The sequence below is a fragment of the Ohtaekwangia kribbensis genome (assembly GCF_042676245.1).
Taxonomy (GTDB): domain Bacteria; phylum Bacteroidota; class Bacteroidia; order Cytophagales; family Cyclobacteriaceae; genus Ohtaekwangia; species Ohtaekwangia kribbensis.
This window is the reverse complement of sequence record NZ_JBHTKA010000001.1, coordinates 1,441,785-1,499,455: the sequence shown is the minus strand read 5'-3', so window position 1 is coordinate 1,499,455 and position 57,671 is coordinate 1,441,785. Positions and strand designations below refer to the sequence as shown.

At 44.8% G+C, this 57,671-nt stretch carries 48 protein-coding genes (1 of these 48 only partly in view); 16 read left to right on the top strand and 32 right to left on the bottom strand.

Annotated elements, in window-relative coordinates; all coding sequences use genetic code 11:
- Positions 1 to 45: 45 nt before the first annotated feature.
- On the bottom strand, positions 46 to 1,821 hold the full coding sequence (locus ACFQ21_RS05920) for a tetratricopeptide repeat protein (protein ID WP_377576176.1): 1,776 nt from the start codon (positions 1,819 to 1,821) through the stop codon (positions 46 to 48).
- 192 nt (positions 1,822 to 2,013) lie between these two features.
- Between ACFQ21_RS05920 and ACFQ21_RS05915 the strand changes: the two genes are divergently transcribed.
- A complete protein-coding gene (locus ACFQ21_RS05915) occupies positions 2,014 to 2,241 on the top strand; it encodes a PspC domain-containing protein (RefSeq protein WP_377576173.1) in 228 nt (75 codons plus the stop codon).
- On the opposite strand, the gene ACFQ21_RS05910 is transcribed toward ACFQ21_RS05915, so the two are convergent.
- The 5 genes from ACFQ21_RS05910 to hisS all read right to left on the bottom strand — a co-directional run bounded on the left by ACFQ21_RS05910 (position 2,235) and on the right by hisS (position 8,548).
- The gene (locus tag ACFQ21_RS05910; RefSeq protein ID WP_377576170.1) at positions 2,235 to 3,242 is read right to left on the bottom strand and encodes a glycosyltransferase family 2 protein; all 1,008 of its coding nucleotides are present in this window, start codon (positions 3,240 to 3,242) and stop codon (positions 2,235 to 2,237) included. The genes ACFQ21_RS05915 and ACFQ21_RS05910 overlap by 7 nt on opposite strands.
- Positions 3,239 to 3,574 carry a YbaB/EbfC family nucleoid-associated protein gene (locus ACFQ21_RS05905; protein WP_377576167.1) on the bottom strand — a complete coding sequence of 112 codons (336 nt, stop codon included), beginning with the start codon at positions 3,572 to 3,574 and terminating at the stop codon, positions 3,239 to 3,241. Before ACFQ21_RS05905 ends, ACFQ21_RS05910 begins: the two co-directional genes overlap by 4 nt.
- Before the next feature lie 106 nt (positions 3,575 to 3,680).
- Entirely contained in the window at positions 3,681 to 5,630 is a 1,950-nt protein-coding gene (locus ACFQ21_RS05900; RefSeq protein ID WP_377576164.1) for a T9SS type B sorting domain-containing protein, read from the bottom strand.
- The gene (gene hutH / locus ACFQ21_RS05895) at positions 5,627 to 7,126 is read right to left on the bottom strand and encodes a histidine ammonia-lyase (protein ID WP_377576162.1); all 1,500 of its coding nucleotides are present in this window, start codon (positions 7,124 to 7,126) and stop codon (positions 5,627 to 5,629) included. The genes ACFQ21_RS05900 and hutH overlap by 4 nt, the downstream gene beginning before the upstream one ends.
- Before the next feature lie 54 nt (positions 7,127 to 7,180).
- Positions 7,181 to 8,548: a histidine--tRNA ligase gene (gene hisS, locus ACFQ21_RS05890; RefSeq protein WP_377576159.1), complete on the bottom strand. Its 1,368-nt coding sequence runs from the start codon at positions 8,546 to 8,548 to the stop codon at positions 7,181 to 7,183.
- Between the two features lie 240 nt (positions 8,549 to 8,788).
- On the opposite strand from hisS, the gene ACFQ21_RS05885 reads away from it, so the two are divergent.
- The 3 genes from ACFQ21_RS05885 to ACFQ21_RS05875 all read left to right on the top strand — a co-directional run bounded on the left by ACFQ21_RS05885 (position 8,789) and on the right by ACFQ21_RS05875 (position 10,668).
- Positions 8,789 to 8,950 carry a hypothetical protein gene (locus tag ACFQ21_RS05885; protein WP_377576156.1) on the top strand — a complete coding sequence of 54 codons (162 nt, stop codon included), beginning with the start codon at positions 8,789 to 8,791 and terminating at the stop codon, positions 8,948 to 8,950.
- A 148-nt stretch (positions 8,951 to 9,098) separates the two neighbouring features.
- Positions 9,099 to 9,866, top strand: a complete 768-nt coding sequence (locus tag ACFQ21_RS05880) for an exodeoxyribonuclease III (protein ID WP_377576154.1) — start codon at positions 9,099 to 9,101, stop codon at positions 9,864 to 9,866.
- Positions 9,867 to 9,969: 103 nt separating this feature from the next.
- A complete protein-coding gene (locus ACFQ21_RS05875; protein WP_377576151.1) occupies positions 9,970 to 10,668 on the top strand; it encodes a hypothetical protein in 699 nt (232 codons plus the stop codon).
- Here the strand turns inward: ACFQ21_RS05875 and murA are convergent.
- From murA to ACFQ21_RS05860, 3 genes are all read right to left on the bottom strand, one after another.
- Positions 10,655 to 11,968, bottom strand: coding sequence for a UDP-N-acetylglucosamine 1-carboxyvinyltransferase (murA, locus tag ACFQ21_RS05870; protein ID WP_377576148.1), 1,314 nt, complete (start codon positions 11,966 to 11,968; stop codon positions 10,655 to 10,657). The two genes, ACFQ21_RS05875 and murA, sit on opposite strands and share 14 nt — an antisense overlap.
- A gap of 74 nt (positions 11,969 to 12,042) precedes the next feature.
- Positions 12,043 to 12,729 (bottom strand): DUF4290 domain-containing protein, encoded by a 687-nt coding sequence (locus ACFQ21_RS05865; RefSeq protein WP_377576145.1) that lies wholly within the window; start codon positions 12,727 to 12,729, stop codon positions 12,043 to 12,045.
- A gap of 264 nt (positions 12,730 to 12,993) precedes the next feature.
- On the bottom strand, positions 12,994 to 15,252 hold the full coding sequence (locus ACFQ21_RS05860) for an ATP-dependent helicase (protein WP_377576142.1): 2,259 nt from the start codon (positions 15,250 to 15,252) through the stop codon (positions 12,994 to 12,996).
- Between the two features lie 83 nt (positions 15,253 to 15,335).
- Here ACFQ21_RS05860 and tcmP point away from each other — a divergent pair, with 83 nt between their 5' ends.
- The 5 genes from tcmP (at position 15,336) to ACFQ21_RS05835 (ending at position 23,645) form a co-directional block, all read left to right on the top strand.
- Positions 15,336 to 16,178, top strand: coding sequence for a three-Cys-motif partner protein TcmP (gene tcmP, locus ACFQ21_RS05855; protein ID WP_377576140.1), 843 nt, complete (start codon positions 15,336 to 15,338; stop codon positions 16,176 to 16,178).
- A 325-nt stretch (positions 16,179 to 16,503) separates the two neighbouring features.
- Positions 16,504 to 19,737 (top strand): SusC/RagA family TonB-linked outer membrane protein, encoded by a 3,234-nt coding sequence (locus ACFQ21_RS05850; protein WP_377576137.1) that lies wholly within the window; start codon positions 16,504 to 16,506, stop codon positions 19,735 to 19,737.
- A gap of 29 nt (positions 19,738 to 19,766) precedes the next feature.
- Positions 19,767 to 21,407, top strand: a complete 1,641-nt coding sequence (locus ACFQ21_RS05845; protein WP_377576131.1) for a RagB/SusD family nutrient uptake outer membrane protein — start codon at positions 19,767 to 19,769, stop codon at positions 21,405 to 21,407.
- A gap of 64 nt (positions 21,408 to 21,471) precedes the next feature.
- Positions 21,472 to 22,929: an amidohydrolase gene (locus ACFQ21_RS05840; RefSeq protein ID WP_377576129.1), complete on the top strand. Its 1,458-nt coding sequence runs from the start codon at positions 21,472 to 21,474 to the stop codon at positions 22,927 to 22,929.
- A gap of 116 nt (positions 22,930 to 23,045) precedes the next feature.
- A complete protein-coding gene (locus tag ACFQ21_RS05835) occupies positions 23,046 to 23,645 on the top strand; it encodes a DUF3109 family protein (RefSeq protein ID WP_377576126.1) in 600 nt (199 codons plus the stop codon).
- A 78-nt stretch (positions 23,646 to 23,723) separates the two neighbouring features.
- Here ACFQ21_RS05835 and ACFQ21_RS05830 read toward each other — a convergent pair whose 3' ends face one another.
- The 3 genes from ACFQ21_RS05830 to ACFQ21_RS05820 all read right to left on the bottom strand — a co-directional run bounded on the left by ACFQ21_RS05830 (position 23,724) and on the right by ACFQ21_RS05820 (position 26,633).
- The gene (locus ACFQ21_RS05830; protein WP_377578272.1) at positions 23,724 to 24,083 is read right to left on the bottom strand and encodes a VOC family protein; all 360 of its coding nucleotides are present in this window, start codon (positions 24,081 to 24,083) and stop codon (positions 23,724 to 23,726) included.
- Between the two features lie 147 nt (positions 24,084 to 24,230).
- Positions 24,231 to 25,577, bottom strand: coding sequence for an FAD-binding oxidoreductase (locus ACFQ21_RS05825; protein WP_377576123.1), 1,347 nt, complete (start codon positions 25,575 to 25,577; stop codon positions 24,231 to 24,233).
- Positions 25,578 to 25,616: 39 nt separating this feature from the next.
- Complete coding sequence (locus ACFQ21_RS05820; RefSeq protein WP_377576120.1) at positions 25,617 to 26,633, bottom strand: helix-turn-helix transcriptional regulator; 1,017 nt, start codon at positions 26,631 to 26,633, stop codon at positions 25,617 to 25,619.
- 142 nt (positions 26,634 to 26,775) lie between these two features.
- Between ACFQ21_RS05820 and ACFQ21_RS05815 the strand changes: the two genes are divergently transcribed.
- On the top strand, positions 26,776 to 28,446 hold the full coding sequence (locus ACFQ21_RS05815; protein ID WP_377576117.1) for a TolB family protein: 1,671 nt from the start codon (positions 26,776 to 26,778) through the stop codon (positions 28,444 to 28,446).
- Positions 28,447 to 28,451: 5 nt separating this feature from the next.
- Here the strand turns inward: ACFQ21_RS05815 and ACFQ21_RS05810 are convergent, their stop codons facing one another.
- The 19 genes from ACFQ21_RS05810 to pdxA form a co-directional block, all read right to left on the bottom strand.
- Complete coding sequence (locus tag ACFQ21_RS05810) at positions 28,452 to 30,218, bottom strand: hypothetical protein (protein ID WP_377576114.1); 1,767 nt, start codon at positions 30,216 to 30,218, stop codon at positions 28,452 to 28,454.
- On the bottom strand, positions 30,211 to 32,487 hold the full coding sequence (locus ACFQ21_RS05805; protein ID WP_377576112.1) for a hypothetical protein: 2,277 nt from the start codon (positions 32,485 to 32,487) through the stop codon (positions 30,211 to 30,213). The genes ACFQ21_RS05810 and ACFQ21_RS05805 overlap by 8 nt, the downstream gene beginning before the upstream one ends.
- Positions 32,484 to 33,749, bottom strand: a complete 1,266-nt coding sequence (locus ACFQ21_RS05800; RefSeq protein WP_377576110.1) for a BatA domain-containing protein — start codon at positions 33,747 to 33,749, stop codon at positions 32,484 to 32,486. Before ACFQ21_RS05800 ends, ACFQ21_RS05805 begins: the two co-directional genes overlap by 4 nt.
- Positions 33,749 to 34,645 carry a DUF58 domain-containing protein gene (locus ACFQ21_RS05795; protein WP_377576107.1) on the bottom strand — a complete coding sequence of 299 codons (897 nt, stop codon included), beginning with the start codon at positions 34,643 to 34,645 and terminating at the stop codon, positions 33,749 to 33,751. Before ACFQ21_RS05795 ends, ACFQ21_RS05800 begins: the two co-directional genes overlap by 1 nt.
- A gap of 31 nt (positions 34,646 to 34,676) precedes the next feature.
- Positions 34,677 to 35,663 carry an AAA family ATPase gene (locus ACFQ21_RS05790; protein ID WP_377576104.1) on the bottom strand — a complete coding sequence of 329 codons (987 nt, stop codon included), beginning with the start codon at positions 35,661 to 35,663 and terminating at the stop codon, positions 34,677 to 34,679.
- Positions 35,664 to 35,779: 116 nt separating this feature from the next.
- Positions 35,780 to 36,403, bottom strand: coding sequence for a DUF4159 domain-containing protein (locus ACFQ21_RS05785; protein ID WP_377576101.1), 624 nt, complete (start codon positions 36,401 to 36,403; stop codon positions 35,780 to 35,782).
- A gap of 140 nt (positions 36,404 to 36,543) precedes the next feature.
- The gene (locus tag ACFQ21_RS05780; RefSeq protein WP_377576098.1) at positions 36,544 to 37,878 is read right to left on the bottom strand and encodes a TldD/PmbA family protein; all 1,335 of its coding nucleotides are present in this window, start codon (positions 37,876 to 37,878) and stop codon (positions 36,544 to 36,546) included.
- Positions 37,879 to 37,882: 4 nt separating this feature from the next.
- Positions 37,883 to 39,520, bottom strand: a complete 1,638-nt coding sequence (locus tag ACFQ21_RS05775) for a TldD/PmbA family protein (protein WP_377576096.1) — start codon at positions 39,518 to 39,520, stop codon at positions 37,883 to 37,885.
- Between the two features lie 305 nt (positions 39,521 to 39,825).
- Entirely contained in the window at positions 39,826 to 41,160 is a 1,335-nt protein-coding gene (locus ACFQ21_RS05770) for a TldD/PmbA family protein (protein ID WP_377576093.1), read from the bottom strand.
- A gap of 61 nt (positions 41,161 to 41,221) precedes the next feature.
- Positions 41,222 to 42,862: a TldD/PmbA family protein gene (locus ACFQ21_RS05765; protein ID WP_377576090.1), complete on the bottom strand. Its 1,641-nt coding sequence runs from the start codon at positions 42,860 to 42,862 to the stop codon at positions 41,222 to 41,224.
- A 12-nt stretch (positions 42,863 to 42,874) separates the two neighbouring features.
- A complete protein-coding gene (locus tag ACFQ21_RS05760) occupies positions 42,875 to 44,518 on the bottom strand; it encodes a TldD/PmbA family protein (protein ID WP_377576088.1) in 1,644 nt (547 codons plus the stop codon).
- Positions 44,519 to 44,640: 122 nt separating this feature from the next.
- Complete coding sequence (gene accC, locus ACFQ21_RS05755) at positions 44,641 to 45,990, bottom strand: acetyl-CoA carboxylase biotin carboxylase subunit (protein ID WP_377576085.1); 1,350 nt, start codon at positions 45,988 to 45,990, stop codon at positions 44,641 to 44,643.
- A gap of 103 nt (positions 45,991 to 46,093) precedes the next feature.
- Positions 46,094 to 46,591, bottom strand: coding sequence for an acetyl-CoA carboxylase biotin carboxyl carrier protein (accB, locus tag ACFQ21_RS05750; RefSeq protein ID WP_377578269.1), 498 nt, complete (start codon positions 46,589 to 46,591; stop codon positions 46,094 to 46,096).
- 97 nt (positions 46,592 to 46,688) lie between these two features.
- Positions 46,689 to 47,255, bottom strand: a complete 567-nt coding sequence (efp, locus tag ACFQ21_RS05745) for an elongation factor P (RefSeq protein WP_377576083.1) — start codon at positions 47,253 to 47,255, stop codon at positions 46,689 to 46,691.
- A gap of 123 nt (positions 47,256 to 47,378) precedes the next feature.
- The gene (locus tag ACFQ21_RS05740; RefSeq protein WP_377576080.1) at positions 47,379 to 48,374 is read right to left on the bottom strand and encodes a beta-ketoacyl-ACP synthase III; all 996 of its coding nucleotides are present in this window, start codon (positions 48,372 to 48,374) and stop codon (positions 47,379 to 47,381) included.
- Positions 48,375 to 48,568: 194 nt separating this feature from the next.
- Entirely contained in the window at positions 48,569 to 48,760 is a 192-nt protein-coding gene (rpmF, locus tag ACFQ21_RS05735; RefSeq protein WP_377576077.1) for a 50S ribosomal protein L32, read from the bottom strand.
- A gap of 16 nt (positions 48,761 to 48,776) precedes the next feature.
- On the bottom strand, positions 48,777 to 49,316 hold the full coding sequence (locus tag ACFQ21_RS05730) for a YceD family protein (protein ID WP_377576074.1): 540 nt from the start codon (positions 49,314 to 49,316) through the stop codon (positions 48,777 to 48,779).
- Positions 49,317 to 49,479: 163 nt separating this feature from the next.
- The gene (locus ACFQ21_RS05725) at positions 49,480 to 49,866 is read right to left on the bottom strand and encodes a TerB family tellurite resistance protein (RefSeq protein ID WP_377576071.1); all 387 of its coding nucleotides are present in this window, start codon (positions 49,864 to 49,866) and stop codon (positions 49,480 to 49,482) included.
- A gap of 92 nt (positions 49,867 to 49,958) precedes the next feature.
- Complete coding sequence (gene pdxA / locus ACFQ21_RS05720) at positions 49,959 to 50,978, bottom strand: 4-hydroxythreonine-4-phosphate dehydrogenase PdxA (protein WP_377576068.1); 1,020 nt, start codon at positions 50,976 to 50,978, stop codon at positions 49,959 to 49,961.
- A gap of 424 nt (positions 50,979 to 51,402) precedes the next feature.
- Here pdxA and rsmA point away from each other — a divergent pair, with 424 nt between their 5' ends.
- The 6 genes from rsmA (at position 51,403) to ACFQ21_RS05690 (ending at position 56,414) form a co-directional block, all read left to right on the top strand.
- On the top strand, positions 51,403 to 52,215 hold the full coding sequence (gene rsmA, locus ACFQ21_RS05715) for a 16S rRNA (adenine(1518)-N(6)/adenine(1519)-N(6))-dimethyltransferase RsmA (RefSeq protein WP_377576065.1): 813 nt from the start codon (positions 51,403 to 51,405) through the stop codon (positions 52,213 to 52,215).
- Positions 52,190 to 53,548: a magnesium transporter gene (gene mgtE / locus ACFQ21_RS05710; protein ID WP_377576062.1), complete on the top strand. Its 1,359-nt coding sequence runs from the start codon at positions 52,190 to 52,192 to the stop codon at positions 53,546 to 53,548. Before rsmA ends, mgtE begins: the two co-directional genes overlap by 26 nt.
- Positions 53,548 to 54,492 carry an NAD(P)-dependent oxidoreductase gene (locus tag ACFQ21_RS05705; protein WP_377576059.1) on the top strand — a complete coding sequence of 315 codons (945 nt, stop codon included), beginning with the start codon at positions 53,548 to 53,550 and terminating at the stop codon, positions 54,490 to 54,492. The genes mgtE and ACFQ21_RS05705 overlap by 1 nt, the downstream gene beginning before the upstream one ends.
- A 43-nt stretch (positions 54,493 to 54,535) precedes the next feature.
- Complete coding sequence (locus ACFQ21_RS05700) at positions 54,536 to 55,381, top strand: pentapeptide repeat-containing protein (protein WP_377576057.1); 846 nt, start codon at positions 54,536 to 54,538, stop codon at positions 55,379 to 55,381.
- Between the two features lie 121 nt (positions 55,382 to 55,502).
- Positions 55,503 to 55,979 (top strand): transcription elongation factor GreA, encoded by a 477-nt coding sequence (gene greA / locus ACFQ21_RS05695; protein ID WP_377576054.1) that lies wholly within the window; start codon positions 55,503 to 55,505, stop codon positions 55,977 to 55,979.
- A gap of 42 nt (positions 55,980 to 56,021) precedes the next feature.
- The gene (locus ACFQ21_RS05690) at positions 56,022 to 56,414 is read left to right on the top strand and encodes an HIT family protein (RefSeq protein WP_377576051.1); all 393 of its coding nucleotides are present in this window, start codon (positions 56,022 to 56,024) and stop codon (positions 56,412 to 56,414) included.
- Positions 56,415 to 56,520: 106 nt separating this feature from the next.
- Here ACFQ21_RS05690 and ACFQ21_RS05685 read toward each other — a convergent pair whose 3' ends face one another.
- A protein-coding gene (locus tag ACFQ21_RS05685; protein WP_377576049.1) for an ELWxxDGT repeat protein crosses the window boundary here: on the bottom strand, positions 56,521 to 57,671 show its 3' end. 2,449 nt of this gene lie beyond the right edge of the window; the window shows 1,151 of its 3,600 coding nt (coding positions 2,450-3,600); the start codon falls outside the window, past its right edge — the gene reads right to left on this strand; it ends in the stop codon at positions 56,521 to 56,523.

Here is a 57,671-nt window from a genome sequence, read left to right as displayed (position 1 = left end):
CATTCGGAAGGGTTTTCTACCTATTGTTATTCCAATGAGTTTACCTTATTTCAATGCGTTTCTGAAAGTTTCAGTAGCTGAGAACTTCGCGAACTCAAGGTCGCTAAGTGCTGCTTCTTTCAAAGACGGATCAATTTTAACTGCATCTGTCAGGTGACTAACCACACCGTCTGCCTGACCTAATCTTGCAGAAGCTACAGCTGCACCGTAGTGAGCGATAGCAAGGTTGCTGTTTTTGCTGATAGCTTCATTGAATGAAGTTAATGCATTCTGGTAATCTTTGTTAAGTACTTGTGCCAGACCTTTGTTGAACAGGTTGTCAGCATTGTCTGTAGCGTTAGACTCAGAGCTAACCGCTGCAGCGTACTCAGCTTTAATGATTTCAGTAGCACCTTTCACACCGTTAACACCAGCTGCGTTGTCGCCAGTAAGACCGCTGCTGATCGCTTTACTAGCGTGGTTGTAAGCAGCATACGCGTTACCTTTCAATAAGGATACAGAAGCCAGGTTAGCGTGAACTTCAGGAGCTTCCTGCAGTTTAACAGCGATGTCTAATTGAGCCTGAGCTTTGTCTGCTAAAGCAGCAGCGTTGCTAGGGTTCTCAATAGCCTGAGCGATATATACTGCACCTAAGTTGTTGTGTGCATTCCAGTTAGAACCTTTTTTAGTAGCAGCTTCGTAGATCGCAGCTTTCTCATCCAATGAAGGAGTAAGCGTAGCAGCGTACATCAGTTCTTCGAAAGAAAGTGTATCTGCGCTAACTGAATTTTGTGTGATTTGTTTAGCAAGTACAGAGATCTCTGCATCTGTCTTCTTCTCTTTTACAACAAGAATTTCAGTTTTAGCAGTTCTCAGTTTAGGATATACATCTTTGAAAACTTTCTTGTAAGTCTTCAGACCTTTCATTTGTTTTTCCTGATCTTCGAAAGTACCGCCACCGTTGATGATGTTCAGGTATTCAGCCTTCTCTTCAGAAGATATACCAGTATAAGCTTCGAGTTCAGTTTTGAATTGAGCCCAGTCTTGGATTACAGGCTTCAGGATGAACTGGATAGAATCAGCCTTGCCTTTGTAATCGTACTTCTTCATTTCCTTACGGTAGAAAGCTTCGATAGCAGCAGCACGATCCGGAGACAGTTTGCTGTTGATACGTTCAGCACCTTCAGGAGAGTGAGTACCCGTGATAGTTACCGTACGGGTAGCGTTTTTAGAAGCGATGAATGCATCTAACTGCTTTCCTTTAGGGCTCTTTATCTCAGATGTTCTCAGAACAGATTTACCTTGTTCGAAGATGAAATCAGGAATTACAATTGGTGTAAGTTCTTCCTGGTTGTTGTAACCGTGACCTGCATAGGCAGCGAAATATACTGGCTTAACAAGTTTAGAAGTAGTGATTACTCCTGTTGCAACAGGCATACGAGGAGATGCTTTAGACTTTTCGCCTTTAGAAGCTACACCTTCAACTTCAAGCGTACCGGTTTTCATGGCAGGCTGATAAGCGAAAGAGAAGTTCTTGGTTACTTTAGGCTGTTCAGTCTTGCTATTTGGATAGTCTTCAGCTTTGAATGGAATAGGATCCAGTGCAAGTTCTTTGTCTCCATATTTATAGAAGCTGTTCACAGTATAAACTGTACCTTTCTTCAACATTTTAACAGGGAGGTTTGCTGCCATTTCAAAGGCAACAGTGTCTTTGTGAACTTCCAGCGGGTTTGGTGTAACAGTGAGCTGCTGCTCTTTCGACATCTTCACCATCTTGGGCAGCGTACAGCCCGCAAGGGTCAATGCACCGAAGACCAGACATGAGTAAACTACTTTTCTCATTGGATTGTGGTTTATTGTTTGATTTTTAACAGGTTGCAAAACTATACTTATGTGTATTTTTTTGCAATTATACTCAAAAAAATAAGATGAGATAGGTAATAATAAGGGCCTGAGGCTGTTATATTTGTAAGCCGGATTTTTGCTCGATAAATCAACTTTTTGACAAGTTGAAAATCTAAATGTGTAGATAATATGAACCAACTAACGGATAAAATCCAGGACTTCTTTGAGAGTCAGGCTTTCGGGGTGTGCACGCATCTGGGTGAAAAGCTGGGTGTCGCTACATCCAGTATACGTCTGTTTTTTATTTATACCTCCTTTATAACGTTCGGCTCTCCGCTGATCGTATACCTTTCCCTGGCCTTTATTATGAACATGCGCAAACATCTGCGTAAGCGTAAACCCATCTGGGACTATTGACCGATCTTTCGTTTACCACGAAGGAAGAAGTCAACTATAACTATACCAGTATATAGACTTACTCTACTATAATGCGGGTATTGGTTACGCAGTTGCCTGCGCTTTCGCTGGTTATTACCGATAGCTCCTATAAAACTGATATGTGCCTGAAATACAGCGGTAAAGTTTCCTGTTTTACCCTTTAGCAGATACATAAAGGCCGCAAGCCAGTCTAGGGCTATACGCACGGGAAATTTATAGAGTAGCTCTGCCGTATCAAAGTGTTTGAAGATAAGGGCGAGGCCGTTTCGGAAGTTAAGATAGGTCTTGCGCGGGTTTTCATAGCCCAACGTACCGGCTCCTACATGGTATACTATACTCGCTCCACAATAGTATACCTGTTGATTATCACGATGAAGTTTCCAGCAAAGGTCTATTTCTTCCATGTGCGCGAAAAAATCTTCATCGAGTCCATTGAACTGGTGATAAGCCTTTGATCGGATCATGAGACAGGCTCCGGTTGCCCAGAATACCGGGCGTATATCATTATACTGTCCTTTGTCTTCTTCTACATAATCAAATATTCTTCCCCGGCAGAACGGATAGCCCAATGTATCCATCAAGCCACCGGCAGCACCGGCATATTCAAACACGCTACGATTATGATAAGAGAGTATCTTCGGTTGAAGAGCCGCTATAGATGGATTGCTGTCCAACAGCGCGATCATCGGTTGAAGCCACTGCGGAGTTACCTCTATATCTGAGTTTAGCAACACATAGTAATCGGCTTGTACCTGGCGCAGTGCGCGGTTATAGCCACCGCAGTATCCGTAATTATTATCGAGGCGAATGATCCTGACGGATGGAAAATCTTTTTCAAGCAGTGCGATCGACTGATCGGTAGAGCCGTTGTCAGCTACAATGATCTCTGCTTCGCGGGAGTGTGAGATAACAGCAGGGAGAAACTGTTTCAAAAATTTCTCCCCGTTATAATTCAGAATAACTACTGCGGTGTGGCTCATCCCATGAGGCCGCTTAAGTCTAAGCCCGGAATGTTGGGTAATAAACCTTCGGTGCTTTTGCGTAACTCTTCCTTGGCCAATACTTCGGCTTCTTCGGAAGCTTTATTTACTGCGGCTACTACCAGGTCCTGTACAATTACTTTATCATCACCTTTTAAAAGCGAAGGGTCTATGTCCAATGATACCAGTTGCTTCTTGCCATTTACAGTTGCCTTTACCATACCTGCACCAGCTTCACCATGTGCACGTACATTTACCAGATTATCCTGTGCTTCCTTCATACGGGCCTGAACTTCTTTCATCTTGCCCATCATTTTCATCATGTCAAACATACTGTATTGTTTTTACGGGGTCCGGAAATTAAAAGGCCAAAGGTACAAATAGTAAATGCGATTTACGAAGTAAACCTGTGTTCGATTGTCAGTACATGAATCGTATTTATTTTTTACGAATGAGGAAGAAAGAACCGGAGCGTTCAAATGTTCTTCCGAGCAAATCAGTGATGTTCGCTTTAAATACATACGTAGCTTCGGGCATGAGGGAGCCTTTATAGGTACCATCCCATCCGGCACCGGTAAGATCATCGGTGGTATACATCATCTCACCCCAGCGGTTAAAGATTCTCATCTCGAATTTCGCTACAAATTGTCCGTAAACGGTAAAGTTATCATTGAGACCATCGTGGTTCGGTGTAAAACCGGTAGGGTAAAAAAGATTTGGTTGCTTGATGGTCTCCAGAGTGTTGGATACAGACTCTGCCAAAGTTCCATCTACAGGGTAAGCATATATAGTATAATAGTATACCTGGTTATCTACATCCTGCGCATTGTCAGTATAGGTGGTAGCGGAGCCGGCATCAATAGTTTGAAGCAAGGTTCCACCGGCATCATATTTTTCGATAACATAATTCTTGGTGCCACCAGCCCAGCCGTTGTACGTTGTCCAATTAATGGTGATGACGTTGTTGCCCTGTACATTTCCCGTCAATGCTACCGGACAAGCTTCGCGGCTCTGTGCGCTGCGGTTGTTACATGCATCGATGTACTCAATCTTATAGCATGCTGCTGAAGCAGTGGTATATTCACTATCTGTAAAAGTAATCTGATCGGATGTACCGCGTGGCGTAAAGACCCCGTTGTCGGATTTTAATATAGTATACTCCGATGCATTGTAAGCCGGGTCTTGTATCCACGAGAGTTGTACTTCAGTGCCTGCCGGATTCACCACGGCACTGATGTTTTCAATAGCAGCCGGTATATCGCTTGAGAATGCGGTTACGGTTTTGGGCAGCGAAAGACTTTTAACATTACCAGGGTAATTTGATTCAAGTCTATAGGTGTACGATGTGCCACACACTACATCAGTATCGCTATACGCGCGTAGGTTGGCGGCAAGCGCAGGCGTTAATGCTGTGCTGTTTTTTACAACCGTAAAATTGGCAAGCGGATGTGCCCCGGACGCGTTCGCAGTATTCCACGTTAAGTTGTTCTGATTGTTTTGTGCCGCTATATCAAAGTTTGTACTGCATACGATAGGAGAAACTGCAGCTACATTATTCCCGCACGGGTTATACGTATCTACCCGGAAGCAATAATAATTGTCATCGGGGCGAATGCCTGGTATAGTCTCTGTGAGTGTAGCGGCCGCAGGACTATAGATCTGTTTATACTGTTGAAAGCTGGTGGCATTATTCGTAGCGATCATGAACCGGTACTGAATAGAAGGCGATGACGCAAAATCGACTTTAACAGAAGATGCATCGAGTACTTCGGTCTGAGATATAGTGGCGGCTGGTAAAGTTGCAGCAACCGTTACCGGCAATGTATTGCTTACACAGTTATCAGCAGTACCCGGTCCGTTGTAACCACGCACTGAAACGTTGCGGGTAGAGGGAGGCGGTGCCGCATAGGTATGAATATCGGTAGCAGCATTGGCAGGCTTTGTTACCTCTGCCGTAGCATCGTTATAGTTGAAGATATAGTATGCATATTTACTCTCCGTTACTTTAACCGATACCTGGTTGCCGTTACAGGAGTATGGTTCAAATGCAGGAGGATCGTTGGCAGTAATGGAAACGCCCACACTGTCGTTATCAACAACGGTGGTAGAGTATATAATTTTCAGTTTGAAATTGCCGGCTGTAGGATAATTCGCGATATCGCCACTTACGAAAGGTTGAGCAGGTCTGCCATCACCATAATCGATTACACAAAATATACCCCCGGAGCCACAGGCAGGCGTAACGTTGTGCGTAACCTGGATGTTCAATCCTGCACAGCCTTTTACCTGATCTACGGTAAATTTATTATTCAAGCTGTTATACTGACTCCAGCTTTTCCAGGAGATGAGCATCCCAACGAGAACTAGAATACAGGCTTTACCTCTCATGCTGGATAGTTAACTGGAAATTTCTTTAAAAATAATTCCGCCTTTGCAATGTCGTGATGCAATACGCGGTCATCTTCAATAAACGGAACATGTTCACGGAAAGTATGAACAAACTCTTCCAGGAGGGGAGAAGTTTTTAAGGGTCTTCGAAACATGAGCGCCTGCGCAGCCGTGATGAGTTCTATCGCCAGAATGGAGTATAGATTGTTGACAATTCTATACGCTTTGGTGGCAGCATTCGATCCCATACTCACATGGTCTTCCTGTCCGTTCGAAGATACGATCGAATCTACGGAAGCCGGAGTTGCCAGCTGTTTATTCTGACTCACCAGTGATGCAGCAGTATATTGTGGAATCATCAATCCTGAATTTATACCCGGATTCGCTACGAGGTAATTCGGCAGGTCGCGAACTCCGGAGATAAGCTGATACGTTCTGCGCTCCGATATATTGCCCAGCTCCGACAAAGCAATCGATAAGAAGTCTAATGCCAGGGCAAGTGGTTGTCCGTGAAAATTACCGGCCGATATAATGCGGTCATCTTCCGGAAAAACATTCGGGTTGTCGGTAACGCTGTTTACTTCGGTGAGAATAACATTGGTTACATACCCGATAGCATCCCAACTGGCACCGTGTACCTGCGGTATACATCGGAACGAGTATGGATCCTGTACATGCTTTTTAGGCTGACCGATCAGTTCGCTACCCTGTAACAATTCACGAAACGATGCTGCTGTTTTTACTTGTCCATGTTGCGGACGAATAGCATGCACCGGCTCCAGGTAAGGCTCTATGCGACCATCAAAGGCATCCAGCGAAAGCGCACCAATCATATTGGACAATTGCATCAGTCGGTGTGCATGGAGTGTACACCAGCTTCCGTATGCACTCATAAACTGGGTGCCGTTTAGCAAAGCAAGTCCTTCCTTCGCCTGGAAATGTATAGTTGACCAGCTGAGTTTCTGATTGATTTGTTCTCCCGTTAGTCGCTGCTGATTATAGTATACTTCGCCTAAACCAATTAATGGTAAAGTAAGATGTGCTAAGGGAGCGAGGTCGCCCGAGGCACCGAGTGAACCCATTTCGTAGATCACCGGGTACACCTGTTCGTTGAACATGGCCAGCAGCCTCTCCGTTGTATCAAGTTGTACTCCGGAGTAACCATAGGCCAGCGATTGTACTTTTAAGAAAAGCATCAGCTTCACAATCTCAACCGGTACCTCCGGTCCGGTACCGCAAGCGTGAGACTTTACAAGATTTTCTTGCAGTCTTTCGAGTTGATCGTGCGATATATTCCGGTTGTATAGTGAGCCGAAACCGGTGTTGATACCATAGATCGGTTGTTGCGTAGTAGCAAGTTTCTGATCGAGGTATTGACGACAGTGTATTATTTTTTGTTTGGCTTCTTCTGAAAGTTGCAAGGTAACATCTCCGGCCAGTATAGCGGATAAATCGTGAAGCGTTAATTGCCGGTCGGAGATGAAATGCACTGCCATGATTTGCTAAATATATTCAGTTCAGCGGAATATAGTATACGGAATGTTTATTGTTTATCGCTGGAGTTTTGAAATGATTTGGTCGATCGTAATCTTTTCCTGTTCACCTTTCTCCATGTCTTTAAACGGAAGTGAACCACTTTTTACTTCTTCTGATCCGATCACAATCGTATATGAAATTCCCTTTTTGTTCGCAAAGTCAAGTTGCTTCTTAAGCTTGGCCTGGTCAGGGTATATTTCCGAAGCTATACCGGCACTGCGCAGTTGTGTAAGTACACCTAATCCATAATGGAAACTCTCATCATCAAAATGACAAACCAATACAGTTGAAGATACCTGCGCATTTTTCGGGAAGAGTTTTAGTTCTTCCATAGCATCGTATATACGATCTACGCCAAAGGAGAAGCCTACGCCAGAAAGATTTTCTTTATCACCAAACGATTGGGTCAGGTTATCATAACGTCCGCCACCGCTCACACTGCCGATAGCAACGTTATTGATCTTTACTTCAAAGATACACCCCGTATAATAACTTAAGCCGCGGGCGAGTGCTATATCAAAATCAACGTGGTCGATAGTGGCTCCGTAACTTTTCAGAATGTTGAGGACTTCCTGCAGATCACGCAGACCATTCATGCCGTGCTGGGTTGTATCCAGGTGTGCTGCGAGAAAAGCGATCTTGTTTGTTGCCGATCCTTTAACACTCAGAATTTTGAAGAGTGTAGTGATGCTCGCATCGTCAAAACCTTTCGTGAGTAATTCCTGTCTTACACCATCTTCACCAATCTTATCAAGCTTGTCGATAGCAACGAACAGGGCTGTCTCATTTACAGCTTTGATGTATTCCGCTATACCTGAAAGTATACCACGGTGGTTAATCTTGATGCTATAGTCTTGTATACCGAGACCTTTGAATACTTCTTTGATCATGAGGATGATCTCGGCTTCGCAGATGAGTGAGTTTGTTCCCACTACATCGGCATCGCATTGATAGAATTCTCTATATCTTCCTTTCTGCGGTCGATCCGCTCTCCATACAGGTTGTATCTGATAACGCTTGAATGGAAAGCTAATTTCATTACGATTCATTACCACATAGCGCGCGAAAGGGACAGTGAGATCGTAGCGAAGACCTTTTTCAGATATATTAGAAGTTATGAGCTTTGAGTTACGTGCTTCAAGCTTTTGATTGTCGACATCTTTCAGGAAGTCGCCTGTGTTAAGAATTTTGAAGAGTAATTGATCGCCTTCTTCGCCATACTTTCCGGTAAGGGTGGAGAGGTTTTCCATCGCAGGGGTTTCCAGCGGTTGAAAGCCATACTTCTGAAATACCTTTCGGATGTTCTCGAAAATGAATTGCCGCTTGGCCATAACAACCGGCCCGAAATCGCGTGTTCCCTTTGGTAATGTCGGTTTTTCCATAATATGGCCGCAAAGCTAAACAGGAAATTGAGGATTTGAAGAGCATGGGCGCTGATAGAACCAAAATCCACCGCACAAAGAACTCAGCGAAGGCACAAAGTTTCTCAAAGGTATTTTTCTTTGTACTTCTTTGCGTGTTCTTCGTGAACTTGGTGCAATGGATTTAATAAAAAAGTAGATCAATACTTTGCAATTCAGAAAAACGCGGTTATTTTTGCGCTCCTTTTAAAGAAAAGTGCCATGGCTGTAACAAGACTTAAGAGAAAAAACCGTAAAGATAAAGCAGTATCAGCAGTAAGACGCCAGTCGCTGAAAATCCAGAATGCTAAACCGGTTATCAAAAACGTAGATATCGAAAAGATTAAAGAAGAATTCAAAGCTAACGCTTCGAAGAAAGCTTAATCATACGAAAGTATAACAAGAAGCCCTGTGCACAATCCGTGCAGGGCTTTTTTGTTTTATTCCTGAATCGTAAATAGCATCTGATTTTACGGGCTGCCCGCAGAACACGTGCAGCAATTTTTAAACTACACGCTAATCGTTTGTATTCATGCATCTGGTAAACTGGAACGTAAACGGAATTCGCTCGATCATTAAAAAAGATTTCTTGAAAGATGTAAAGGAGATGGATCCTGATATTCTTTGTTTTCAGGAAACCAAAGCAGCGGTTGAAGAAGTGCGCTCGGCACTTGAGCTTTTACCAGGTTATCATGTATACATCAATTCGTCCAAAGCCAGAAAAGGATATTCCGGCACTGCTATTCTTTCGAAAGAAGAACCGATCCAGGTAACGTACGATATGGGCCTGGAGGAACATGACCAGGAAGGTCGTGTGATCACAGCCGAGTATCCTACATTTTTCCTGGTAACAGTATATACACCCAACTCAGGTGAAGGACTCGCGCGCCTCGATTACCGCGAGCGCTGGGATAAAGAGTTTACGGAATACCTCAACTGGCTCACCCGCAGAAAACCAGTGATTGCCTGTGGCGATTTCAACGTGGCGCATCAGGCTATAGATATAGCGCGCCCCAAAGAGAACTATAACAAATCAGCCGGCTATACCCAGCGCGAGATCGATGGCTTTACACGCCTGCTTGAATCCGGCTTCATTGATACCTTCAGACGTTTTTACCCGGAAGAAGTGAAATATACCTATTGGAATTACCTGTTCAATGCCCGTGCTAAAAATACAGGCTGGCGAATTGATTACTTCCTGGTGTCTGAATCGATTATCGATAAGGTAAAAGATGCCGCCATTTATAATCAATACCTCGGGTCTGATCACTGCCCGGTAGCCCTTCGTATAGAATTGTAACGTTGTCGTATTTTCCGGTTGGCAAAACTGTTGCCTGATTTGTATCTTGAGTGATACAAGTATGTATATCTTGTATTCTACGCTAACCCCGGGAAATATACAAATGAAACTGATCGCTATAATTCTTCTCGTTATTGGAGCAGTGCCGCTCTACGCACAGGTGAACGGCCTGGAAGCACAGAACAATGTAAACATGCTGGGTGCAGGCAGCTATACCGCCCGCACATTTGATAATCGCTATAAAGGAGTAAAAGGCTCCGTTACCTTGCTGCAGGATTTTTCTCCCGCCAAAATTTACATGACTGATAAAAAGGTTGTTACCTATCCGAAAGTAAATTTCGATGCGCATGCAAACGAACTGATCATGGCCCGTAACGGCAGCGAATATGTTATTCATAAAAAACTGGTAAACCGGTTTAGTATATATACCGGTACGGATTCATTACATTTTACGAAAGTGGAAGCAGAAGATAACAAGTTGCTATATTTTCAGGTATTGGTGCCGGGGAATATTCAACTTCTCAAAAAGAATATAAAGATATTCAAAGAGGCTAGTTATCAGGGTGCATATAGCGCGGGCCGCGAGTTTGATGAATTTATAGACGATGAAAAATACTACGTTACCGCAGAAGGAAAACCACTAACGGAATTCAAGAATAAAAAATCACTGCAACAAATTGTACCGTCTGAGTACACCGATGAGATTGATCAGTATATAAGGAAGAATAACCTGAATCTAAAAGAAGAACAGCACCTGGTGATGCTGTTCCGTTACTTAAATGATATTGTTACGAAGCGCTGACGCGCTCGATCTCGGCACCGATCGCCTTTAAGCGACCTTCTATATTCTGATAACCGCGGTCGATCTGTTCTATATTCGAAATCTCGCTTGTGCCACTCGCAGAAAGTGCTGCGATGAGCAGTGCTACACCGGCACGTATATCCGGTGACGACATTTTGATACCTTTTAGTTTCTGTTTGCGGTCCAGACCAATTACGTTGGCTCGGTGCGGATCGCAAAGTATGATTTGTGCCCCCATGTCGATCAGCTTGTCTACAAAGAACAAGCGGCTTTCGAACATTTTCTGGTGAATGAGCACCGTTCCTTTTGCCTGCGTGGCCACTACCAGTATAATACTGATCAGGTCAGGCGTGAAGCCCGGCCACGGTGCATCGGAAACGGTTAAAATAGAACCATCGATAAATGTTTCAATCTCGTAGTGCTCCTGCGAAGGTATATATATATCATCTCCGCGGAATTCCATTTTTATACCGAGGCGCTTGAATATATCCGGGATGATACCCAGCATATCGATGCGGCAATTCTTGATCGTGATCTCGGATTGTGTCATGGCAGCAAGACCAATGAAACTACCAATCTCGATCATATCCGGAAGCATGGTATGTTCCGTTCCTCCCAGTTTGCTCACACCTTCAATGGTGAGGAGATTGGAACCTACACCCGAGATCTTGGCACCCATGCGATTCAGCATCATACACAGTTGTTGCAGGTATGGTTCGCAGGCTGCGTTGTATATAGTTGTTGTGCCCTTTGCGAGTACAGCGGCCATTACAATGTTGGCTGTGCCGGTAACGGAAGCTTCATCCAGCAGCATATAGCAGCCAGTAAGTTCAGAAGCATCGATGTGGAAAAGGTGTTCGCTGGAATCGAAGTTGAATTTTGCTCCCAGTTTCTGAAAGCCGAGGAAGTGTGTATCCAGTCTGCGTCTGCCGATTTTATCACCACCAGGTTTCGGCAAGCTTGCTTTACCAAAGCGCGCCAGTATCGGACCGAGCAACATAACGGAACCCCTAAGCGCAGCCGCCTTCTTGCGATACGTATCCGTCTCCAGGAATTTCATGTTGATGTCTGACGAGGTGAAGCGATAGGAACCTGTGCCCAGCTTTTCAACTTTACAGCCGAGGTCACCGATCAGTTCGATCAGTTTATTAACATCCACTATATCGGGGATGTTGTGAATCGTAATGGGCTCTGCCGAAAGAAGAACCGCGCTTACAATTTGTAATGCTTCGTTTTTGGCGCCTTGCGGAACGATTTCTCCTTTTAGTTTCTTCCCGCCTTTAATTTTGAATACACTCATTTAAAAACAATAGCTTATTATCAATGCCTGAAATTGACAAAATCGTACCTGATAAGATTTGTTATACCGCTGAATTACTGATCTCTTCTTCTGCGGAAATTCTGATTGCCACCTTTGTTCTTGTTGAAAGGGCGGTGTCCTCCCTGGCGCTGGTGCTGATGACCCCCGTTGCCCTGAGGTCTTACCTTCTTGCGTTCTTTATACAGCTTCTCGAACAGGTTGTCTTCGCGTACGCGATCGATCGTCATGTTCAAGGCACCACCCGACATCTGCTGAATGTCACGAAGGATAACCGAGTCATCCAGTGGTTCCTTGTTCCAGTTAGCGTAGAAAGTTTTCATCAGTTTGCCGAGGTATATAATGGCATCCTGGCGTTCCTGTGGATCTTCTTTCTTCAACGCCTCTTTTACAAGCTTCTCAATATTTTTACCATAGTGCTTGAAGCGGATGTTGCTCTGCGGATACTCAACCTTCATCGGTTTTTTGAAAAGTATCTCACGCTCCGGCACTGGGAAAGGATTGTTTACATCCAGGTTGAAATCGGCAATAATATACAGGTCGTCCCACATGCGCTGCGGATCATCGCCCTGCTCTTTAATAGAAGGCGTAAGTTGCTTGATGAGTTCGATCAATGTATAGGAAAGCTCCGTGCGCTTTTCTTTATCAGAGATAGTTCTGATATACTCTACCAGCTTCTGAACGTTGCGTCCGTATTCTTTCAAAATGATACCCGGACGTTGGGTGTTGTATTCTCCGATCATAAATTCTTATATGAGGTACGATTGTGATATTTCTCTAAATTATATCCTGGGCTTTATAGTAAACGAGCTGCTATATCTTCTTCAGGAAACGACACTCGTTATGAAAGCTGTATATTTCTGATGGATTTAGCCAAAAGTAAATCTACTTGTTATAAAGTATCAGGCGTTTTTCAGTCAGCCCTTATACTACGAAACGATTTCCGGCAGGGAACATTATGTTCCCAGTTCCTAACAAAGCTACAGGAATATATAAAAACGCCAAAATCAGTTTTCTACGATCCTCAGCTTGGCAAAGCTCAACAGCAGGGTTTTCTCGCCAATTTCTGTAAAATTGATCTTGGCCTTGCGGTCTGCGCCCGACATATCCATTTGTAATACGGTGCCAAAGCCGAATTTGGGGTGCTCTACTTTCATACCCTCTTTCAGAGATGAAGTATCGCTTGGTACAAAATCAGCCGGAGCTTTGTATGCCGTTGGTTTCTGTGCCGGAGGTGCAGAGGTAATAGTCTTTTTAATTCCCGTTACCAGCTTCTTCGCATAGTCACTCGGTGGCGCGGATTCGAGACCTGAGAATTTCGTACTTACCTTGATGAAGCTCTGATCGATATCATCCAGGAAACGACTCGGTTCACAGTTCTTCAATCTTCCGAAACGATAACGCGTTAAGGCGTAAGAGAGGAACAGGCGCTTCTCGGCACGTGTGATCGCCACATAGAACAATCGTCTTTCTTCTTCCAGTTCTGCGCGACTGCTGATCATCATCTGTGAAGGGAAGAGGTCTTCTTCCATCCCCACCATATATACATACTTGAACTCAAGTCCTTTGGCCATGTGTATGGTCATCAGTGTTACCTTATCAGGATCTTTGTCTTTATCTTCATCCTGACCAGTAACCAGCGATACCTCTTGCAGAAATGCACCCAACGTTTTGTCCTGGCGCTCCGGATCATCTACATATTCCTTGATCGCGTTCAATAATTCCTGAACGTTTTCGTAACGGCTTAACCCTTCAACAGTTTTATCTTCATATAGCTCACGAAGCAGGCCTGAACCTTTAGCAATTTCAAAGGCAGCATCGTAAGCATCTTTACGCTGTATCTCAATCGTAAAGCGTTTGATCATCGCTACGAAGTCATCGATCGGTCCGGCAACCCTTCCGCCAACAAATGGCGTTGCATTCTGCAGAATCTCCCAGATAGAAGTACCATGATCATTCGCTGCTACAACAATCTTGTCAACCGTTGAATCTCCTATACCACGCTTCGGTAAATTGATGATCCTGCGGAACGAAGCTTCATCCTGCTGGTTCATGGTAAAGCGCAGGTAGGCGAGGAGGTCTTTGATCTCCTTGCGCTGATAGAACGACAGACCACCAACAACTTTATACTTGATGTTCATTCTGCGCAGTGCTTCTTCTATAGCACGCGACTGGCTGTTGGTTCGATATAGTATAGCAAAGTCGCTGAACTTGAGCTGATGCTGCATTTTCTCCTGGAAGATAGATGTAGCCACCAGTCTTCCTTCTTCATTGTCGGATACAGCTTTGATCAGTTCAATAAGGTTGCCCTCTTCATTGGCAGTCCATACATTTTTAGGAAGCTGTGCACGATTTCGTTTGATCACCGAGTTGGCTGCCTGCACTATATTTTGCGTTGAACGATAATTCTGTTCAAGCTTGATCACTTTCAGATCCGGGTAGTCGCGCTCAAAGTTCAGAATATTCGTGATGTCGGCACCGCGAAACGCATATATACTTTGCGCATCATCACCTACTACGCATACATTCTCCTTTACAGAGGAAAGTTTACGGATGATATAATACTGACACAGGTTGGTATCCTGAAACTCATCCACCAATACATAGTGAATACGGTGCTGATATTTATTCAGTACTTCGAGGTGTTCTTTAAAAAGTTTATCAGTGTTGAATAACAGGTCATCAAAATCCATCGCGCCTGATTTGAAACAGCGCATGGCGTATGTCTTGTATATCTTGCCGATCTCCGGGCGCAGGTTGGCTGCATCATCGCCCATCAGCTCAGCATTGCGCAGGTAGTCTTCCCAACTGATCAAGCGGTTTTTTGCAGCAGAGATTCTGCTATATACGGTATTGACTTTATAAACAGTATCGTCAAGGCCCATTTCCTTTACAATTGTGCGGATGAGTGATTTCGAATCATCCGAATCATAAATCGTAAAGTCGTGCGGATAGCCCAGGTGATGTGCTTCTGCGCGCAGAATTCTGGAGAACACAGAGTGAAAAGTTCCCATCCATAAATTACGGGCATCGTGGCCAACAACTTTTTCAATACGCTCGCGCATTTCTTTTGCGGCCTTGTTGGTAAAGGTCAGCGCCATGATGCTGAACGGATCAACACCTTTCTGTTGAATAAGGTGTGCTATGCGATAGGTTAGTACGCGTGTTTTTCCGGAGCCTGCACCGGCAATAAGCATGCACGGACCATCTGTTGTAAGTACACCTTCGCGCTGAGGTTCATTAAGGGTTGCTAAATAATCGGTCATAATCAGGGCGCAAATTAAACATTAAAGGTTGACATCCTTTTAATCAATTTCAACCTTCAGTACTTTTGAAAAAATCTTTTTTCTTGAACTCAAAACTTTCCGCGCAAGTTCCATTTTTTCAGTCTGACGGACTCAGTGTAACTGCTGTAGAACCGTGGTTTAAAGTAAAGGTTCAGCTCATAGAACGTTACGTGCAATCATTCATCGTGAATGCTGCCGGAAGAGTGGATGATATTGTGCTGGTTGACCTGTGTGCAGGCAGTGGTCTCTTCTCATTCGGACATCAGAAAGAAATTTTTGCCGGTTCTTCTTTGTCTTTGCTCGCTGCTAATCTGCCTCTATCACAATGGATTCTGTGCGAGCGCGATCATGAGCAGATGTATGCGTTGCAAAGTCGTGCAGATCGTTTCTTCCGCAATAAAAATATACTGTTGCTGGACGAACCGCTAGATGCACTGGCCGACAGACTTCGCTCCGCTATTCCACAAACAAAAGGAAACAAGAAAGCTGTTCTTTGCCTGGTCGATCCGTTCTCATTCGAAATACCTTACGCGTTACTGGATAAACTCGCAGCGTGCGGATTTAGTTTCCTCATACCGTTTACCTGGATGATGAATCAACGTATGAGCTACGCTTTTTACCTCGAAGAACACCGCGAGCAATTGAAGCGATACCTCGGCATTGCCGATCTGCAGCGACTCGCCAATGTGCAGAGCAACCAGCAATTTTATAAACACATGGTACGCATTTACCAGAACAACATGCTGGTGCTGGGACTTAACACCGCGTTGTCGGTGCATAAACTTGAGTCCAGGCTAATGGAGCTCCCCGCGTACTACATCGGCTTCTTCTCCAAGAAATTTTCAACCAAAGCTGTGCTCAGCGATGTGCAGGAGAGTGAGCACGTGCAATTTGAGCTGTGGTAAGTATATATATACTACGGCGCGCTCAGCCCGGCAGAGTAAAGTATATAGTCAGTACCTATATTTTTACTTCCTGGCAGAGTACACGGACAGCCCGGTATATTTTATATCCCTATATATATACCTTACGAGACGGTATTTTTAAATTTTCTTCTCCGTTTTTTTGAGAGATGCTATAGCAGCATGCAAACGATTTTAAATTTTGAACAATCGGTTGTTGTTGGTTTTATATTTTGTTATAGTATATATTATCTGTATTTTATTTGGTTAAACATTGTTTTTGTAGAATAAAAGTTTGGATAAATTGAAATGTCTAAACCTAAATTCTATGAAGCGAATTTTACTGTATTGTTTCGCGATGGGCTTCGCATGCTACACGTGGGCTCAGGAGAGAACGATCTCCGGAACGGTTGTATCCACGGAAGATGGAACAGCACTTCCCGGAGTAAATGTACTGTTGAAAGGTACAAGCATTGGAACTGTTACGGATGCAGAAGGAAAATACTCTCTTGCTATATCCGGTCAGGAAGGAACACTGATATTTTCATTTATCGGTCTTCAAACAAAAGAGATTCCCATTGGCGATGCTACAGTTATACCGGTACAGATGGCAACCGATGCCCGGCAACTCGCAGAAGTGGTTGTTACTGGTGTAGGCGTTGCTACCGACAAACGAAAGATTGCTATATCTGTAGAGTCGGTTACATCGGATCAATTACCACAAACACCTTCGGCATCAATCGATCAGGCACTCGTTGGTAAAATTGCCGGAGCGCAGATCTCCAGCACAGGCGGTACACCGGGTGCAGATATAAATATACTCTTGCGGGGTATCAATACACTGAACCGGGGCACATCGCCTATGATTCTTATTGATGGTATACAAGTAGGTGCTACCAGCCTGCAAACTATAGATCTCAATTCCATCGAGCGTGTAGAGGTAGTGCAGGGTGCTGCTGCTGCTACTATCTATGGTGCACAGGGAGCGAACGGTGTTATACAACTGTTTACGAAGAAAGGTAAAAGCGGCAAGCTGGCTATAGATATATCTTCCAGCATAACCGAAAATACATATCTGAACGTTGGCGGAGTAAGCAAAGCCAAGTATCACGCGTTTGTAACCGATGCCAATAACAACGTGATCGGTTCATCCGGAAATCCGATAACATTCGATGCAGTCAATGGTATATATACCGAAAATGTTCAGTATTTCTCTACTGACCCAACCGTAAAGAATGATAAAGCATACGATGCCAACCTGAAGTATATCGATCACTTTGATTTTTTCTTTAAACCGGCTAACACGATAAACAACAGTATTTCTGTTTCCAGAGGAGGCGATAAAGTTGATTTCAGTATATCAGCATCAAACAGTCACCAAGAGAGTAACATTGTGAACAACGGCTACTGGGACCGCAGCAACCTGAATACAAATATAGGTATCGATCTGTTTAAAGGACTCAAGTTCCGCACCATTACACAACTGGCCTATACCAAGAGTACACTCAAAACCAGCGACCGCACAATTCTATACGGCCTGCTCAATGCGTATCCCTTTGCCGACTTCTCCCTTACTACGAACGATGGTTCCATTCCCCTATACCTGAACCAGACGGCTGGTATAAATTCATCCAACCCGCTATACCGGCAACACTATACGCACAACAACGACAATAAGGTTGATATCATCCAGAACTTCAATCTTCATTATGCATTTCCGAAATTTGTAGAGCTCGATGTAAAGTATGGTTTGAATTACCAGGTGCAGGATCGCGATCTCGAGTATTCCAACCAATCGGCTAATGCGAACGTGAAGTACTGGCTCAGTTCATCGCGGTTTATCACCAACTCGTATGTTTCTAAAATATATAATGACAACCCGAACAACCCGGCAGTAAACTTCAACTCTACCAATACCGGTGATCTTACCAAGTATAGCAACAGTATATTCTTTCAGAACTTTTTAGGTACGGCTACCATTGCACTGGACTTCAAAGAAGACTTTGGTATTGAGCTTCCGCTGAAATCCATTACACAGGCTTCGTTCGACTGGCGTAAAAATGTTATCAAGGAGTATACTTCGGCTGCCATCGGACTGCCCTCTGCTTACGAGCCCTATACAGGCGAGAATACTTCCTCCTGGAAGGTATTTCGTGATTATGAAGAACCATTCATTACGTACGGATATCTGGTGAATCAGCGTTTTGAATACGGTGATATAGCCGGTATATCCGGAGGCTTCCGCAGCGACTATTCTTCTGCCTATGGAAAAGGATCAAAGCCGTTTACATTTCCGCGAGGCGATGCATACTTCCGCGTATCTGCGTTGAAATTCTGGGAGAACAGCAATATGAATGGTGTTTTACCCGAAGTGAAAATACGGGCTGCGTACGGTGAAGCCGGTATTCAGCCAAAACCATTCGACCGGTATATTACGGTGTCTCCTACAACTGTAGGAAGCAGTACGGCATTTTACTATAAACGATCACAAAGTAACCCGGAGTTATCCGTGGAGGTTTCCAAAGAATTTGAAGTGGGCGCAGATATAGTGGTAAGCTTGTTCAAGAATACAAACTGGCTAAATGATATAGCCTTCTCGGGTACCTATTGGGACCGAAAGACTGAAGATGCAATTTATCCGGTAGATGTAGCGCCTTCCATTGGACTCGGAACGTTGATCGATAATGCTTTCTCGCTGGGATCCCATGGTATTCAGTTCTCGCTGGATGCAACAGCCTATAACAGCAGCGACCTGCGATGGAACACCACGGTAAATTATGGCAAGCAAACATCCGAGATACTTTCCATACGAGGTGATCAGGAAGTAATTATTCTGTCGAGTGCAGGAAGTACCAACTATGTGTTGAAAGCAGGTGACAAGATCGGACAGCTATATGGTTTCAAAATGTTACACAGTGTTACGGAACGAGATGCCAATGGAAACTTCCTGATACCGGAAGCGCAGCAGGTAAATTATACTGTGGCCAGTAACGGTTATGTTGTCAGTAAAAGTACCAAGCAGCCTTACCTCACGGCCAATAAATATAGCTTCGGTGATCCAAACCCGAAATTCAATTTGTCGTTCATCAATGATTTCTCCTATAAAAGTTTCCTGACATTTTCGTTCCAGTTCGACTGGGTATATGGCAGCCACTTGTATAACCAGACGAAAGAGTGGATGTACCGCGATGGTATACACAGCGATTATGCCAGGCCTATCGCCATTGAAGGTGAAGAAGGAGCATGGACCGCATTTTACAGAGGTGTATATGCGCAGCGAACAGCCAACGGAACCAAAGATTACTTTTATGAAGATGCCTCGTTTCTGCGTTTAAGAAACGTGGCTGTAGGATTGGACTTCGCGAAAGTATTTAACCTGCCTGCGTTTCGCAAATTGCAGCTCGTGCTCTCCGGTCGTAACCTGTGGACGGTAACAGACTATACCGGCTTTGATCCGGAGATTAGCTCGGGTTCTTCCAACTCTGCGTGGGACCGCGGTACCGATCACAGCACGATGCCGAACTTCAAGTCCTACCAGGCAACCTTAAACATCGGTCTATAAATTTTACAAACGGTAAAACAGATTTCACTATGAAAATGGCAAAGATATTTTCGCTGATGTTGGTGATAACGTTCATCAGTATATCGTGCAGCGATCAACTGGATGTTGAAAATCCCAATCAACCATCTTCGGAAGCTATCAAGAATGAACTGGGTATTATTGCTTTCGGACAAGGTATATATATAACGGGTTTCAAGGACCTTAAGTATTACGATGGTGTGCCCGGGTATTTCTGGTCAGGCGCTATAGGCTACCACGAGTTAATGGGCGATGTTATCGGCACCGATATAGCCAACGTGTTTATGAACCAGATCGGTTGTCCTGACCTTGTAACTCTGGATGATGGCACTGCATTGACAAACCCGAATTCTCCCAGCAAGCAATTGGATTTTATACGCATCACCGCCAACGTAAATTCCACCGGCTATCAGAATACTACGTTTTACGAATGGGCCTATATGTATAACATCAACAACGCTACCAATGTAATACTGGAGAATATAGATGATATAACATTCTCAGGCGATGCCGCAACGAAAAAAGGTGTGCTTCAGGCATGGGCATACTGGTGGAAAGGATATGCGTACTCACGCATAGGCTCGATGTACTATGCCGGTATCATTAATGATGTAGCCAACGGAGAAGAGCTCAACGGCACCAACGGTAATTATGTAACCAAGGAAGAAATAATTGCAGCGGCTAACGCGAGCTTCGATGCGGCTGCCGGTATATTAAACGGGCTAACCGTTAATGCAGACTATACAAGTACACTAACCGGTTTGATACCCAGCTTTAACCTGTCCGGCAAAGGTGGCGTGCTTACACCGGCTATGTGGTTGCGGAATATCAATACCATGAAGGCACGAAATATACTGGTAAACACCAAAGCAGCAGATATGACTGCCACGCAGTGGAATGAGATACTGACGCTTACCAACAACGGTATAGTGGCTTCTGATTTTGTATTTACCGGTCGCTCGAACGCCAACGGAGATTTTCTGGCACCTTCCACCGGAACTGTGTCTGCTAAAACAGCTGGTACATCAACCTATAAAATATCAGAACGACTGATACAGGATTTTAAAGCGGGTGATCTGCGATTCACCAATAACTTCAAGCAACGCTCATCCGCCTATATTGGCGAGGTATCACGTGGCAATGCATTTTTCACGCGGTGGGAATTGATAGACCGGAGTATAACGGCAGGCTCTGCTTCTGTTATACAATTCTGCAACAATGCTGCTGGTGGTTATGAATTATTTCTGGCAGGGAGCTACGAGGAAAATGAATTGATGAAAGCAGAAGCAATGATTTATACTTCGGATGTAGAAGGTGGTCTTGCGCTGATCGATGCCGTTCGTACAGCACAGGGTGCAGGACTTGCAGCCGTTGCCGGCACAGGACTTACGGAAGATGAAGCTCGCGAAGAACTTCGGAAGGAGCGAAGGATCGGTCTGCTGTTCAGGGCGCTTTCATTTTATGATGCAAGACGTTGGGGTATAATTGAAAGCGGACGCACCGGGGCTATAGCGCTGAGTAAAACAGGTGTTGTAAGTACCAATGCAACCATTAACTATAATTATCTCGATTACTGGGATGTACCGGATAATGAAATTGTATACAATCCGCCTGCTGCGGGCAGTGCTGAGACAACCAATCCACGTCAATAAATTTTGTTATATTAAAGGGTGATCGATGAAGGTCACCCTTTCACATGTATATATACTTTAGATTATGCTATATAAAATTAACGCCCGGTACTTTTTGCTTATACCTGTTCTATTGATTTCAGGTTCGCTCTACGCGCAACGTACAAAGGAAGAAGTTATTAAATCGATTGATGATAAGTATGCGGCATACTCTGCTGTAGCGCAGAAAATATGGGAGTATGCAGAAGTTGGTTTCCAGGAGGAGAAAAGCTCTGCATTGCTTCAGAAGGAATTGACAAAGGAAGGATTTACCATTGAGTCTGGCGTGGCCGGTATGCCTACGGCATTTGTAGCGAGCTATGGAAAAGGTAAACCTGTAATCGCTATACTGGGCGAGTTCGATGCATTGCCCGGTGTATCGCAGGATGCAACTCCGGAATTAAAACCTATACCCGGTAAAACTTCCGGACATGCCTGCGGTCATCACCTGTTTGGTACAGCATCGGCAGCAGCCGCTATAGCCGTAAAAAAATGGATGGAGGCGAACAAGATAAAAGGCACCATCCGGTTTTACGGAACGCCTGCGGAAGAAGGTGGCTCCGGTAAAGTATATATGGTACGCAGTGGTTTGTTTGCTGATGTTGATGCTGTATTGCATTGGCATCCGGCACCAGCCAACAGTGCCAGCGCGAGTGCAACGCTCGCCAACAAAACCGGTAAGTTCAGATTCTATGGTATAGCATCACACGCATCTGCTTCACCGGAGCGCGGCCGATCTGCGCTCGATGGAGTTGAGTCCATGAACTATATGGTAAATATGCTTCGCGAACATGTTACGCAGGAGACGCGTATTCACTATATCATTACAAGCGGAGGTGAAGCTCCCAATGTAGTGCCTGCCTATGCCGAAGTATATTATTATGTAAGACACCCCAAACGCGATGAAGTAAAAGCTGTATGGGAGCGCATTGAGAAAGCTGCACAGGGAGCAGCACTTGGTACGGGTACGCGACTTGAGTTTGAAATAACAGGTGGTGTATACGATGTGTTACCGAATAAGACACTGGCGGTAATGATGGACAGCAGTCTGCGCGCAGTAAAAGGATATACCTATACGGCTGCCGAAAAGGAATTTGCTGCGGCTATACAGAAGACGTTTACAGGGGATGTTCCGTCATTGGAGACAACGAACCAGATCATGCCTTTCGAAGTGAAGAATACTCCACACAGTGCATCTACCGATGTAGGCGATGTAAGTTGGGTAGTGCCAACGGTAGGGCTGGGGGCAGCTACGTGGGTGCCGGGAACAGCAGCGCATAGCTGGCAGGCAGTAGCCGCAGGAGGAACTACCATTGGTTACAAAGGCATGATGATCGCAGCCAAATCGCTCGCGTTAACAGCCATTGATTTGTACAACGCTCCTGACAAATTAAAGAGAGCCTGGGAGGAATTGAATGAACGGAGAGGCACCAGTTTTAAATATGAAGCCCTGCTGGGCGACCGAAAGCCAGCGTTGGATTACAGAAAGATCGGAGCGAAGTAGACAGATTGTAGCGACACAAAAGCTTTGACGGGCACGGGTTATGCAAATTCAGCGGGGTGAAACATTACCTTACGCATTGCATAATTCGTGCTTTGTATTTGTATCTTTGCACTTGTATGATAAAAATCGGTGAAATTCTCATATCGGATGATGTTGTAGAAAAAGAATTCGTCTGCAACCTCGAGAAGTGTAAAGGTGCGTGCTGCGTGGAAGGTGACTTTGGTGCACCGCTGGATGAAGACGAACTCGCCATCCTGGAAGAAATATACCCGATTGTAAAACCTTACCTCACCAAAGAAGGCATCAAGGTAATTGAAAAAGAAGGCACTCATACAACAGACGATGATGGCGACCTGTGTACACCGGTAATTGACGGTCGTGAGTGTGCATATGCGATCTACGATAAAAAAGGAATTCTGAAATGCGGCATCGAACAGGCATACCTCGATGGCAAGATAAAATGGAAGAAGCCTATATCCTGTCACCTTTACCCAATCCGCATTACCGCGAAGAAAAACTTTGAAGCACTCAACTATCACAAGTGGCACATCTGTTCACCAGCCTGCTCACTCGGAAAAGAGTTACAGGTACCGGTATATAAATTCCTCAAAGACCCGCTGATCCGTAAATACGGAGAACAATGGTATAACGAATTGGTAGAAGTAATCGAAGCACTGCCGAAGAAGGAGAAAGTGAAGAAAGAGAAGAAGAGCTGAATCACTCTGTGCTCTTTTGTGCCTTCTCTGTGTTCTTCGTGCAATGGATTTTTGCATTCGTGAAGAGTATAGCTATTACTATAAAGGCTGTATAAATCGCAGCGTATTCCCATCCGGATCGGTAATATAAAACTCCCGTCTTCCCCACGTTTGATCAAGTGGCCTTTGATGTACAGGTGATTCCTTTTTAGAAGAAGTATTCAACCCGCGCGCTATATATTTCCCGAACAATGCATCGATATCCTCTACGAGTATATTCGCTGCGATACCGGCCTTCTGATCGCCCTCCAAACAGGTAAGCATCAACGCAGCATCTTCATTTGTTAATATCACAACAACATCTTCAGAAGAATCACCCGGAAACAATTCAAAATCAAGTATACCGGTATAAAAGGCAACAGACCTTTTCATATCCGTACACCTGAAAAGAGGAATCATCTTTTTCATAACTTTAATAGTTGCTGGTTACTGGCCTCTGGCTACAGGTAGTATTACCTGTGTTCATAGATATACTATATATAGAAATCATAAACCTCGAAGTAACGTCACCTTCCTGCAGCCAGAAGCCAGCAGCCTGTAGCCCTCCTAAAGCTCCAGTCCCAGTCTGCGCGAAAGATCAGAACTAAATACATTGTTCGGATCGTACTTGCGCTTGATATCGAGCCACTCTTTATACTGCGGATACATCGCTTTGAAAGTAGCTTCATCCAGGTAGGCATCTTTTCCTAAATATATACGTCCCCCCATAGACAGTACCATCTGATCAAGCTTTTGTGTGAAAGCCTTGAGCTGATCTTTGATCGGGAAGTCGATCGCGAAAGTATATCCTTCGAATGGGAACGAAAGTAATCCTCCTTGTCCTTTGCCAAACTTCTTCAATACATTAAGGAAAGGCACGCAATCACTCTGTGTTATTTCGGTCAGGATCTTACGAATGTTTTCACGGCCATTCTCCATCGGTATAACAAACTGGTATTGTATAAAGCCGCGTTTACCATAGCCGCGATTCCAGTTGTTGATCATGTCCAACGGGTAAAAGAACTTGTCGTAATGTGCAATGGGTTTACCACCCTTCTGCATAATATATAGGGCTGTGTTGAGTATTTTAACCGACAACGTATTGAGTGTAAAACTCGGTAAGTAAAATGGTACGGTAAGTTTCGCTTTCTTGCCAAGCTTCAAGGGCTCAGCGCGCAGACTGGCAGGCAGGTCAGCAAGTTTAGCGTGGTTACCCATTGTCAATACACCGCGACCGAGATCTTTACCGCGTGCCATCGAATCAAGCCATGCAACGGATGAGCTATAGTCTTTATCACTTTCATCAATCGCATCCAGCATAGCATCGAGATTCTTTGCCGGTACAGCTTTCTGTACAAAATAAGTTGTCTCAATTTTACGAAGCTGTATACGCGCGGTGAGAATGGTACCGAGTAATCCGAGTCCACCGAAGTTTGCCCAGAACAAATCGCTGTTCTCATCGCGACTTGCTTTCAGGATGCGACCATCGGCCAGCATGATCGTAAAGTCGTAAACGCAATTTACAAAGGAGCCATCAGCGTGGTGTGCTTTACCGTGAACATCATTCGCAATAGCACCGCCAATGGTAATATACTTTGTTCCCGGGGTGATCATCGGAAACCATCCGCGAGGCGCCAGGTATTGAATAATATCTTCGAGACTTGTGCCCGCTTCACATTCGAGTATACCTTTCTCCGGGTCGAACGAAATGAATCGGTTGAACTTCTCCATCTTGATGATGGCGTGATTCTGGTTGGTGGCCTGATCAGCATAACTTCTCCCCAGACCGCGGGCAAGAGGTTTGTCGAGTTTGAGTGTTTCCTTTACATCGCTGAGCGAGCGCGGGTAAACGACTTGAGAGGCATGGGCAGGGATATTTCCCCAACCCGAGAGGGTTTCTTTTTGAGGGTGCATACTTAAAACTAACTTATAGACAATGCGAAAATAATAAGTTTATTCCGATTGATCGCGCTCGTGTCCAACATGAACTTCCGGCAACGATCTAAATTCACTGGGAGTCATCCCGTCCGACTTTTTAAAGTGCGTGTAGAACGATGACAGACTGTTAAAGCCACATTCAAAAGCAACAGCCGCCACTTTCATGTCAGATGTGCGCAGTAAATTTCGTGCTTCTTCCAGGCGCAGCAAATTGATATATTCCGGAAAGCCTTTGCCGCTTTGCTGGTTAATGAGATGAGACAGTTTATGCGTATGTATATTCGTTAACGATGCGAGTTTGGGCAACGTAAGCTCGGGATCTTTGAACAACTTTTTAGTCACAATTTCATCCGATACTTTCTGAAAGAGTTGACGTGTCTCATCGTTATCAGACTTTTGATAGGGAGCGATCTTCTTCGATACCGGTTCGAACAACTCTTTGTAAAAGCGAATGCTCAGAAAACTGATCAGGTATATCATCACAGAGAATCCGATGGAGATGCCCACTATGCAGAGGTAGTTCATAGAGAAGCATGACAGCAGCAATACAACGGTACCGATACTGCTCAGCAGCACATACAGCCAACGCTTTTTGAGTACCGTAGATGAACTGCGACTCACAACCATACATGCAGCAACGGTATAAATCAGGATATAGCCTCCAATGCCCAGCAAGTGAAGCTTGCACACATTCATCTGGTATACCAGCGGCAAAAACGGAGGGACGAGCTGAAGGAGTTCGGAGAGCCCGGCTTTATAGTCTGGATTTAAGAATACATGACAATACAAAAGTGTAAGCGGACCAATCAGCGCAAGCGATGTAAGCGATATACTGTTGAAGTGGACAACATTGCTTTCGTCTATGAAGAGATATAGTGAATCGGCCAGGAAGAATATGAGGAAAAGATTCAACGCGACCAGCACCAGGTTGGATGTTGCCTTTCGAAGCTTCGAGGTGAGTACATACATACTTAAAAGCAGACTCTGCAAAATGCCGTAGCCTCCGAAAAGGACCATGATCGCTGACGTCATAGGATAAAGGGTTGCGTGGGTATACGATTCAAACGGGACGAGGTTTTGATAAAATTAGGTCTTTTTGACCTCAAAATGTACTTCAGATTTATAAATCCGGAAGATCGGAAGCGCATGAAGCAATTGCTTGCACTAAAAATTTATGCAGAGACTGATCGCACTGGGATGTTTACTCATCCTGACACAAACCTTGTTGGCACAGGCAACCCGTACTGCGGAGATACCGCATCCCGCGGATGAGACATTTGGATTTTCCATGAACCAGGCAAGAGACCAGGCATTCTACGTTTGGTCGCGGGGCGGACGTGATACCATGAATATCTATAGCGTTGTGAAGAAGAAAGGAAAATGGCAGAAGCCCGCGCCTGCTTCATTCTCTTTGAAACCGGGTGTATGGAAAGATATAGACCCGTTCGTAACTCCGGATGGACAACAGGTATACTTTCAATCGAATCGTCCGGTTAAACCCGGAGGCAATGTGAACAAGCAGTTTGATATCTGGATGGTGTCTAAAACTCCGAAAGGCTGGAGCGAGGCGAAACATCTTGGTAACATCGTGAACTCGGATAGCTCCGAAGCATTTGCTTCCGTAACACGCGATGGCAGGTTATACTACGGCTCGATGCGAAAAGAGAGTTATGGCAAACTTGATATTTTTTCTTCTGTGATTAAAGATGGCGTGTGGCAAACTCCGGTTAATGCAGGCATGACGATCAATACCTCGCAACATGAAACCAATCCGTTTATAGCGCACGATGAGAGTTTCCTGATCCTGTCTACCGAGACTGATGGAAATTATGGTGACAACGATCTGTATATAAGTTTTAACGTTAACGGACATTGGACAAAGCCCTGGAACCTGGGAAGTGCAGTGAACTCTTCGATAGCTGAATTCTGTCCGTTTATGCTGCCGGGAGAGGATACGCTATATTTTGCAAGACTTGAAAAAGGCAAGCGTTTCAAAGAAGACTTGTACAAAGTATATCTGCCAGTTTCAACGTTGAGACAGTTGGTAACCGGTAAGGCCTCTATATTTGAAGATGGATTGCTCTCGGAAGGCAACACCATGAACACAGCCTTTGAGCCCGATGGTAAAACGGTATATATAGCCCGCTCGAACAGTAATCGTTCCGTTGTAAAAATATTTCAATCACATTTTTCCAACGGTAAATGGTCAGAACCGGTGGTCGTGCCATTCTCACAGAACGTTGCTTATACAGGTTTACCATACGTAACGACCGATGGCCGCAAGATGATCTTTTCTGCCAATGGAAAATCGAAAGACATCTGGGTGAGCGATAAGACTCCCAACGGTTGGGGTGATCCGTATCCGTTGCCGGGAAAAGTAAATACAAACGAACATGCCGAGTACTTTGCCACGATGACCAGTAGCGGGACACTATATTTCTCTTCAGAGCGGGGCGATAGTAAATGTGACATATACCGGTCTGAACGTGTTAATGGTGAGTGGCAGCAGCCCGTGCGTGTTGAAGGTATAAATACGAATGCTTCGGAATCAAACCCGCTGATCGCTCCGGATGAAAGCTATATGATCTTTATGGCTGATCGTCCGGATGGCTTTGGTGGATACGACCTATATATCAGTTATCGTGAAAACGGCACGTGGAGTACTCCGTTGAATTTAGGCCCCGAGATAAACAGCGATGTGCACGACTTCCAACCGGCACTCAGTCCGGATGGGAAATACTTTTACTTCACTCGCACACCGTGGCCGACTGGTTCAGACAAACGATACGGTCGCGAAGATGTTTACCGGATTGATGCGCGCGTACTCCCGTTAAAGCGTAAATAACAATGCTATAGCTTGGGTGCAAGCCATAGAAACCCGAGACTTAACAAAAGTGTGATGAAAAAGATCAGCGGTGCTACAGGAGTATACGCTATATACTTGCTATCGCTGATCTCTTTTTTATTGATACTTTTTTGCTGCGATACGTTAACCCGGTTTGCTGCCTCGAGCGAATGCCATGAATTATTTGTGGATACATAGTAGGGGAGCTGCACAGAATCTGCGGTGGCGAGTATATGCCAGCCGGAATTACCTGCCCATGTGGTGGCATGCCAGATGTTGTCGATGCGTGCATCTTCAGCTAATGGTAATGAGATGCTGTCATCTTGCAATACCGGTGTGCCACCGGCTGAAGTCAGTTCAATGTCGACCGGCTGATGGGGATAGATGGGGAATGTACTTTTTATCCGGATGGCGTTTGCAACGGACTGGCTGCGCGCAATTTGTTCCAGTACAGGCGACCAGAGTTTGCTATAGGCGATAGTATCGCCCTGTAATATGAGCGGGTATGTGTTTTGTAGTAATTGGAACCCAACTTTGCCGGTGCCGGCATAACCAAATCCTGCGAGCACTCCTCTTTTGTTTTGAAGAATGGTTTGAAGCGAAGATATACCTTCCGTAAATGCAAAAGGTGCAACGGCAAGGCTGGCGGTTTTTCCGGAAGCGAGTATAATGTTGGTGGTGTCTGTCTTCAGTGAGACTGTCTTCCAGGGAATGAACGTTGTAACGTTACGGCTGTTCGCAGGCTGATCGTGCATCAATACCAGTAATCCCAGACCATTATCAATCGCATCTTTCAGCGCCTTTATCTCTGCGGCAGAGATACTTTGCAGCGTTTCTGAATCAACAATGACCAGGTCAAAACCGGAAAGTATTTTTTGAGACAATGTGTTTATTTGTACAGAAGGGTGATTGATATACTCGTACCGAAAGATGCTTCGGGATAATTGCGAACGGAGTACAATGCTGTGATTTTTACCGGACAGAAAACTCTTCAGGTATTGATTCTCAAAGACAGGCTGCTGTTGCAGGAACAATGTTTTATAAGGTATAGCAGGATGAACAATTACCGGTACAGGTTCTGCCCATGCTTTGCCTGCTTGTCTCACAATAAGCTCATAAACAAAATTGCCGGACTGTCGGGGCGTAAACGATAACTTAAAAGAATGCATGCCCGGCTTTGTAATGGTTACGGAATCTTCAACGCCCGCAGGTGACTTCAGTGCGATCGTAAGGTTATCACCCGTCATGGCGTACTTTCCCTGAAGTATACCTTCACGATTTGTATATACCCGATCCGGTATATTAATAGACGTTAAACCAGTCGGTAAATTTCCGGATATATAGTTAGTGTTGTCCAGTTGATTCCAGGCATAGGCAGGTAGCCCGTTACCCAGTACCAACCTGATTTCTTTTGCTAAAGATGTAATATCATTTATCGAAGCAAGTTTAATGGAACGGTTATACGGTGCAGCATCGGGCAAGTGATAGAATTGCAGATCCTGGTTAGTACGATATAAACTATCAGCCTGCTCTTTTCTATAGCCATCGGTAAGCAGTACAGCCGAGAGTTCTTTTTCTGTTTTAAATGATGGTCTCAAAAACAAGGCAGCGATAGATGTCATTACAAAAAACGCTGCGATCAATCGTAAAGTGCGGAAGCGAATCTCCCGTTTGTATTCCTGCCAGAGAATATATATACCGAAGAGAATAAGTATAGCTATAAACCACCATCCGTCCAGAAGCGGATGTACCGTTAGTGCCTGGTCAGTCATGAGTACGCAGGTTTTTAATAAATGCCTGATCAAGTTCGTGTAATGTTCGCACAGATGCTTCCGGAGCACTTGCCGTTACGGGCAATGCACGCCATAGTGAAGCCTGTATATCGCTTAGCGCTTTTCGCTGTTCTGCAGGCTTTACTTCATTCTCTGTAATTGCACGGATCAGTGATAAGCTTTTCAAATATAGCCCCGGTTTCTCCAGTGCGAGCTTGCTTAACTCGCGGCCCGCGTCCGTTAAGCTTCTCCTGACAACATCATCAATGTACAGGCTATCTGCAGCCAGGGTTGAAGCAATGATCTGTGAAGCCTTTCGTATAGCCGGGTAACTTTCATTTTGTTTTGCTGCTGCCTGGGCTGTTGCGCTTTTAACTTCACTCAGATCTCCCGTCATGCGTTTCTCTTCTTTTAGCGGAGGGGGATCAAAACCCGTGCGGTGCACGTAGATGCGCGAATCCTGACTGATCTCTTTCAATAGTTTCAGCGCTTTATACTGAAACGGTAATGACTTCTCCGGCTCATACAAGCGCAGGTGTAGCTCGGCATCCCACATTATAGTAAGTGCTGCTTTTAATTTGGCACGAATGGATTGTGTAAAGAATGTAGCTTCTTCTTCGCTATCGTGTTCATGTACAAATCCTGCCGGTATACCATTCTTGTCTGTCTCACCTTCTTTACCCTCAGCATGGTGATGATGATCATGTCCACCTTTCTTCTCTTCTACAAGGTTGTGCTCATTCTCCGTATCATGAACGTGACCATACTTTTTCGTGATGTCTTCATCTTCATGATCGTGATCTTCTTCAGCCGGATCTTCCTGCGGACCTATACCAGATTCAAATTCTTCTCCTAAAAATTCTCCGTAACGCAGGCGCAATACTTTTTGATCATAACCTAATTCATTACTCTTCGATTGGAATGTTTGCTTCGTGATCTGCTTTCTCTCTTTCAGGAGTTTCTCCGTGTCGATAATGATTTGTCGCTGACTGCGGAAATAATCCGGCATCAGGTCAACACCAAGTCCATCGTCAACTACAGTTTCTTGTTTCGTAGTGTCGAGTAGCGACACAAAGTAAGTCTCGGTGCGTGAGCGATTCGGTATAGGTTGTTTCGTATCGAAGGTAACGACATAGAAATATAATTCATCCCCCGGCTCCATCCCGAGTTTCGCGAGATTCAGCTTGCGAGTAGCATCTATATGTTTACCACGGATAGTAGCTGGTTTTTCAAAGAACAATTTGTCTTCTCTGAATTTTACCGATTCACCACTTCCTTTACTCACGGTGGCTATAATGTGTGCATTGTCCAATCCGTAGTCATCAGCAAGTGTAGCCTGTAGATCAATGGTAGCGTTATTGCTGAATTCAAGTTCGGTAAATTGATTCAGCTTGTGTACGGTAATAACCGGGGGAAGATCTTTGATTACTTCCAGTTTATAGAAGTCAGAATGTTTGGTCTCACCTTGGTCAGTCGTCCAGGCCAACTGATAGAAGCCCGTTTCGGAAATTTTTTTTTGCAGCGAGAATGTCCCGGCATCAGAAGCTTTTAAAGGTATATTTTCCTTTCCTGAAAAGATCAGTGACGGATTTTTTACTCCGGCCGTAAAAGCAATGTTCCAATGAATGGTACTGCCCTCGGCAAAAGTTAATGCCCACGACTCCGTATGCTCTGTCTTCAGATTGGTATAGGCCGGAGGAGTAATGGTAATACTGGTTTGCTTTACCTGTGCCGGAGCCGGTATAGCGGCAGAAGGATTTTTCGTGTCCTCATTTACGGCTGTCTTGTCTCCCCGGTGTGTAAGCATAGGAGCAAATGACGTCAAAGTAAACGAAGCGAGCATACTAATGGCAAGTATACCCGTAGCTTGCAACAAACGATGCGGCAATCGAATGGATGGATATAGTGCATCGAATGCCTGGATCGTTCGTATTTTCTGAAGCTGTTGTAGTCCGGTGAGTTCTTCGTTCTCTTTCAGTAAAAGATCGCTGCTGTTTTGAAGCGAAGGAAAATGCTGATTCAGATATACCGTAACCTTATACGCGTTCAATTTGAAGAGATGAAGCTGCTCGCAACGAAATAGGAATAATAGTATACCTCCGATGATAGCAAGAGCAAGCGATCCTGCCAATGATACATGGAGTACATACGGAACTATAAATGCGACTAATGCCAGTGCCAGCGAAAGAATGAATGCTTCACCCATACGCATGATCTTATACTTGCGCAGTAACTGGTGGAGGCGATATCGTGCGTAGCTATCGTTCATTGGTTCCGTTTATAGGCCAGTAATCGTTCGGTTAACAGCATGAGGGCGATCAATATGATCAGGTATTTGTCAAGCTGGGTTGTTGCTATAACACGTTTTGTCGTTGAAAGATTTTCGGAAGATGCCTGTAAAAATGTTTCCGGTATAGTTCGCTGGTCAACCTTGTCTGCGGTTTGCTCCAGTGTACTGTCTTGCAGTAATGCGTTTGCCAGTGTAACGGTGAGATGCTCTTGTAGGGCGTTGTCGATATTTAACCGTTGCGAAAGTGTCCAATGCCGGTGAGGCGTTTGTGGTCCTTCCGGATATAGTATATCGTTTGCTGTCGGATCGTTCTCATAGGCAATGAGATGACATGCGCCAGGTTCCGGAAAAGGTTTATCGGATAACCAGATGACCCAGTCGGTTGGTGTATACTGAAAATTCGTTGTACGTTTTACAGTTGTTTGCATGGCTACTGCCGGAATTTGTCCGATGGATTTGAGTGATACTTCCATGATAGTGGCATCGAACTGAAAATCCTTGTCATACACAATAGTCACGTGTAGAGTATCCGTTACGTTTAATGTTATGGGATCGTTTTGTAACGATATAATTTGTTGCCCGGGGGATATACCTGTTGTGCTATATTTGAATGAGGTCAGTTTCGCATCACTTTTCGCTAGTCGCACTACGGCAGAATCTGATTTATACCGTGCAGCCAGTACCGGGTATTGTTTCGGATCAGCATCTGGAGTGATCCACCTGATAGTGGAAGGGAACATAACACGCTCGCCTGTAAAGTCTTTCAGGTAACTTCTGGACAGCACGACAACTTCCTGTGCACGCGATGATTTTAATTCGTTGAGGAGCGCCCAGTAATTTTTAACGTTGTATGCTGTTGTATCTTCTTCGGCAGGAAAGCCCGGTGCGAGGTAATGTGTTTCGTAGCCCGCAACGGTAAGGCTGTCCGCCAGTGAAATTATTGTTTTGTCTTTTTGAATGCCGGGTTCAATCACAAGCCACTTCTGTTCTTCCGTTGCTGCATGTTTCCATTGTATACCAGCGAGCAACAGCACGGTGAGTATAATCAGTAAACAGCGTATGATTAGCAGGAGTACTTCGTTGAGACGTATCGCTTTAAACTGTTTGGTGCTGGACTCATCGAGGTGGCGTAGACTACCTATATAAATAACTTTTCCTTCCTTGCGACTGAGCAAATGTATACCAACCGGTATAACCAACCCGCTTAGTGCCCAAAGCCATATCGGATTTGCAAACTGCATCAGCGCGCCAATGATTTTCTGATTTTCAAAAAATTACGAAGGGTTGTTTCAAACGGCTCATTGAGATTTACCAGTTCATAACTGATTTGTTTCTCCAGCATCCAGTTGCGTGATTGGTTGATCCATTGCTGTACCCGTTCGGTATATTGTTGCTGTTGAGCCTGTGTTTCTACTTTGGTGCGTACACCGGTTTCGAGATCTTCAAAAGTATAGGAGCCTTTAAAGTCCAGCGTTGTCTCATGTTGTCCCATCACATGAAATACAATTACTTCGTTGCGTACCGTTTTCAGACGCGTGATGAAGCGAAGCAGATCATCGTTCTCATCATATAGATCTGTAATGAAAATGATCATTTCTTTTCCATGGTGATCGTACAGATGTTCGAGTCCGTTACTCTTGCGCCATGTACCTTCGCTTTTTACTGTCGCGAGTGCATGCAGAAAGCGCATGAACTGCTGTTGTTCAAAGCGCGGTTGTATTTCCGTGATCTCTTTTTCGTTAACGGTATATAGACCAAAGGCATCACTTTGCTTGCGTGCCAGGTAGGCGAGGGCTGCGATCATTACCTTGGCGTACTGAAATTTACTCAGTCCGCCTTCGGCATACATCATCGAGCGACTGGCATCCAGCATAAACTTTACTGTGATGTTAGTCTCAATGTCGGCTTGCCGTATATAGTAGCGGCCGGAACGAGCATACATTTTCCAGTCGAGCATGCGCAGGTCATCACCGGGCTCGTAACTCCTGTATTGACTAAATTCCTGTCCGGCACCTACACTCTGACTTTTATTGCTGCCGCTCATGAATCCTTCCACGATTACGCGCGCGATCAGTTCCAACCCGTTTACGGTGTTGATCACTTCCGGCTTGAGTAACGATCGTATTTCAGAATTCATTTTCAGCTATAAGTATATGTTGTTATACTTGTTAAATTGTATTTGTTTGCGTGCGTACGTGTTCCAGCAAATGTTTGGTGACGAGATCAGACGTAACACCTTCGGCCTCTGCCCGGAAGTTCATGAGTATACGGTGGCGGAGTACAGGGTAGGCTACACGCTCAATGTCTTCTGAAGTAACAGCAAAATTACCGTGCAGTAACGCGCGTGCTTTCGCGGTCATGATCATGGCTTGTCCGGCACGTGGACCAGCCCCCCAGCGCACCCACTCTTTTACATACGGTGTGCTTGAATCCGGGCGTGTTAAGCGTACTATACTCGCAACGCGTTCAATCAACTCGCGACTGATATGTACTTCGCGCACCAGGCCTTGTGCTTCTTTGATCTCGCGACCTTCCAATACTTTATTGATCTGCGTAGTTTTTCTTCCGGTAGTAGCTGCGAGTATTTCCGTTTCTTCTTCGGCTGTCGGGTAGCCAATTTTTATATATAGCAGGAAGCGGTCGAGCTGTGCTTCCGGTAATGGAAATGTACCGGCTTGTTCAATCGGGTTTTGCGTAGCGAGTATAAAGAAAGGTTTATCCAATGGATACGTTACACCTCCATACGTTACGGAAAATTCCTGCATGGCTTCCAGCAATGCTGATTGTGTTTTAGGAGACGTGCGATTTATCTCATCAGCCAGTATAATGTTGGCAAAGATGGGACCTTTGTTGAATTTGAAAAAACGTTTACCCGTGGTGTGATCTTCCTCCAGCACTTCTGTACCAATGATATCCGAAGGCATGAGGTCCGGTGTAAACTGAATACGTCTGAAAGGTAAATCTATAGCTTCCGAGAGCGAACGGATCATCAGTGTTTTGGCAAGACCGGGTACACCTTCCAGCAACGCATGTCCACCAGCCAGAAACGTAATGAGCAACTGATCGACAGTCTCACTCTGCCCGACAATTACTTTCCCGATCTCTTGTTTCAAAGCACCGAGCTTGTCGATGATGCTCTGCACGGATTCTTTCATATGTGTTGAAGTGTTGATGTTTTAACGTGTTTAGGTGTGTATGTGTTTATGTGTTTATGTGATGTTGTCTATAGCTATATTTATACTTTTAACTTCTTACTTCTTACTTCTGTCTTCTACCTCATCAGCGCGTACATCACTATATTCACACTAAATCTTGTGTTATCTATTCTATAAAAACGTTTGTTTCTGAAATCGTAGTCCCATTCGCAGCCGTAGTCTTTGTTGCTGTAGAGGATGCCGATCTTGCCGTTGATTTCTATAGCCTTCAGGTAATCGTGTACAATGTCATCGCCCCAGCCATTCAGCTCCTGTGATGTAGTGGGAGGTCCTTCGAACTGGAAGAACATCGAATATATAGGATGGTTGTTTGGAATTTTCTTCAGGGCATTCGCTCCAAAGATTACTTCCATTTGTGATTCGAACGACTTGGCAAAGAGTCCGTCAATGTCATGGTTGCAGTCATCTACAAATACAAAACCTCCGTTGCGTACATACTTTTCGAAGTTGGCTCGTTCGGCCGCGGTAAACTCTACCAGTTTGTGGCCACTGAGGTAACAGAACGGGCAGCTAAAGATCTTGTCGCTGCTCAGCGGAATTATATTCTCTTGTGTATCCACCTTCAGTGTAGTATACTCGATCAGGGAGTTCAGCACGTTCGAGGGCATGCGCTGGTCTACATCCCAGTCACCTGACTCATATTGAAGGCGCGTAAAGAAAAACTTGTTAGCCGCGTACATAGCGTATCAATGGCAAGTTCTTTTTTTCTATCAAACGAAAAAAGAAAATTATATAAGTGGATACTGCAACGAGTTCGAAGTGCTGAAAATGAAAAGTCCCCGGGCATGCCAGGGACTTTATCACATGTATAGCTTTCGGATCAGATCGCGTCTGACAGACTGGTGAAGGTAAAGTCGCGGATCTTCATCGGGGGAATCAGGTAATTGTTGTTTGATTCCACGCTTACGGTGCGCTCTGCTTTACCCAGTTCTTCCAGGTTGTTCAGCATGATGATCGGACTTTCGTTGAAGCGGAAGTTCTTGATCGGGTGCATGATTTTGCCGTTCTCGATATAGAATGTACCATCGCGGGTCAATCCGGTCAGCAGTAAAGTTTGCGGGTCTACATCACGTATATACCAGAGGCGGGTAACTAATATACCTTTCTTGGTTCCGGCAATTAAGTCTTGCAACGACTTGGTGCCGCCTTCCATAATAAAACTGTCGGGAGCCGGTATAGCTTTAACACCTTTTTGCTGTGCCCAGTAACGTGAGTAGGTGAAATTTTTTACAACGCCTTTTTCAATCCACGTGGTTTTCTCCTGAGGGCGGCCATCGCCTGTCCAGGTACTGGTTGGTAAATCGGGATGCAGTGGATCAGAATATATATTCACCCGCTCATCCATCAGTTTTTCACCGAGTCTTGTTTTACCACCGGCTTTGCTAAAGGAGCTGCGTCCTTCATCGGCTTGTCGTGCATCGAGGTCGAACAGAATACGCTCGAGTAATACTGCGGCCGCTGCCGGTTCGAGTATCACGGTATATTTACCAGGCTCGATCGCTTTCGCAGCTGCCGACTTCATACTTTTCTGCGTAGCAATTTCGGTTGCTGCTTTGGTATCAAGTTTTGTAAAATCATTGTAGCCACGGGTAGCATAGCCAGAGCCTGTACCATCGGTTGTGCGTGCCGTAACCGAGAAGTTTACATTGGTGAACGTGTTATAGGCAAACAAACCTTTCGAGTTCATCATGGCTGCGAAGCCTTTGTTGTCTTCGAGGAAACCTGCTGCTACCTGCTTGTTATCTTTGGACACCTGCAGACTTTGTGCGACAGCATCGGTACGTTGCTTCGGAGTTATAGCGGCTGTTGCCGGAACGTAGGTGATGGCATCGGTATATTTCTGTGGCTCGAGAAACGGAACGAACTCCGGATTTTCAGGAGCAAGTTGTGCAAGCTCTTCAGCACGTCTTACTACTTTCTCAAGTGATGCATCATCAAACTCGTTGATGGTAGCGGTACCCAGTTTTTTGCCGAAGGCAGAAGATACAACCAGTGTCGTCTGACTTACACTTCCGCTGGTGGATACTGCGTTGCGTGCATACCGGATGTTACCACTGTCAACACCGGATATATTTACCTCGCATTGCTCTGCTTTGGAATAGCTCAGTACTTTTTTCAGTAAAGCCTGTGCTTCATCTTTTGTAAGTATAGGCATAGTATTATCCGATGTTTCGTGATGTGTTTATAACATTTACTCCTTTGTAGTGTGTGGTGGCAGAGCCGTGGGATACAGCACTCGACTGCATAGGCTGACCTTTACCATCGAAGAATGATCCTCCGAGACGGTAATCCGATTCATCCGCTATACCGGCAACCGAGTTCCAGAACTCCTGCGTGTTCGATTGATAGGCTACATCTTTCAGCATGCCTACGATCTTTCCATTTTTGATCTCATAATATAGCTGGCCACCAAACTGGAAATTATAGCGCTGCTGGTCGATGGAGAAAGAACCATCGCCAATGATATATATACCCTTCTCTACGTTCTTGATGAGATCGTTTACGCTGCGTTTTTCCTTACTTGCCTGCAGCGATACATTTGGCATACGCTGGAATTGGACACTGCTCCAGCTGTCAGCATAGCAGCAACCTTGTGATGCATCGAGACCAATGATGTGTGCCTGATCGCGTATACTCTGGTAGTTTACCAGGATACCATCCTTCACCAGATCCCAGCGACCGCATGGTACACCTTCATCGTCATAACCAACAGCACCGAGTGAACCAACCTGCTGTTTATCGGCAAAGAGATTTACATTCTTGTTACCGAAATTGAATTTTTTGGATTGCCACTTGTCAAGTGTCAGGAAACTTGTTCCGGCAAAGTTCGCTTCGTATCCGAGTACACGATCAAGTTCTGTCGGGTGACCAACCGATTCGTGAATGGTTAACCATAAGTGAGAAGGATCAAGTATCAGATCATATTTACCGGGCTCTACAGATTTAGCTTTCAGTTTTTCTCCGGCCTGCTGTGCACCTAAACGTGCATCTTCAATCATATCATAGCGGCCTTTATAGAGTGTTGTCGGACCGCTGATCTTATCCTGTGGACGAGCATAGAGATATTCATAGCCCATACCCATCGGTGCACTCAAGGCATTACGTGTCTCAAATTTACCGGTAGCAGCATCGATCTTTGTAATGAAGAATGTAGGCCAGATGCGGTGTATATCCTGATCGATATAGGAACCATCTGTCGATGCAAAATATTTTTGTTCGTTAACCGTAAAGAGAAACGAGTTGATATAGTTTGCTCCGCCTTTTATAGCAGCATCGTTTACACCGAGCAGCAGATCAACTTTTTCTTTTACCGGCACTTCGAACGAATTTTTTTCGATGGGAGCTTTCCAGCTTACTTCACCAACGCCTTTCTGCGGAACAAGTTTAACAGGCTCGGTAAGTAAACGTGAATTTTCTTTTGCAATCGTTACAGCAAGTTCTGCAGCTTTAGCAATGCTGTCTTTATCCAGCTTGTCCGTTGCAGCAAAGCCCCAGCCGCCATTGGCGATAACGCGTACACCCATCCCGTAAGACTCGGTATTTACAATGTTCTGTACTTTGTCTTCGCGCGTAATAACAAATTGATTGAGATAGCGACCGATGCGCACATCGGTATAGGTAGCACCTTTGGAGCGTGCAGCATTGAGTGCTACATCGGCCATTTGTTTTTTCTGTGCTACATCAACGGTCTCAAGCGCCCGCTCGGGAGGAATGGGTTTCCCGAAGGAGGGAATACCCGCCAGCACAGCAGCCGATGCTCCCATGCCTGCAAGCTGAATAAAATCTCTACGTTTCATAATGAGTTATTTGTGGGAATCAGTAAATGTATAGCAATATGTAAATTCGTTTTAAGATACAGAATAGTTTTTCGCTTATCCAACGGAAGGCGGTGAAAGTAGTTACGAGCTGTGAGATATAGCAGCAAGCTGCCGGCTTCTGGCTGCAGGAAGTGTGGGAGAGGAGAGCGTGTGAGGTGGATGGGGGTATTTTTGTCGGTATATTTATCTGCGAAAATCTGTCCCGATAGTTATCGGGACGGGGAAGAAATAAAAAAGGCTGTTCGGTGTTGGAACAGCCTCATGGTAAATTTCAGATCAATTTATTATACAGCGTCTGAGAGACTGCTGAAGGTGAAGTCGCGGATCTTCATGTAGGGTATATATACATTGGTGCCGCCTTCGCTTGTTACCGCCCGCTTCTGCTGCCCTAATGTTTCCAGGTTGTTCAGCATGATGATCGGACTTTCGTTGAAACGGAAGTTTTTGATCGGGTGTTTGATCTTTCCGTTCTCAATGTAAAAAGTTCCATCGCGTGTTAAACCTGTATATAGCAACGTTTGCGGGTCAACGGGACGTATATACCAGAAGCGTGTTACGAGTACACCTTTCTTGGTATCCTTGATCATATCTTCGAGTGTTGCACTTCCTCCGTCCATAATCGCATTACCCGGGAATGGTATAGGCTCCACATTTTTCTGTGATGCCCAGTAACGATCATAAATAAGATTAGCTACGGTGCCGTTACGGATCAAATCCATTTTCTTGCGCGCAAGTCCATCACCTGTCCAGGGGGAAGCAGGTACTTCTTCACTCCACGGATCGGTATATATATTTACTCTTTCGTCAACCAGTTTTTCACCGAGCTTGGTGCCTCCGCCTTTCTTTGATAAAAAACTTCTGCCTTCGTCAGCCTGGCGTGCATTCATGTTCAGCATAAGACGAATCAAATCAGCACCGGCAGCAGGCTCAAGTATAACGGTATATTTACCCGGTTCAATAGCCTTGGCGTTGCGTGACATCAAGGCTTTATCAATCGCTACTTTTGAAATTTCGGCAGCGTTGAGTTTGCTTACATCATTCAGATCGGCAGCGGCCCAGCCTGAACCCGTACCATCGTTGGAGCGCATGGTAACGGTAAAGTCTACACTCGTAGATTTATTATAGGCAAATAAACCTTTGCTGTTCATGATGCAGGAGAATCCGCGACTGTCTTCCAGATACCCGGCAGCCGTTATATCTTTTACGGCAGCAGGATTTATACTATCAGCGGCAGCCTGTGCACGAAAGTCAGGTGTGATCTTCGCAGTAGCTTCTGAAAATGTTTTAGACTCCGGTCCGTATGATTGCTGAGGAAGTGGCTCCATGAACTCCGGATTTTCCGGAGCAAGCTTCGCGAGTTCTTCCGCACGTCTCACTACTTTTTCAAGCGATGCGTCATCAAACTCGTTGATCGTTGCTGAACCTGATTTCTTGCCGTAGTACGATTGTACCGCGAGCACTATATTACTGTCTTCACCGGAAGTGGACACGCTGTTACGCGCATAGCGAATGTTACCGCGGTCGTTGCCGTTAAGGCTTACCGAGCAACCATCAGCTTTGGAGAAGCTTATCACTTTCTCCAATATCTTTTTAGCTTCTTCTTTTGAAAGGATGGCCATGTATTTACAATTTAGTTTAGGTTATTATTTGAGTGTTGGCATGACGAATGATCAATCATAACTATATCGTTCGTCCTGTATTGATCACGTTGATACCGTTGAAGCGTGTGGTCGCAGAACCATGTGATACGGCGTTCGACTGACTTGGTTGTCCTTTACCATCGTTAAAGGCACCGTTCAATCTATAGTCACGCTCATCGCAGATCTGCACACACGAGTTCCAGAACTCCTGCGAATTTGCCTGGTATGCTACATCTTTAAGCATGCCGGTAATTTTACCGCCTTTGATCTCAAAGAAGAGTACACCGCCAAACTGGAAATTATACCGCTGCTGATCGATGGAGAATGATCCATCCTTCACGATATATATACCTTTATCCACATTGGAAATCATCTGCTGCGGAGTAACCTGTTCCTTACCCGGCTTCAGCGATACGTTGGCCATGCGCTGGAACTGTACATCGGCCCAGCTCTGCGAGTAGCAGCAACCGTGCGATTCTTTCTGATCGATGATGTTTACCTGGTCGCGTATAGCCTGGTAGTTAACCAGTGTACCATCTTTGATGATGTCCCATGATTTACATTTTACACCTTCATCGTCATAACCAACCGCTCCGAGTGAACCTACTTGTGTTTTATCAGCTACGAAGTTTACAATCTTGCTGCCTGCGTTAAATTTACCTGACTTCCATTTGTCAAGCGTGAGATAACTGGTGCCGGCAAAGTTGGCTTCATAACCGAGTACGCGATCCAGTTCAGTCGGGTGTCCCACTGATTCATGTATCGTTAACCACATGTGTGATGGTTCGAGTACGAGATCATATTTACCGGGCTCTACAGATTTAGCTGCGATGATCTGCTTCGCCTGTTCAGCTGCCATGCCGGCATCTTCTACAATGTCGTATGATTTGTTGTAGAGTATAATTCCTCCGGGACCTTCAATCTTGTCTTCGGTTCTGGCATCGAGATATTCGTAGCCCATACCAACAGGTGCGCTGAAGGCCGAACGATTCTTGAATTGTCCCGATGCACGATCGATCATGGTAACCGTAAAGCTCGGCCACGTACGATGTATATCCTGATCGATATAGGAGCCTTCGGTTGATGCGAAATACTTTTGCTCGTTTACCAGGAACATCAGGCTGTTTACGAAGCTTGCACCTTTCTCCAACGCTTTGGAGTTGGCGGCCATCAGTAAATCTACTTTGTCTTTTACCGGAACTTCAAAACCGTTTTTCTTGATTGGTGTCTTCCAGTTTACTTCACCGTGTCCTTTTTCAGTAGCAAGCTTTACCGGCTCTTTCTGAAATTTTGAATTCGCTTTCGCTATAACAGCAGCGCGTTCGGCTGTCTTCTTCATACCGTCAGGCGTAACGCTGTTGCTGGCAGCAAAGCCCCATGTACCGTTTACAATCACGCGTATACCTACACCAAACGATTCGGTGTTGACTATATTCTGAACTTTCTTTTCGCGTGTAATTACGAACTGATTCAGGTAGCGACCGATGCGCACATCGGCATACGTAGCGCCCCATGATTTAGCCGTGTTGAGTGCTATATCTGCCAGTTGCTTTTTCTGGCTGGCATCCGTCAGCGGATCGAGCATGCGTGCCGGATCTACCGGGTTTGAGAAAGCAGATATAGGGAGGAGCATGGCGCCTGCACCCATACCGGCCAGTTGCATAAAATCTCTTCTGTTCATGAATGATCGGGGTTAGATGGTTCTGCCTGTATTGATCACATTCACTCCGTTAAAGCGTGTAGTAGCACTGCCGTGCGATACTGCGCTTACTTGTGAAGGTTGTCCTTTTCCATCGAAGAATGATCCGAAGAGGCGGTAATCTTTTTCATCGCAGATCTTTGCACAGCTGTTCCAGAATTCCTGTGTGTTGGATTGATACGCTACATCGTTGAGCATACCGGCAATCTGTCCATTCTTGATTTCGTAGAATACGGTTCCGCCAAACTGGAAGTTATAGCGTTGCTGATCGATGGAGAAAGAGCCGCGACCGGCTATATATATACCTTTCTCTACATCTTTGATCATCTGTTCCGGAGTATACGGTTGTTTACCCGGTGCCAGCGATACGTTTGGCATGCGCTGGAATTGTACATCGCTCCAGCTCTGTGAATAACAGCAGCCATGCGATTCATTCTGCCCCAGCATGTGTACCTGGTCGCGTATAGCCTGTACGTTAACAAATATACCGTCTTTGATCAGGTCCCAGCGTTTTGCTTTCACACCTTCGTCATCATAGCCCACGGCACCGAGGGAGCCCGTCTGTGTTTTATCGGCAAAGATGTTTACGATGTTGCTTCCGTATTTGAAGTTTCCGGATTTGAGTTTATCCAGTGTCGCGAAACTTGTTCCGGCATAGTTGGCTTCGTAGCCGAGTATACGGTCTAGTTCCAACGGGTGGCCTACTGATTCGTGAATGGTGAGTCCTAAGTGATTTGGCTCCAGCACGAGATCATATTTACCCGGCTCTACTGATTTAGCCGTGGTGATCATTTCTTTGGCCTGCTTCGCTGCTATAGTCGCATCTTCTACTATATCATAGCTGTTACGATAGAGCATCGTGCCTGCTATACCTTTTACTTTGTCTTCCGGTTTCGGAATCATATACTCATATCCCATACCCATCGGAGCGCTCAAGGCATCGCGTGTTTTAAATTTACCGGATGCGCGATCGATCGCGGATACCGTAAACGTTGGCCAGATACGATGTATATCCTGATCAATATAGGATCCTTCGGTGGATGCGAAGTATTTCTGCTCATTGATCTGGAAGAGGTTAGAGTTTACAAAGCTTGCTCCGTTCTGCAGAGCTGCAGCGTTTGCTTTTAACAGCAGATCTGTTTTTTCAGATACCGGTACTTCGAATGAGTTTTTAACAATCGGAGTTTTCCAGCTCACTTCACCGTGTCCTTTTTCAGGAGCGAGTCTGACCGGCTCTTTCTGAAATTTAGCATTTGCTTTCGCGATGGCTATGGCTTGTAATGTAGCCTTGCGTATACCATCAGCGGTTACCGAGTTGGTAGCGGCAAATCCCCACGTACCGTTGGCGATGACGCGTATACCGGCACCGAACGATTCTGTGTTAACAAGATTCTGCACTTTGTTTTCGCGCGTGAGAATGAACTGATTCAGGTAACGCCCGATCCGGATATCTGCATAGCTTGCACCCGAGGATTTTGCTGTGTTGAGCGCTACATCAGCCAGTTGTTTTTTCTGTGCTATATCAAGCGGTATATCCAGCAATGCCTCTACCGGAACCGGATTACCCAGGGAGGAGAAAGGTAGCAGCATCCCGCCAATACCCAACCCCGCGAGTTGAACAAAATCTCGTCTTTTCAAGGTTATCAGATTTAGGTTTAAGAGTTATTCGGATAGTAAGTTATCCAAAAAGCAAAAAAGGATACCGAAAATGGTATCCTTTGCTATTAGATTATGTGAGTGGTTCCCTTTCGGATGAAAGGTTACTTGATCACCGAGAAATCAAATGAAGTTTCGAGGAACTTGGTGGTAAATTTACCGGAACGGAACGTAGGGTTGTCCATCAATGCAAGGTGGAACGGTATAGTTGTTTTTATACCTTCAATCACAAACTCACTGAGGGCACGCTTCATACGGGTAATTACTTCTTCGCGTGATTGTCCGCTTACGATCAGCTTGGCAATCATACTATCGTAGTTCGGAGGTATAGTATATCCTGCGTATACGTGGCTGTCTACACGCACTCCGTGGCCACCGGGTAAATGGAGGTTGATAATTTTACCTGGTGAAGGGCGGAAACCGTTTGCAGGATCTTCTGCGTTGATACGGCATTCCATCGCGTACAGGTTGGGGAAGTAATTTGTTCCGGATATAGGTACACCGGCTGCTGACTTGATTTGTTCTTTGATCAGATCGTAATCAGTAACTTCTTCCGTGATCGGGTGCTCCACCTGTATGCGGGTGTTCATCTCCATGAAGTAAAAATTACCGTGCTTGTCTACAAGGAATTCAATTGTGCCGGCACCTTCGTAATTTATAGCTTTCGCTCCTTTTATAGCAGCTTCACCCATGCGCTCGCGCAACTCCTGGCTTACGATAGGAGAGGGCGTTTCTTCTACAAGCTTCTGGTGTCTTCTCTGTATAGAGCAGTCGCGTTCTGAAAGGTGACATACTTTTCCATACTGATCGCCCATTACCTGTATTTCGATGTGACGCGGCTCTTCAACGAACTTCTCAAGATATAGTCCATCGTTACCAAAGGCAGCACCTGCTTCACGCTTGGCATCATCCCATGCTTTCTTGAATTCAGATTCATCGTTAATGATGCGCATACCTTTACCACCACCACCGGCTGTTGCTTTCACAATTACCGGGTAGCCGATATCTTTTGCCAGGCTTATACCTTCTTCGATCGAACCAAGCAAACCATCAGAACCGGGAATAGTGGGTACACCGGCTTTCTTCATGGTATCTTTCGCCGTTGATTTATCTCCCATCGCGTTGATCATGGCCGGTGTAGGGCCAATGAACTTGATGCCGTATTCGTGGCATATAGCGGAGAACTCTGCACGCTCAGACAAGAAACCATAGCCCGGATGTATAGCATCGGCATTGGTAATTTCGGCTGCAGAAATGATACGGGGTATATTCAGGTATGAGTCTTTGCTGGGTGCATCACCAATACATACGGCTTCATCGGCAAAGCGTACGTGCAGGCTTTCGCGATCGGCTGTAGAGTATACGGCTACTGTTTTAATATCCATCTCTTTGCAGGTACGGATAACACGTAAGGCAATCTCACCGCGATTCGCTATAAGTATTTTCTTAAACATAGTGTTTGTTCGTTCAAGGTTGAAATTTTAAAGGTTCAGAATTTAAGGCCGGCACTTCTGCCAGTAACTTTAAATTCTGAACCTTAAACTATATATCTATAGATTAATCAGGCTCTACCACAAACAATACCTGGTCGTACTCCACCGGGCTTGAATTTTCTACCGGTGCTTTCACGATGGTACCTGATACTTCTGATTCGATCTCGTTGAAGAGTTTCATCGCTTCAATGATACAAACGGTTTGTCCTTTAGAAACCTTGTCGCCAACCGAAACGAACGGAGGTGTATCCGGATTGGATGAACGATAGAATGTACCGATCATAGGAGATTTGATCTCGATCGTTTTCTTGCCGGAAGCCGGAGCTTCTGCAGCCGCTTTAGGTTGCGTAGCAGGAGTTTGAGCAGCCTGTTGTACAACAGGAGCTGATGTTGCTACCGGTGCTGTTGCTGCTACAGGAGCAATAACAGGACTTGATTTGAATACTTTCTGATCAGGCTCACGCTTCACATGAAGTTTAAGTTCCTTGGTCTCGATATCCACTTCGTTCAAACCAGACTTGGATATGAAATCGATGAGGTCGCGGATTTCAGATGTCTTCATTTCAGTTTGGTTTGCTGCAGGTTCAGCTGTTGCCCGTGCAGGCTTCGCTTCTTTTTTAGCAGATGTTTTTGCTGGAGTTTTGCTCATGATCCTTCGTTTATTCTTTTACACGTTCGATATACTCACCGTTACGTGTATCGATTTTGATTTTATCACCCGTATTTACAAAAAGTGGAACGCGCACTTCTACTCCTGTCTCCAGTGTAGCAGCTTTCAGTGTACGGGTTGCCGTATCACCCTGCACACCAGGCTCAGTATATTGTACTTCCATTACCACGTGTGATGGTGCTTCTGCTGTTATAGCTCTGTCGCCATTTTCAAAAGCGATCAGCAATGTTACACCTTCTTTTATATAGTTAACGGATTCGCCCAGTAAAGCTTTATCAAGGTATATCTGGTCGAATGTTACGTTGTCCATGCACACCAGGCTATCACCATCTGCATAGAGGTATTGGTATTCTTTTGTTTCAACACGGAGAATTTCTACTTCTTCACCCGGGCGAAAACGGTTCTCAGCTACTTTACCATTACGAACGTTGCGCATTTTGATTTGATAGAACGCGCGAAGGTTTCCCGGTGTACGATGCTGCAGTTCTTCTACCTGCATGATCTCACCGTTGTAGCGCATAAAGTTTCCTTTACTCAGATCGGATACGGTTGCCATAAAAAAAATTAGGTCATTAAGTTACGAATCAATTAAATAAATACAAGTCAGTGAGTTGAGCCGTTAGTCGTTATCGGTTATTCGTTAATCGTTATTAGCAGGGTATATATTAACGGATAACGCTTAACTGTTATACGCCCATTTCACATATACTGCGCCCCAGGTAAAACCTCCACCGAAGGCAGCGAGTAAAAGGTTGTCACCTTTCTTGAGTTTCTTTTCATAGTCCCACAGCAACAATGGAATTGTTCCTCCGGTAGTGTTACCGTAGCGCTCAATGTTCATCATTACTTTGTCTTCAGCAATACCTACGCGATGTGCCGTGGCATCGATGATGCGTTTGTTCGCCTGGTGTGGAACAAGCCATGCTATAGTATCAGCATTCAGATTATTACGAGCTGCAACCTGTGCAGATATATCGGCCATGTTGGTAACAGCGAATTTGAATACCGCTGAACCTTCCTGGTATACATAGTGTAAACGCTTGTCTACTGAATTGTGTGATGCAGGCATGCGGCTTCCACCGGCCTTCATGTGCAGGTATGCTTCACCGGCACCATCGCTCTTTAATTCAGAATCCATTACACCTACATCTTCGGTAGTTGGTTCGAGCAGTACACAACCAGCTCCGTCACCAAAGATGATGCAGGTAGTACGATCAGTATAGTCCATGATGGCAGACATTTTATCACCACCAATCACAATAACTTTTTTATACATACCGGATTGAATAAAGCTGGCTCCGGTAGTAAGTCCGTAGATGAAGCCTGAGCAGGCAGCACCCATGTCAAAACTAAAAGCATTCACAGCGCCTACAGCAGTAGCTACAATGTTAGCGGTAGCGGGAAACGTCATGTCGGCTGTAACCGTAGCGAAGATGATACAGTCGATCTCTTTCGGATCTGTTTTGGTTTTTGCCAGCATGTCCTTTACGGCTGCTATGCCCAACACCGATACACCCTGGTTTTCACCTTTTAATATTCTTCGCTCTTTAATACCCGTGCGGGAGGTTATCCATTCATCGCTTGTCTCCACCATGGTTTCAAGCTCCTGGTTGGTAAGAATATAGTCCGGAACGTATCCTCCAACTCCGGTAATGGCTGCTCTGATTTTAGTCATACAATTTTAAAATTACGCAAGTGGTTGTCAGCCCTGGCAACCGAATAAAAAAGAAAAAGCCCGATGTATATATACATCGAGCATTGAATTTTCATAATTAGGCTATCTCTTTCGAGATATAGTCTTTCCCGATCGTGGTACAAGCCACACGTTCAGTGAACTGAATGTTTTCGAGTGCAGACCCGTTCATGCAATTACGCCAGAACTTCTTTTTCCATTACCACTTTACCATGGAAATATAGTTTTCCTTCGTGCCAGAAGGCGCGGTGAGGCAAGTGGTTTTCTCCCGTTGTAGGGCATACTGCTAATTGTTTTGCAGTTGCTTTGTAGTGGGTTCTTCTTTTATCTCGGCGTGTTTTCGAGGTTTTTCGTTTCGGATTCGGCATAGTCTAAAAACAGTTTTTATTTTAATTTTTTTAATATATCCCAGCGCGGGTCGATTCCATTGTTGTCATCGTCTTTGTCGTCACCGCTACTATCAGAAGAGGTGTAGACAATTTTACCTTCCGGGTTTTCTTCATCCTCATCGTCTTCAGTTTCCTGAAATTTGGGATGGAGTTTTTTCATCGGTATAGCCAGTGCGATGAATTCATACATATACTGGCCGAGTTCAAGGGTAGCGGTATCGCGGTGTATCATAATGATCTCATCGCTCATCTCTTCATTCACATCTCCAAACTTGAAAACAATGCTATGCTTGCTGTCAATCGGAAAATCGAATGGTTCCAGGCTTCTGTCACAAACCAGAACAGCGTTTCCTTTAATATTAAAATCTGCCTCAATGAACGTTTCGTGTTTATTCAGTGCAACATAGGCATGGAACTTTCCCTGCGAAACGAGGTCTGTTCCGAACTCCCTGAAGAACGCTTCACCTAAATCATAATCGAAGTGGTGAACCTTGTTACTACTCAGGCCGATAATATTTACACTATAAGCCCCCACGAAATCGAACCCTTTAAGGTTTTTTTAAAATTAGTCGGCAAATTTAGGAGAATTAATGAATTTCTACACCAACGTGTATAGAAATTGCACAAAACGTCAATTCTGAGGGCCTGAGGCGGCTTTTTAGAAGATAGGTAACGGGCAAATAAGAGCGCTTCAAAGTCTAAATGAACTCGTGGATGGCAATGTCCTTGAATTCCTCGCGCGACTTCTTGCCATAATTTTCAATAATAAAGTCGATAACTCCTTTCTTGAAGCCCAGCTTAATGGCAATGTTCTTGGTGAAGATGATCTCGCTTTCAAACACGTTCTGATCAATATACACCAGCTCGATGCTCGACATCAGGTACTCAAATTTCTGATCGAGTGAAAGCGCTCCCAGCGAATCTATAGGCTCGGGATTACGAATCAGTTCAAGTACTTCCTCTTCTGGAAATTTACGCTCACGGGCAATTTTAAAAATCAGTTCCCGCTCGATCTTGGCAAAGTGCTTGTCAGCTTCGGCCAGTTGAATAAGTATGTTCAGTTGCTTTTTAGTGACAATATCCATTTCAACTAATACTTGAATATCAAATATAACCATTAATAAAATCTAACCTTATTCGTCCGGTCAAGTGGTAAAAATGGCCTACCTAAGTAAGGTTATTTTTCTGTGGATGGTTCAGATCGGTATTTGAAAATATCGAGCGCTCTATAAATGGCTTCGCGTAGCGAGCTTTCGTTTGCAAGATTTTTTCCGGCTATAGTATACGCAGTTCCGTGGTCGGGGGATGTGCGAACTATTGGTAGACCTGCGGTAAAATTTATACCATCATCAAAGGCTATCGACTTGAACGGTATGAGCCCTTGATCGTGGTACATCGCCAACACGGCATCGTACTTACTATAGGTACCGGCAGCAAAAAAACCATCAGCCGGAAATGGTCCGTATACCAGTTTACCTTTGTTCTTCTGGTCGGCAATAACGGGTTTAATGATCAGCTCTTCTTCCTGACCGATAAGTCCGCCATCACCGGCATGCGGGTTCAAGCCGAGCACTGCAATTTTTGGTTTCGTAATGCCAAAGTCTTTACGAAGCGAGTGCTCCATCAGCCGAAGCTTGCTTTCAATTTTTTCTTTTGTAATAGAAGTTGCTACATCTTTTACAGCGGTGTGTTCTGTAACAAGACCTATACGAAGTGAGTCACTCACCATGAACATCAGGCTCTCTGTTGCACCGAAGTACTCGGTTAGAAATTCTGTATGTCCTTTGAATGGGAACTCATCACTGTGGATTGTGAGCTTATCGATCGGGGCCGTAACCAGTGCATCGATCAATCCTTCCTTTAGTTCTTCACATGCCTGCCTAAGAGCCGAGAAAGCTGCCTTGCCCGTTTCTTTGGAAGCCTTACCGGGGTTGATCTCAATAGTATCTTCCCAACAGTTGATCACATTGATAGTCTTGGGAGCGAATTGCCCTTTGTTACGCACCTGTGTATAGTTAAACTCTTCAATGTTCAACTGCTTCTTATAGAATGAAAGTACACGGGCCGATCCATATATAACCGGAGTGATCATGTTAAGAAGTCGGTTATCGGCAAGAGCCTTGATCACTACTTCAGGACCAACACCATTCAGGTCACCAAGTGTAATACCAATGCGGGGTTTCTGTGCTTGAGTCATGTAAAAACAAAATGAATTCTTTGCGATTTAGTAAATATTGGTGGAAAGTCCGAAAGTGGGGGAAGACGGGAAGTCCGAAAGTCGGGAAGTCCGAAAGATAGAAGACAGGGGTAAGAAGTAAGAATAAGGGTGTGACATAGAGTATATTTTTTTAGAGAAAGAGGCTGTTGGGGACTGACTACCTTGGCGTATATTCATGTGCCACTGTATTTCATTCAGTCGAGCTTATCTAGTTATATAGTCCCTGGTATCTTAAATCATCCATAACCCGATCTATATATAATTACAGAGGGGCATTTACCTTCTTACTGATGGCTTCTTACTTCTCATCAGTTCACATCTTCCAACTTCCGGTCTCCCAACTCTCGGCCTTCCGGACTTCCCAACTCCTCGTCTTCCAACTTATTCGTACTTTTAACCCTTCATGGAAAAATCATTTGATAAGGTACGACCGAAGAAGTCGCTGGGGCAACATTTCTTGCACGACCAGAATACTGCACGTAAAATTGTTGAGTCACTGAAAGTAAAGGAGGGTGCCAACCCGGTGCTGGAGATCGGGCCGGGTATGGGTGTGCTTACGCAATACCTTGTTACGAATGATAAACTGAATCTGAAGCTGATCGAGATTGACCGCGACTCTGTGAAGTATCTTCATAAACACTATCCGGCCATGGGCGAAAATATAGTGGAGGGAGATTTTCTGGCGATTGAATTGAAGAAGGTGTTCGACAGTACGTTCGCGATCATTGGTAACTTTCCCTATAACATTTCATCGCAGATATTTTTTAAAGTGCTGGAGCATCGCGACCAGGTTGATCAAGTGGTGTGCATGCTTCAGAAGGAAGTTGCCGATCGCATCGCTGAGAAACCCGGCAGTAAGACCTATGGTATATTAAGTGTGTTGCTGCAGGCATACTATACGGTACAATATTTATTCAAGGTACCACCGGGGGCATTTACACCACCACCGAAAGTTATGTCGGCAGTGATACGATTGGAACGCAACCAGACTGTGAAGCTGGGTTGTGATGAACAGCTCTTTGTAAAGGTGGTGAAGCAAGGGTTTAACAATAGGCGGAAGACCTTGCGCAACGCCCTAAAACCTCTAATTTTGCCTGCCGAAATTTCATCCCTTAAACTGCTTGACAAGCGGGCTGAGCAGCTTTCCGTGGAGGAGTTTGTTCACCTCACACAATTAATTGAATCGAGCCGTGGAACAGCAAACACTGGAGTTTGAATTAACAAAAGAATTTCGCGATCGCTTTCAGCAAGCTCTGGATGAACGTGATGATGCCTTCATTCGTAATTCACTGCAGGATGTAAAGGCTGCCGATATAACTGCACTGGTATACGAATTTACTCCGGAAGAATCGAAGTACTTCATGGAGTTACTCTCGATTGAAATTCAATCTGAAATTATTCGTGATCTTGATTCAGAGACGCGTAAAAAATATCTCAAACTGCACGATCCGCAGGCCATTGCTATACTGTTGAATCAACTGCTCTCGGATGATACTGCTGATATACTTCATGAACTGCCGGTAAAGGTGCGCGAAGAGGTATTTGTAGGACTCGAGCCTGTACTGCGTTCGCAGGTAACCGAACTGCTACGATACGAAGAGAATGTAGCCGGTGGTTTGATGGCGAAAGAACTTATACGCGCGCGCATCAACTGGACGGTAGTGCAATGTGTAGATGAGATTCGCAAGCAAGCTGAAAATGTATCGAAGTTCTACCAGGTATATGTGGTAGACGATCGCGATAAATTGCTGGGTAGATTATCACTGCAGGACCTCATCATCTCGGATGCACGCAAGCTTGTGGCAGATATATATGAAAAAGATATAGTCTCGGTCGAGACCTATATGGAAGACTGGGAAGTGGCGGAGGTCATGAAGAAATATGAACTCGTGTCGGTGCCTGTAGTAAATGTACAAGGCTACCTGGTAGGACGCATCACGATTGACGATATCGTTGATGTGATTACCGAGCAGGCGGAGGAAGAACGACAGATGATGGCCGGTATCAGTGAGAATGTTGAAGAAGATGATAGTATCTGGCGTAACACGCGTGCCCGTCTGCCGTGGCTGCTGATTGGTATATTGGGTGGCTTGATGAATGCCAAGTTTATGGGCTTGTTCGAAGCAGAACTTGTACGGGTTACAGCTATAGCTTTCTTTACACCACTGATACAGGCAACCGGTGGAAATGTAGGTATACAATCATCGTCACTCATCGTACAAAGTCTTGCGAATCCTGATTTTGTTGATGAAGGTTTATGGAAACGTCTTATCAAAGTATTTTTCGTGGCTATACTCAATGGCCTGGTGCTGTCTACACTCGTGTGGGGCGCAAATATATTGCTGTTCCAGGAGTATAAATTGTCGCTTGTGGTATCTATAGCGTTGTTCAGTGTTATTGTGTTCGCTTCGTTTATAGGTACTATAACACCGCTTATACTCAATCGATTTGGTTTTAACCCCGCGCTTGCTGCAGGTCCGTTCATTACAACAACAAACGATCTGCTCGGGCTTACACTATATTTCTTTACAGTTCACCTTATTCTCTGATGGCTCTTCCGAAATGTTTAATCATTGATCCCATGCATGAAAGTATTTTTCCGATGTTATCGGAGATCGGCTGGGAAGCAGTATCCATGCCTTCTATTACCCGCGATGCAATAAAAACAACGCATCATGGTTTTGATGGATTGATCGTACGCAGTAAAACGACTATTGATCGCGATCTGCTGGGCGAAAACCCTACGATTAAATTTGTAGGTCGTGCCGGTGCCGGTCTGGATAACGTAGATCTTGATTATCTCCAAGAGAAAGGTATAGCTGTATTGCATGCATCTGAAGGTAACCGTGATGCGGTAGGAGAGTATACCGCAGGTGCATTACTAAGTCTGATGCGAAATATACCCCGTGCGGACAGTGAGGTGCGTAACCGCGTATGGGAGCGCGAAGGAAATCGTGGTGAAGAACTGATGGGCAAAACGGTAGGCATCATTGGCTATGGCAACATGGGACAATCTTTTGCCAAACGAATTTCGGGCTTTGGATGTAATGTTTTAGCGTACGATAAATACAAAACCGGTTATGGCGATCTGTATGCTAAAGAAGTTTCGATGGATATGTTGTTTGCTGAAGCCGACATTCTGAGTCTACATATACCTTTAACACCGGAGACCCGGAAGATGGTTGATCTTTCATATCTCCACCGTTTCAAGAAGAAAATTATACTTGTTAATACCGCACGTGGAGAGATTGTATCACTCACCGATCTGGCGGAGGCTATGCAAGGCAACCTGGTGCGTGGCGCTGTACTGGATGTGTTGGAAAATGAAAAGCTCAACACCTTTTCGCCTGCGCAGAAGTTGGCGTTCGATACATTGGCAGAAAAAACGAATGTAATATTCACCCCGCATATTGCAGGCTGGACGTTTGAGTCGCACGTAAAAATTAATGTAGCTTTGATACAGAAAATCGAAGCGCTCGGATTAGCGCATTAATTTTTTTATCCTTAATATTAAATAAACCAATCAGAGCTAAGCCATGCGTTTTTTCGAAAAGCGGATGAAGGATGTAAATGAGTTCTTTAACTCGATTATAGAGAAACCTTTACTGACATCTTCGCTGGTATTGATACTTGTTACTATCATCGTACTGGGGCTTAGTACAAAATACTATTTGCATGAGTTCGATACGTTCGTGCCGCAGATTTTAGCGGAAGCACATGGAATGATTTTCGACATTGCTGTGATCGGTATCTTGATTTTCTGGTTGAATCAGAATGGGGAGATACGGCAGCGTATACGTACCTATAAAGATGAGATTGACGACTTCCGTTTGTGGGAGTCTGAAGAAGCCGCGTTTCGTACTGTGGGTAATATCAAGCGTTTAAATCGCCATAAGATTCATGAGATAAACCTGGTGAACTGTTACCTGCCAAGAACAAACCTGAACTATGTTAACCTGGCTTCTTCCAATATGAATTCAGCAAACATATCGCAGTCAACACTGATCGAATCGAACCTGGAGAATGCTCGTCTTAACCAGACAAACTTTGAAAATTCAAATCTTAACCAGGCGAATCTGAAAGGTGCCTATGCCAGTGGAGCAAACTTTAAAGATGCATTCCTGATCAAGTCACAATTCGAAAATGCATTTTTGATCAAAGCTAATTTTAACAATGCATTTTTAATGGAAGCTAACTTGCAGAACTGTTACCTGATGGGGGCGGACTTTGAGAATGCAAGTCTTTATAAAGCCGATCTGCGCGGAGCAAAAGGACTTACCGTGGAGCAATTATCAAAGGTAAAAACGCTATACCTGGCCCGCTTTGATGAAGAGATACTGGAGCAGATTAAAACCAATCTGCCGGAGCTAGTTGGCTCCTGATTTTGGGAGATAAAAACAAAATTGTTACCTTTACAGCAGCAACGGTCCCGGAGACGGGGCCGTTGTTTCTTTTTTTTGATGGCAAGAACAAAATAAACTAAGTAACGAATCACGTTAAGCTATGAGCAAGAAAGTTTCATACTATACAAAAGAAGGTTTAGATAAACTGCGAAGCGAGTTAAGCGAACTGAAGTCAAAAGGCCGTGCGGATATAGCACGCCAGATAGCTGAAGCACGTGATAAAGGTGATCTCAGTGAAAATGCAGAGTATGATGCTGCCAAAGATGCTCAAGGCCTGCTTGAAGCGAAAATTGCTCAGCTTGAAGACCTGGTAAGTAATGCTCGTCTGCTCGATGAAAACAATATAGATACATCCAAAGTATCTATACTTTCTAAAGTTACCATCAAAAACAAGAAGAACGGTGCTTCCGTTACCTATACGTTAGTATCAGAAGAAGAAGCTGATCTGAAAGCCGGTAAAATTTCTACCATGTCGCCCATCGGAAAAGGATTGTTGGGTAAGAAGAAAGGTGAAGTTGCCAAGATCACAACACCTGCCGGTGAAATTGAATTTGAAGTTGTAAATATTACAGCCTGATCATTCAGGTAAAGTAACTATTCTAAATAATAGATATATACCATGGCTTCCATTTTCACTCGCATCATCAACCGTGAGATACCCGGCTATATTATTGCAGAAGATGATAGGTACATTGCGTTCCTCGACATAAGTCCGCTTGTGTTAGGACATACACTGGTGATACCCAAACAGGAAGTGGACTATATATTTAACCTGGAGGATGATGCATTGGCTGGCCTGATGGTTTTTGCAAAGAAGGTTGCCAAAGCAGTAGAGAAAGCAGTGCCCTGCAAACGCATTGGTGTTTCTGTTATAGGCTTGGAAGTGCCGCACACCCATGTACACATTGTACCCATGAATTCAGCAGACGATGTAAACTTTACACGCGCCAAACTGTCGCCATCCAAGGAAGCTCTCGCAGAGGTAGCCGAAAAAATCCGGAAACATCTCTAGTATAAAATATAGCAGGCAGGCTATGTCTATCGACAACATACACCTGTCCTACAACGAATAAAAAAAGGATGCTATAAGAAATAGGATCCTTTTTTTATTCTTACTTCTATTTCTTCACAAACTTCAAATAAGCCACTCCGCTATTAGTCTTCACACTCAAGGTATATACTCCGGCCGCATAGTCTGCTACAGATAGTTCAAGTGAAGGCTCGTGTGTGCTATAGCGAAGTCCTTCCTTGCCATGCGCTGACGTAATGACTATATCTTTCTTTCCTGTCCCGGGAAGTGTGATCGTTAATTTGTCAGAAGCAGGATTTGGATACGCTGTTAATTTTTGTCCCGGATTGGTTTCTATGTCCGTAATCACCACGTCAACGTTGTCTGACATAACACTGGTACATCCATCAATCGTAACCTGCACGGTATAGACCGCGCTTTCAGAAGTAGTTAATGTAACGCCTTTTTCATCGGTAATTTTTACACCATCCTTGAACCACTGATTACCCGTTGTGCTGCTCGAAGTAAGCAATGCTGCATTTGAGTTTTGAGACACTGTAACCGTTGGCTTCTGCGGATTGACACAGAAGCTTTGTTGTGCCACTGCAGAAGGATTATAGTTTTCGTTACCAGGCTGGTTTGCTACAACGGTAGCGGTACCCGCTTCAGTAAGCGTTACCTGGTTGCCGGTGATGGTAGTTTTAGCAGGTGTTGTTGTCTGGTATGATAACGCAAGTCCAGACGTACTGGAGCCTGGCAGTGTAAAAGGAGCATCACCTAAAGTTTTATCTGCTATTGCAGGAAAGGTGATGGTTTGATCTGCCTTGTTGATGAGTAGTACAACTTCAACCGGGTCTGCTGCATCGTAAGTACCATTGCCCGTTTGCGTTGCCTTCATCATGATGGTACCGGCTTTATGTATAGTCACTACATTACCGCTTACAGATGCGATGGTTGGATCAGAACTTTCATACGTAATCGGCAGACCAGCATCACTGGTAGCGGTAAGGGTAAACGGAGCATCGCCATACGTTTTGGCAGGAAGCGGGTTGAACGTAATGGTCTGTTCCAAACGACATCCGGCTGGTAATGCCAAATCTGTGGAAGTATCGTGCACAAAGATTTCGTCACCGACCCCTGCTGCGAATCCGGTGATATATATCTTTTCACCAATGGCGAGTATATCTCCGGTTATACCACCGGCTGTAACCGTGGTGTTGTTAGTGACTTTTATAGTGCTGCAAGCCGGACCGTATGTTT

Bases quoted from the DNA above. Each gene is read 5' to 3' on its own strand.
- ACFQ21_RS05920 (WP_377576176.1), bottom strand. From the start codon at position 1,821: ATGAGAAAAGTAGTTTACTCATGTCTGGTCTTCGGTGCATTGACCCTT.
- ACFQ21_RS05915 (WP_377576173.1), top strand. From the start codon at position 2,014: ATGAACCAACTAACGGATAAAATCCAGGACTTCTTTGAGAGTCAGGCT.
- ACFQ21_RS05910 (WP_377576170.1), bottom strand. From the start codon at position 3,242: ATGAGCCACACCGCAGTAGTTATTCTGAATTATAACGGGGAGAAATTT.
- ACFQ21_RS05905 (WP_377576167.1), bottom strand. From the start codon at position 3,574: ATGTTTGACATGATGAAAATGATGGGCAAGATGAAAGAAGTTCAGGCC.
- ACFQ21_RS05900 (WP_377576164.1), bottom strand. From the start codon at position 5,630: ATGAGAGGTAAAGCCTGTATTCTAGTTCTCGTTGGGATGCTCATCTCC.
- hutH (WP_377576162.1), bottom strand. From the start codon at position 7,126: ATGGCAGTGCATTTCATCTCCGACCGGCAATTAACGCTTCACGATTTA.
- hisS (WP_377576159.1), bottom strand. From the start codon at position 8,548: ATGGAAAAACCGACATTACCAAAGGGAACACGCGATTTCGGGCCGGTT.
- ACFQ21_RS05885 (WP_377576156.1), top strand. From the start codon at position 8,789: ATGGCTGTAACAAGACTTAAGAGAAAAAACCGTAAAGATAAAGCAGTA.
- ACFQ21_RS05880 (WP_377576154.1), top strand. From the start codon at position 9,099: ATGCATCTGGTAAACTGGAACGTAAACGGAATTCGCTCGATCATTAAA.
- ACFQ21_RS05875 (WP_377576151.1), top strand. From the start codon at position 9,970: ATGAAACTGATCGCTATAATTCTTCTCGTTATTGGAGCAGTGCCGCTC.
- murA (WP_377576148.1), bottom strand. From the start codon at position 11,968: ATGAGTGTATTCAAAATTAAAGGCGGGAAGAAACTAAAAGGAGAAATC.
- ACFQ21_RS05865 (WP_377576145.1), bottom strand. From the start codon at position 12,729: ATGATCGGAGAATACAACACCCAACGTCCGGGTATCATTTTGAAAGAA.
- ACFQ21_RS05860 (WP_377576142.1), bottom strand. From the start codon at position 15,252: ATGACCGATTATTTAGCAACCCTTAATGAACCTCAGCGCGAAGGTGTA.
- ACFQ21_RS05850 (WP_377576137.1), top strand. From the start codon at position 16,504: ATGAAGCGAATTTTACTGTATTGTTTCGCGATGGGCTTCGCATGCTAC.
- ACFQ21_RS05845 (WP_377576131.1), top strand. From the start codon at position 19,767: ATGAAAATGGCAAAGATATTTTCGCTGATGTTGGTGATAACGTTCATC.
- ACFQ21_RS05840 (WP_377576129.1), top strand. From the start codon at position 21,472: ATGCTATATAAAATTAACGCCCGGTACTTTTTGCTTATACCTGTTCTA.
- ACFQ21_RS05835 (WP_377576126.1), top strand. From the start codon at position 23,046: ATGATAAAAATCGGTGAAATTCTCATATCGGATGATGTTGTAGAAAAA.
- ACFQ21_RS05830 (WP_377578272.1), bottom strand. From the start codon at position 24,083: ATGATTCCTCTTTTCAGGTGTACGGATATGAAAAGGTCTGTTGCCTTT.
- ACFQ21_RS05825 (WP_377576123.1), bottom strand. From the start codon at position 25,577: ATGCACCCTCAAAAAGAAACCCTCTCGGGTTGGGGAAATATCCCTGCC.
- ACFQ21_RS05820 (WP_377576120.1), bottom strand. From the start codon at position 26,633: ATGACGTCAGCGATCATGGTCCTTTTCGGAGGCTACGGCATTTTGCAG.
- ACFQ21_RS05815 (WP_377576117.1), top strand. From the start codon at position 26,776: ATGCAGAGACTGATCGCACTGGGATGTTTACTCATCCTGACACAAACC.
- ACFQ21_RS05810 (WP_377576114.1), bottom strand. From the start codon at position 30,218: ATGACTGACCAGGCACTAACGGTACATCCGCTTCTGGACGGATGGTGG.
- ACFQ21_RS05805 (WP_377576112.1), bottom strand. From the start codon at position 32,487: ATGAACGATAGCTACGCACGATATCGCCTCCACCAGTTACTGCGCAAG.
- ACFQ21_RS05800 (WP_377576110.1), bottom strand. From the start codon at position 33,749: ATGCAGTTTGCAAATCCGATATGGCTTTGGGCACTAAGCGGGTTGGTT.
- ACFQ21_RS05795 (WP_377576107.1), bottom strand. From the start codon at position 34,645: ATGAATTCTGAAATACGATCGTTACTCAAGCCGGAAGTGATCAACACC.
- ACFQ21_RS05790 (WP_377576104.1), bottom strand. From the start codon at position 35,663: ATGAAAGAATCCGTGCAGAGCATCATCGACAAGCTCGGTGCTTTGAAA.
- ACFQ21_RS05785 (WP_377576101.1), bottom strand. From the start codon at position 36,403: ATGTACGCGGCTAACAAGTTTTTCTTTACGCGCCTTCAATATGAGTCA.
- ACFQ21_RS05780 (WP_377576098.1), bottom strand. From the start codon at position 37,878: ATGCCTATACTTACAAAAGATGAAGCACAGGCTTTACTGAAAAAAGTA.
- ACFQ21_RS05775 (WP_377576096.1), bottom strand. From the start codon at position 39,520: ATGAAACGTAGAGATTTTATTCAGCTTGCAGGCATGGGAGCATCGGCT.
- ACFQ21_RS05770 (WP_377576093.1), bottom strand. From the start codon at position 41,160: ATGGCCATCCTTTCAAAAGAAGAAGCTAAAAAGATATTGGAGAAAGTG.
- ACFQ21_RS05765 (WP_377576090.1), bottom strand. From the start codon at position 42,862: ATGAACAGAAGAGATTTTATGCAACTGGCCGGTATGGGTGCAGGCGCC.
- accC (WP_377576085.1), bottom strand. From the start codon at position 45,990: ATGTTTAAGAAAATACTTATAGCGAATCGCGGTGAGATTGCCTTACGT.
- accB (WP_377578269.1), bottom strand. From the start codon at position 46,591: ATGAAGACATCTGAAATCCGCGACCTCATCGATTTCATATCCAAGTCT.
- efp (WP_377576083.1), bottom strand. From the start codon at position 47,255: ATGGCAACCGTATCCGATCTGAGTAAAGGAAACTTTATGCGCTACAAC.
- ACFQ21_RS05740 (WP_377576080.1), bottom strand. From the start codon at position 48,374: ATGACTAAAATCAGAGCAGCCATTACCGGAGTTGGAGGATACGTTCCG.
- rpmF (WP_377576077.1), bottom strand. From the start codon at position 48,760: ATGCCGAATCCGAAACGAAAAACCTCGAAAACACGCCGAGATAAAAGA.
- ACFQ21_RS05725 (WP_377576071.1), bottom strand. From the start codon at position 49,866: ATGGATATTGTCACTAAAAAGCAACTGAACATACTTATTCAACTGGCC.
- pdxA (WP_377576068.1), bottom strand. From the start codon at position 50,978: ATGACTCAAGCACAGAAACCCCGCATTGGTATTACACTTGGTGACCTG.
- rsmA (WP_377576065.1), top strand. From the start codon at position 51,403: ATGGAAAAATCATTTGATAAGGTACGACCGAAGAAGTCGCTGGGGCAA.
- ACFQ21_RS05705 (WP_377576059.1), top strand. From the start codon at position 53,548: ATGGCTCTTCCGAAATGTTTAATCATTGATCCCATGCATGAAAGTATT.
- ACFQ21_RS05700 (WP_377576057.1), top strand. From the start codon at position 54,536: ATGCGTTTTTTCGAAAAGCGGATGAAGGATGTAAATGAGTTCTTTAAC.
- greA (WP_377576054.1), top strand. From the start codon at position 55,503: ATGAGCAAGAAAGTTTCATACTATACAAAAGAAGGTTTAGATAAACTG.
- ACFQ21_RS05690 (WP_377576051.1), top strand. From the start codon at position 56,022: ATGGCTTCCATTTTCACTCGCATCATCAACCGTGAGATACCCGGCTAT.